A 57,671-nucleotide genomic window follows, 5' to 3' on the forward strand; every position below is an offset into this window, starting at 1 on the left:
ACCACAACGAAGGCCTGCAAGTGGAAGGCATCGTGGTCAACCAGTTCCAGGCCCGCGCCAGCCTGCCGCAGCAGATGCTCGACGAACTGATCAGCGAAGGCCTGCCGGTGTTGCCGGTGTACCTGGGCAGCTCAGTGCGCATGCGCGAATCCCATCAGGCCAACATGCCGCTGATCCACCTCGACCCACGGCATAAACTGACTCAGCAGTTCGTCGAGCTGCACAACCTGCTGGAAAACGCCTGACGGCCAGCAGTCAGATGCCCTGACTGCGCAACCAGTCCAGTAACTGCTGCAACGGGAAGGCCCCGCTCTGGCGCGCCACTTCCTGGCCATTCTTGAACAGGATCAGGCTGGGAATCGAGCGAATGCCCAACTGCGCTGACAACTGCTGATTGGCCTCACTGTCCAGCTTGGCCAGGCGACACTTGCCCGCCAACTGCCCTGCGGCCTGTTCAAACACTGGCGCAAACGACTTGCACGGCCCGCACCAGTCTGCCCACACATCCACCAGCAACGGCAAGTCGCCTTTGATCTGACTGGCGTAATCGCCCTGTTTCAACTCGAACGGCTTGTGGAGCAATACCTCGGCTTTGCAACGACCGCATTTGGGTTTGTCGTTCAGGCGTTCGGCGGGAATGCGGTTGAGACCGTTACAGTGGGGGCAGGGGATCAGCAGTGGATCGGACATGAGCGGGCTCCGGGAGAATAGGCAATGACGCTTATCTGGAGTCGCAGGCAGGAATTATCAAGGCGCGGGCGGTCAGGGGGGCGCAGGAAACAGACCTGGCCCGGATGCAGAGGTTCTGAACTGTTGAGCGCTGCAAACAACATCGACCAGCAGAGCTGGCCGATGCGGTGCGACGGTCGGCCAGACTAGCCAGCGACCGGACTACGCCAGTCATCGGAACCGGAAGTGCCAGAGACTTCGTGGGTCCAGGTGATTTTGCGGTAAGTGAAGTGCACGTCTTCCAGGTGGGTGAAGTGCGACATGTTCGGATCCTGGCAGTTGTGCATGTAGTCTTTGATGTCGACGATGATCGCGTCTTCCAGTTTGGTGGTGTAGTAGTGCTCCTGGGTGCCGGCAGCGGAAGTGCGGTACCAGTGGATAGTGATCTCGCTCAGGCGCTCGCCCGAAGTCAGCGCAGCCAGCAGCAGCGGCGAAGCCTTGTCGAAGACTTTGGTGATGCATACCGGCTTGTGAACGCGCTGACCAGTGGGTTGGCCGGACTGTGGATCACGCGGGATGATCACTTCGTGGCTGAAGCCCTGAACCATCACCTGGTCTTCGTGGCCTTCCTGATAAGTGTTGCCAACGGAGTCTGCGGTGAACGCGCCAGCGGTGATCAGCCCTTGTTTCTCACCAGTGATGGACATGTACGCGGGTGTAGCCATGGATGCTCTCCTTGCTTGAATAACTGAGGGGGCCCCGGGAGGCGAAAACGCCCGGTGGGCGCCTGACAGTTATCAAGCTCCATGCCACTAAAAAATAATTTATATAAATCAATAAGATAAATATTTTCTGTGATGCTCTTCGAGCTTTATTCAACGATTAACGAAGAAAGTTGCGCAGGAACTTGCGCACCACCGCGCAAATTCCTGCGCAGCGGGTCAAGAGCCTTTTGCTGCAAGGTTCACGAGGAGATATCAACAGAGTTATGCACAGGCTTTTGCGCAAAAAGTTGCGCATCATGGCAGAGCGCCGCTTTGCCTTGCGGTCATATGCGTTCACATATTTGAGGTTGGCTGTTTACGACCTGGATCTAGGCTGGGAACAGCGTTCAATACTTTCAAGTGACTGAGTGAGGAATTCGCTTTGCTCCCATCTGCGTGCTACTTTTGTTGCACTTATCGAGACGTCGATATCAACCTTATTTTGGATCGGAGTCCACTTATGTCCGTGACTTCCAAAATCCGCCGACAAGGCGGTGCTGCGGTGATGACCATCCCGCCGACTTTATTGAAATTGCTGCATCTGGAGGTGGGGGCGCAATTGGAGCTGAATGTAGTCGATGGTGAGTTGATCGCTCGGCCAGTCTTACAGCCAGTGCGCAAGCGCTATACCTTGGCTCAACTGCTAGAGGGTTCCGATGAAATCGCCGAGCTCAACGCTGAAACAGCCTGGGCTCGTGAAGGCGACCCGGTTGGCCGGGAGTTGGGCTGATGGTTCGTCGACAGGCCCCGCAGCGAGGCGATGTTTACTGGATTGATCCGAACCCGGTGGCAGGTCGAGAAATGATGAATCGCCACCGTTTTGTTGTGATAACACCGCGAGAGATCAATGCCTTGGGTGTGAGTATGACTGTTCCGGTGACCAGTGGCGGTAGCTTCAGCCGAAACTCAGGTTTGGCGGTGGTTGTCACCGGGCACGAAACCAATGGCGTCGTGGTGTGTAATCAGGTGCGCAGTTTTGATATCGAACAACGAGTCCGAGAGGGTTCTGCCAAGTTTATCGAACGTCTCGACGATGTGACGATGATGGACATCGTTTCGCGAGTTGTCAGTGCAATTGATCCTCAAGACTGAATCCATTCTCACGACGAACAACTGATCTCCAGATGCTTGCCCCACTCGGGCGGGCGCTCCGCATAGTTTTCCATTCCCGGTTGTTCTTCGAACGGGTTGCTCAGCACTGTATGTAGACGCCGCACCTCGTCGTAATTACCGCTTTCAGCCGCTTCGATAGCTTTTTGCGCCAGATAGTTGCGCAGGATGTAGAGCGGGTTGACCGCGTGCATGCGGCTGCGGCGCTGCTCTTGATCATCGGCACCTTCACGGGCGACGCGGGCTGTATAGCGCTCGGCCCAGGCGTCGAAACCTTTGAGATCGATGAAGTCGTCACGCAGGCGGGCGACGGCCTGTTCGGCGGTCTCATTACCCAGTCGACGGAAGAACAGGTTGTAGTCGATGCCGCTGTTTTGCATCAATTGCAGCAAACCTTCGACGAGCTTCTGATCGTCGTCTTCGGCGCTGGTCAATCCGAGACGGCGGCGCATCAGGTCCAGGTAGTGGGCCTGGTACAGCGGAAAGTACAGGCCAAGGGTTTCGCGCAGGGCCTCGACGCTGATGAACGGCGTCAGGGCTTGCGCCAGCGCGCTGAGGTTCCATTGGCCGATAGGCACCTGATTACTGAAGGAGTAGCGGCCCTGATCATCGGAATGGTTGCAGATGAAGTGGGCGTCGAAGTCATCGAGGAAGGCAAAAGGGCCGAAGTCGAAGGTGATCCCGAGGATCGACATGTTGTCGGTGTTCATCACGCCGTGGCAGAAGCCATAGGCCTGCCATTTGGCGATCAGCTCGGCATTGCGCTCGACGATCTCGCGGAACATCGCCAGGTACGGCTCGGGTTGCTCCAGGCACTCAGGAAAATGCATCGCCAACACATGCTCGCCGAGCTGCTTCTGCTGCTCGGGTTTTTTGGTGTAGTAAAAGTACTCGAAATGCCCAAAGCGCACGTGACTTGGCGCCAGGCGTAGCACCATCGCCCCGCGTTCCTGCTTCTCGCGCCAGACGGGCGTATTTGAGCCAATCACACACAGCGCGCGGGTAGTGGGAATACCCAGGGCATGCAGCGCTTCAGAGGCCAGAAACTCGCGGATCGATGAACGCAGCACCGCCCGACCATCGCCCATGCGCGAATACGGCGTTTGCCCGGCGCCCTTGAGGTGCAGGTCCCAATGCTCGCCGGCGTCGTTGTAGACCTCGCCCAACAGCAGCCCGCGACCGTCTCCCAGTTGTGGGTTGTAGGAGCCGAACTGATGCCCGGAATATACCATCGCCCGTGGCTCGGCTTCGGCCCAGAGCTTGTGGCCGCTGAACAGCTCGGCGAACACCGGCGTCTCGGCTACCGCCGGGTCGAGGTCGAGCAACGCCATGGCTGCCGGGCTGGCGACCACCAGTCGCGGATTGTCGATAGGCTCGGGCAGCACATCGGTTGAGAACGCGTCGCCCAGGCGGGCAAAGCGATTGTCGAAGGTCAGTTCGTCGAGGGCTTTCAACGGCCATCTCCAGCAGAATGTCCAGGTATTCTGCTGGGGATTGGCGCGTGGCGTCCAGTCAGTCGAGACGCGCCGATGGTGGCTCAGGTGAAGTCTTGCCTTTATCGGGAGGCGTGGCGGGTTTGACAGCATCGGTGGCCAGTAATATCTGTTCCTGGCCTGTCAGGTTTTTCAGGTGCACATCCACCTGACGGAAAGCGATGTTGATGTTGTGCTTCTTGAACTCGCTGTTGATGAACCGGTTGATTTCATCGAGTGCCGGGTTACGGTCGCCAAGGTCACGCACATGAATACGCAGTTCGTGATCCAGGGTGCTTTCACCGAAGTTCAGGAAGAACACCGAGGGCGAAGGGTCCTTCAGCACGCGCGGGTTTTCCATGGCGGCTCTGAGCAGCAGGGTTCGCACCAGCTCCAGATCCGAATCATAGCCGACGCCCAGCTTGAGGGTCACCCGGGTCACGGTGTCGGTCAGCGACCAGTTGATCAGTTGCCCGGTGATGAACGTCTTGTTCGGGACAATGATGTCCTTGCGGTCGAAGTCGGTGATGGTGGTGGCACGGATACGGATTTTGCTCACCGTGCCCGACAGGTTGCCGATGGTGATCGTGTCGCCGATCCGGACCGGGCGCTCGAACAGGATCATGATCCCGGAGATGAAGTTGGCGAAGATCTCCTGCATGCCGAAACCCAGACCCACCGAGAGCGCCGCTACCAGCCATTGCAGTTTGTCCCAGCTCACGCCGAGGGTCGACAGGGTCGAAACAAAACCCACACCGGCAATCACGTAGGTCAGCAGGGTGGTTGTGGCGTAAGCGCTACCCTGGGCCAGGTCGAGCTTGGACAGCACCAGTACTTCCAGCAAGCCTGGCAGGTTTCGCGCCAGCGCCAGAGTGATGCCGATGATGATCAATGCGCCAAGCATGTCGCCGATGCTGATCGGCACCATGCTCATGTTGGCGCCGGTACCGCTGGTGTATTCGTACAGGGTGATGTTGTCCAGGTACGAGAACACCGTGATCAGGTCCTTCCAGACCCAGTACAGTGCAGCGATGAACCCGCCGAGCAAGGCCAGGCGGATCAGTCGCAGGGACTGTTCGTTGACTTTCTCGATGTCCAGTGTTGGCTCTTCGACGATCGCTTCGCCGTCGCCGGCTTCCTTGGCCGCCTGGCGTTTGGTCAGGGCCCGCTGGTAGGCCAGACGCCGCGCCGCGACGGCCAGGCCGCGCACGAAGGTGGCCTCGATCACCAGCCAGAACATCAGCAGGTACAGGGTGTTGATCAACCGGTCGCTGAGTTTCAGTGCGGTGTAGAAGTAGCCAAAACACACAGCAATGAACAAGGCGATGGGCAGCACGGTAAACAGTATGCCGACGGCTTTGCGAATCAGTGAGGCGCTGTTATGTGTCGGGCTGTTGAGCAGCAGGCGGCTGAGCAACCAGGCCATCAAGGCATAGCAGGTCAGCACCACGGCGATGCCGATAACGTCATCCGCCAGGGATGCCGGTTGCAATTCGGCAACCGCCACCACGGCCACCAGCGCCAGTACGACCAGCCCAAGACGGCGGATCCAGCCGCGAAGGAATTCCACCTGAGGTTTTTCCCAGCGGAAATGCAGTTCCGCCACGCCACCCGGCGCCAGGATCCGGTACGCGGTGTAGAACACCAGCCACGCCTGTGCGATCTGCAGCAGAGCGGCGCCGAGGTTGGCGTTTTGCCCGCGGGCGTCGATCTGCAGTGCGAGGCCGCACAGGGCCAGGGCCAGCGATACCGGCATCGCCAGCAAGATGTTGATCAGAATCGCCTGGGGCGTATGCCACTGGCTGTCGCGTTTGAAATGGCCGATGTCCCGGTGAACCTTGATCAGCCGGGCATAGAGGTACTTGCGTCTCCACAGCAAGGCACCGATCAGTAACGCCAGCGGCAGGAACAGCAGCGGGCGTTGGGTCAGGCCGTCGGCCAGCTCGCTCAGGCTTGAAGCCCATGGCAGCGTGGTGATCTGTTTATCCAGGCGATCAGGCACGGCTCGCATCCATTCGAGGTCCAGTGGCTTGTTGCTGGGAATCCAGAACATCTGTTCGTCAAGGGTCGCGCGCAGATTTTGCGCGGTGCTGAGCAGCTGTTTCTGATTCAGTTGCAGGGTGATGGACTCGTTGAGCACGGCGCTCAGTTCACGGCTCAGCCGTTCCAGCAGATCGGCGCGGGTGATCGCCAGATCGAGCAGGTTCTTGCGCAGCTGTGGTGTGACTTGCTCCGGCGGTTGAGTCGCCAGCAGCGTGTCGACGTAGCTGCTCGGGTTGCCGAGCAGCTCTCGTTGTTGGCTGACTTCGAATTGGTACAAGCGTATGTCGGCGATCTGGTCAGCCAGATTGCGGTCGAGCTTGAGGCGCGGCAGGGCCTGTTTTTGTTTGTAGAGAATCTTGGAAAGCAGCAGGCTGCCCCTGAGCACGTTGATCTGCTCGTCCAGGGCCGCATCGCTCTGGGTCACGCTGTCGAGTTGCTGCTTGGTTTGCAGGTTCTGCTGGGTCACTTCGTTGAGGCGGTCGGTGCTTTTGAGCAGGTAGTCGGACAGTTTCAGGTTGGTCGCGCTTTCGGTGGCGAGCAGACTGCTGCTGCCTGATTTTTGCGCTTCGATCGACTGTTGGGTCACCGTCTCCTGGGACTGGGCCAGGCGCTTCTGGTTGATCAGGGTTTGCAGATCCTGGATTTCCTGCTCCATGCGCGCGGTTTTTTCCATCAGCAAGTCGTGCTGACTGTTGCCCAGGTCTTGCAGTTGGCTGTTGCCGGCCAGTTCCTGACGGCGTAACGGGATCAGCCCGTTGAGCGCGGCCAGTTCGGCGTTGAGTTGATTGCGTTGATCGGCGCTCAGTAGCTTGCTGCCATCCTTGCCGAGTTTCAGGATGCCGTTGATTTGCAGGATGCGCGTCTGGCTGTTGCTGATCTCGGCCTGAGCCCGTTCCGGCCGGGTCTGTGCAGTGATGATCAGGCTGTTGGCGTCGGCCAGGGTTTTCTGCAATTCGCCCTGCTGATTGCTGCGTTCGGTCAACAACTGCTCGAGCTGCGGGACTGGCAGGTTGGCATAACGCTGTGCCGCAGGTACCACCTTGGTGGCCTTGAGACGTACCAGTTCGCGTTGGTTTTCGGCGGTCTGGCGTGGCGCCGTATTCAGTTGCTGCTTGAGGTCGGCCAGTTTCTGCTCGTAATCCTGCAGGTTGACCAGTTGGGTCAACGTCTGCTGCAGAATCGTTTGCAGGGCCTTTTGGTCAGCCTCGGGTAGCTTGCGATCAGCAATCTTGTCCAGGCTATGCTGGACCGACTCACTGGTGGGTAGATCAGCCGCTTGCAGCGCGCCGACGGAAAGGCTGAGCCCAAGCAAGATAATGGCGAAACACGTGCGCAGGGTTGACATAGATACCGGTCGAGCTGGATTGAAAGTGGGCAGTTTAGAGGAAGAGTCCGGGTCCCGGGCGACTTCCTTCGGGGAATCTGACGCCCACTTTGGCAATCTTGTTCCCGTCCATGACGGCAACGGTCCAGATGGTGTTGTTCCACTCCACCTGGTCGCCGACTACCGGCGCACCGCCCACTTTCTGGGTAATGAAGCGGCTCAGTGGCATGTCTGGATCGACCCCTTCGAGTTGCAGTCCGTACAGCGCTGAAACCGCCCCCAGTTGGGCGTCGCCTTCCAGAACGAAGTCACCGAAGAAGCGCAAATCGAGGCCGCGTTGCGGTGCCTGACTGAAGAGTTTTCCGAGCGCCGGCAGGTTGTGTTCATGGCCGATAACGCAGAGCAAATCACCGACTTCGAGCACCGTACTACCCGACGGATGGAGCAGTTGCTGACCGCGAAACAGCGCTGCGATACGTGTGCCTTCGGGCATTTTCAGCTCGCGAAGAGCGGCGCCGATGCACCATTTCTCTGCGCCAAGACGGTACACGAACAGTTCCCACTCACTGGTGACGTGCACTTCGAGGGCGGCCCGGGAGATCGGCGCGGGTTCTGGTGGAACCATCACCTTCAACAGTTTGGCGACCCACGGCAGGCTGGTGCCTTGCACCAGCAGCGATACCAGCACGATGAAGAACGCGAGATTGAAGTACAGCTGGGCGTTAGGCAGGCCGGCCATCAACGGGAACACCGCCAGAATGATCGGGACCGCGCCGCGCAAACCAACCCAAGAGATAAAGGCCTTCTCGCGTCCATGGAAAGCCTTGAACGGTAGCAAGCCGACTATCACCGACAGCGGCCGCGCAAACAGAATCATCCACAGCGCCAGACCGAGGGCGGGTAGGGCAATGGGTAGCAAGTCGTGGGGTGTCACCAGCAGCCCCAGCACCAGGAACATGCCGATTTGCGCCAGCCAGGCCATGCCGTCGAGCATGTGCAGGATGCCGTGGCGGCTGCGTACCGGGCGGTTGCCGATCGCCAGACCGCACAGGTACACCGCGAGGAAGCCGCTGCCGTGCAGGGCGTTGGTCAGGGCGAACACCACCAGACCGCCGGCGATCACCAGAATCGGATACAGGCCGGCGGCCAGGTGGATTCGATTGACCATTTGCAGCATCAGCCAGCCACCGCCCAGACCGATGATGGCGCCGATACCGAACTCACTGATCAGGTGCCCCAGCAGGCTCCAGTGCAGACCGGTTTCGCCGCTGGCGAGCATGTCGATCAGGGTAACGGTGAGAAACACCGCCATCGGGTCGTTGCTGCCAGATTCGATTTCCAGGCTGGCGGTCACCCGTTCGTTCAAGCCTTTGCCGCCCAGCAGCGAGAACACCGCCGCGGCATCGGTGGAGCCGACGATGGCGCCGATCAGCAGGCCCTGGATCAGGTTCAGGTTGAACAGCCAGGCGGCGGCCATGCCGGTCAGCCCGGTGGTGATCAGTACCCCGATCGTGGCCAGCGACAGCGCCGGCCATAGCGCTACGCGGAAACTCGCGACCCGGGTGCGCAACCCGCCGTCGAGCAGGATCACGGCCAGCGCGAGGTTGCCGACCAGATAAGCCGTTGGGTAGTTATCGAAGATGATGCCGCCGCCGTCGACGCCGGCGGTCATGCCCACAGCCAGGATGATCACCAGAATCGGGATGCCGAGGCGGGACGAAAGGGAGCTCACCAGTATGCTCGCACCTACCAGCAACGCGCCGATCAAGAACAGGCTGTTGATGGTCGTCGCATTCAAAGGCAGTACTCCAGAAGCAGGCAGGCGGGCGCAAACTGACCATGCAGTCTGCGTGCCACGATTCTAACCTGTTGAAATGTGATGCTGTCAAAAAAGCTTTTGACGCGAGACGACGATCGATCCCACGCTCTGCGTGGGTGCGATCGCCTACTCAGAGGCTAAACCGCCCAACCATGTTGTTCAGGTCCAGTGCCAGGCGCGACAGCTCATTGCTCGCAGCACTGGTCTGATTGGCACCGGTGGCTGATTGCACAGACAAGTCGCGAATGTTCACCAGGTTGCGGTCGACTTCACGGGCGACCTGCGCCTGTTCTTCGGCGGCACTGGCGATGACCAGGTTACGTTCGTTGATCTCGGCGATGGCGCTGTTGATGGTGTCCAGCGACAGGCCGGCGCCCTTGGCGATGTTTAGCGTCGATTCGGCGCGCTCGGTACTGTTGCGCATCGAATTGACGGCGTGTTCGGTACCGCTCTGGATGCTGCCGATCATGCGTTCGATTTCGCTGGTGGACTGCTGGGTGCGGTGCGCCAGGGCACGAACTTCATCCGCCACTACGGCAAAACCACGACCGGCCTCACCGGCGCGTGCGGCTTCAATCGCGGCGTTCAGCGCAAGCAAATTGGTCTGGTCGGCGAGGCCGCGAATTACGTCCAGCACTTTGCCGATGTCCCGCGATTCTTCCGCCAGGTTACCGATCAGGTTGGCAGTGCTCTGCACGTCGGCGCTCATGCGTTCGATGGCGCTGACAGTTTCCTGCACCAGATCACGGCCGTCACCGGCAGAGGTGGTGGCGTTTTGCGAGGCTTCGGAAGTGCTCACCGCATTACGCGCAACTTCTTCCACGGCGCTGGTCATTTCATTGACGGCGGTGGCGGCCTGTTCGATTTCATTGTTCTGCTGGGTCAGGCCACGGGCGCTTTCGTCGGTGACGCTGTTCAGCTCTTCTGCCGCTGAGGCAAGTTGTGTGGCCGAACCGGAAATCCGTTGCAGGGTGTCACGCAGTTTTTCCTGCATTTTCGACATGGCCAGCAACAGGCGACCCGCTTCGTCGCTGCCGTCGACCTTGATGGGGCGGGTCAGGTTGCCTTCGGCGATTTCTTCGGCGGCGGTCAGGGCCTTGGCAATCGGTTGGGTGATGCTGTTGGTCAGTAACCAGGCAAACAGCAAGGTCAAGCCGGTAGCGATGACCAGCAATGTCACCACCAGATTGAAGGCGGAGGAGTATTGATCGGTGGCCTGCTGATTGGTGTTGACGGTCTGTTGGGTGTTGATTTCGAGCAGGCGGTTTAGCACGGTGTTAATCGCTTCGGAGTTGGTCAGCAATTCGGTGTTCAGCAACGTGCGCAGTTCGTCGACCTGGTTATTACGCGAAAGCGTCTTCATCCGGTCTTCAATCTGGCGGTATTGCCCCAGCAACTGCATGTACTGGTCGTAGGCCGCGCGTTCCTGCGGGCTGCTGATGAGCTTTTCATAGACGGATTGGGCGACACGGATCTGCTGGTTACGGGTGTCGAGCAACTCCATGGTCTTTTGCTGGATATCCGGTTCGCGGTTGACCAGCAAACGATAGGACAGCACTCGCTGACGCAGGCTCAGTTGGGTGAACTCGTCGAGGCTTTTGATGCTCGGCATATTGTTGAGAGTGATGTCTTCAGCGGCTGCGCGGATCTTGCTCATCTGGTTCAAGGCGAACACCCCCAGAATCAACATCAGACTGCCGATCAAGGCAAAGCCGAGGAACGCTCGCGGAGCGATATTCAAATTACGAAGGGACATGGTGTTTACCGAATAAAGCGCATTCGCGCGAGGTGCCAAGACTGGATATCTGTGACTTATCGGTCATAAGACTAAAGTCTTGAGCGCCTGCGTATTTTTGCCGCAGGCGAGGCGCTATTACGAAACGCCAGGAACCAGATGGATGAATCGCAGTCTTTAAAGCTCGCAAGCAAGGTCGTCGCCAGGAAAATCAAGGCGTCCGGCCCGGATAACCCTGGCATCCGTGATGACTTTTCTTTATCGTACGCGCCCTTTGAAAATGCCTGAGAAATCAAAATGTTGGAAGCATCCCTAAGCCAATTGGAACAACTGGTCAGCGAACTGGTACAACAGAACCAGGAGCTGCTCGGCACGAACAAAAAACTCAGTGCGGAACTGGCCCAGGCCAAGGATGAAAACGAAAGTCTGCAACTGAGCCTGATGGAGCAGGAAGAAAAGCAGGGCGCCACCGTGGCACGCATTCAAGCCCTGGTTGAGCGCGTCAGCGCGGGTCCTGTCAACGCATGAGAAACGGCGCCGACGGGATAAAAGTCATCTCGATTCTCGGGGAGGACTATTCAATCAAGGCTCCGGCCGGGGAAGAGCAGACCCTGCTGGACGCTGCTTTAATGCTGAAGGCCGCTTTGGCCAGCACCAAGAAAAAATACCCGACTCTGATTGGAGACAAATTGCTGGTGCTGGCGGCGATGAATCTGTGCTCGCAGCAGATCGACATGCAGAAACGGCACAAGCAGGAACTCGACCGTTACCAAGAGCAAGTCAGCGCCACGGTTGAAGTGATTTCACGGACGATCGGCCAGGCCTGATCGGGTTGAGCACAACCAAGGAATAAACTGTCGGACAAACTGTTTTGTGGTTTGTATACAATCGGCATGGCTGTTGCAGTGTTTCAGCCTCTTATTCTTTGGGGGTGCTCCATGCAGTTCTGGCGACGCAGTATTCAATGGCAGTTGATCCTGAGTATGGGCACCGCCCTGCTGGTCAGTATTCTGATCGTGGTTGGCATTTATACCCTGGTGGTCAACCGCCTGGCCCAGAGCTATCTGGTGGAGAAGGCGCTGCCCTCCAGCATCGAAGCGATGCGCAACGACATCGAACGGCTTCTGGTCCAGCCACTGACCGCGGCCAAAGACATCGCCAGCAACAGCATGGTGCGCGAATGGCTGGCCGGGGGCGAAAACGGAGCCCGGACCAACAGCTTCGTCAGCTATCTGGAAGGTATTCGCGCCGAGCACAAAGCCTTTACTGCGCTGATCGCGGGTTCTGCTTCAGGCCACTACTACACCGAAAAAGGTCTTGATCGGACCCTGAGCCGATCCAGTCCGACCGATGCCTGGTTCTATGCCTTTCTGGACAGCAATCAGCCGCGCACCCTGAATATCGACAATGACACCCGCACCGGTGAACTGGCGCTGTTTATCGACCTCAAGGTCGAGACGGCCGGCAAAGTCGTGGGCGTCGCCGGGCTGGGCCTGAGCATGCGCGAGCTCTCTGAATTGATTCACAACTTTAGCTTCGGTGAGCGCGGCAAGGTCTATCTGGTGCGTTCCGACGGTTTGATTCAGGTGCATCCAGAAGCGCAATTCAGCGGAAAACGTCAGTTGGCCGAGCAGATCGGCAGCCCGGCGGCACAGGCGGTGATGGGGCATCAAGGGCTGACCAGCAGCGTTTTTATCCGTGATGGTGAAGACTTCCTGGCCTTGAGCCTGCCTCTGCGGGACTTGGGCTGGACCCTGGTGGCCGAAGTGCCGCAATCGCAGATCTACGCCCAGGCCAGACAGGCGATGTGGATGACCAGCGCCATTGGCTTGTGTGTGGCCCTGGTCTGCCTGTTATTGGTGGTGTTGCTGGCCCGCGGGCTGGTGCGCCCGATCCGTCAGGTAACAGCGGCATTGGTGGCGATTGGTAGCGGTGGTGGCGATTTGACTCACAGGTTAGATTCCTCTCGAGCCGATGAGCTGGGTGATCTGGCGCGCGGCTTCAATCGTTTTCTCGACAGTCAGCGCGAAATGATCGGTGAAGTGCTGGCCACCAGTGAGCGACTGCGCACAGCGGTCGGGGAGGTCGCGCTGGTGGTGGACAACACCGCCGAACGCTCCGGTCGGCAGCAGGAAATGACCGATATGGTTGCTACCGCCGTGCATGAGATGGGCCTGACCGTGCAGGAAATTGCGCAAAACGCTGGTAATGCCGCGGTCGCCTCGCAAACCGCTCGCGATGAAGCCTTGCAGGCACGGGAAGTGGTCGGTGGTTCGATCCGCCATATCGAAAGCATGTCTGATGAGATCGGGATCGCCGCCGGTGCGGTGGGCGAGTTGGCGACGCAGGTGGCGTCCATCGATCAGGTGTTGGCGGTCATTCGCGGGATCTCCGAGCAGACCAATCTACTGGCCTTGAACGCAGCGATTGAAGCAGCGCGAGCAGGGGATATGGGGCGCGGGTTTGCGGTGGTCGCCGATGAAGTGCGGACTCTGGCGCGTAGAACCCAGTCGTCCACCGACGAAATCCGGCAGATGATTCAACGCCTCAAACAGGGCGCGGAAAATGCGGTGTCGTCGATGCATTCCGGGCAAGCGGCGACGGGGACTGGCGTCGAATCCAGCCAGCGCACCGGGGCCTCGCTGACGGCGATTACCGGCCAGGTGGAGCGCATCAGCGACATGAACCACCAAGTGGCGACCGCCACCGAAGAGCAGTCGGCGGTGACCGAAGAGATCAACCGCAACGTGCAAGGTATCTCGGATCTGGCCCGCGCCACGGCAAGTGAAGTGCGTGCATGTCGCGAGGATTGCCAGACACTGCAGCGCCTGGCCGATGACCTGGCGCGGCAGATGGGCGGGTTTCGGTTACGGTAGTTGATCGTTCCCACGCTCTGGACTGCACCCCAAAGGTTAGACATAACCGATGGGGTGCAGTCCAGAGCGTGGGAACGCCTCCCCGGACACTCCGCGTCCAGCTCCATGGCTGTGACGCATAGCGTCACTGGCTGCATTCCCACGCAGAGCGTGGGAGCGATCGGGCGCCTGCTTAGAACCACTCATCCCGCATCGTCAGGCACGTATCATCCCGCGCGTCAAGAATGGCTAGTTCATGATGGCAGCCCGGTACTTCCCAGGTCAGGAAGTACCGCGCAGCCTGCAGCTTGCCTTTATAGAAGCTGATATCCGTCGCATTGCCCTGAGCCAATCCTTGCTCCGCGCGGATCGCCTGTTCCAGCCAGCGCCAGCCGATCACGGTGTGGCCGAAGGCTTTGAGGTACAGCGCCGAGTTGGCCAGGCTGCTGTTGACCTTGCCTTGGCCCAAATCAGTCAGCAGGCCGATGGTCACGCTTTGCAAGCGGGCAACCAGCTTCTCGAGGGGCTGACGCAGGGCGTCCAGGGATCCATAGGTCCGGGCTCGCTCGGCGGTGTCGGCGATCAGGCGAATCAGCTGCTTGAGCCCGGCGCCGCCGTTCTGCGCCAGTTTGCGCCCCAGCAGGTCCAGCGACTGGATACCGTGGGTGCCTTCGTGGATCGGGTTCAGGCGGTTGTCGCGGTAGTACTGTTCCACCGGGTACTCGCGGGTGTAGCCGTGGCCACCGAGGGTCTGGATCGCCAATTCGTTGGCCTTCAGGCAAAACTCCGACGGCCAGGATTTGACGATCGGGGTCAGCAGGTCCAGCAGCTCGTGGGCCTGTTTGCGTTCGGCTTCGGTCTCAAGGGTCGTGGTGTCGTCAAACAGGCGCGCTGCATACAAGCCAAGGTCGAAAGCGCCTTCGACATAGGCTTTCTGGGTCAGCAGCATGCGTTTGACATCGGCGTGCTGAATGATCGAGACCGGTGCTGTATTCGGATCCTTGCTGTCCGGCAGGCGACCTTGCGGGCGCTCGCGAGCGTACTCCAGCGAGTAGAGATAACCGGCATAACCGAGCATCACCGCGCCCATGCCGACGCCAATCCGTGCTTCGTTCATCATCTGGAACATGTAGCTCAGGCCGTGGTGCGGCTTGCCTACCAGATAGCCAGCACACTCACCGTTATCGCCGAAGTTCAGCGCGGTGGAGGTGGTGCCACGCCAACCCATCTTGTGAAACAGACCGGCGAGCAGTACGTCGTTGCGCTGGCCTAGGCTGCCGTCATCGTTGACCAGGAATTTGGGCACGATGAACAGCGAAATGCCCTTTACCCCCGTCGGCGCATCCGGCAGCCTGGCCAGCACCATGTGCACGATGTTTTCCGATAACGAATGATCGCCGCCGGAGATGAAAATCTTGTTGCCCTTGAGCCGGTAAGTGCCATCGGCTGCGGGTTCGGCGCGAGTACGGATGTCCGACAACGACGAGCCTGCATGGGGCTCGGTCAATGCCATGGTGCCGAAGAAACGCCCGTCGATCATCGGTTGCAGGAAGCGTTGCTTCTGCTCATCGGTGCCGAAACTTTCGATCAGGTTCGCCGCGCCCATGGTCAGGAACGGGTAGGAGGTCGACGCTGCGTTGGCCGATTGGAAATGTGCGAAACAAGCTTGCGAAAGCAGAGTTGGCAACTGCATGCCGCCGGCCTCGAAACTGCGCGCGGCGTTGAGGAAGCCGGCTTCGAGGAAGGCATCGACCGCCGGTTTTACCTCTGGAATCAATATCGCCTTGCCGTCTTCATAGCGCGGTTCGTTCTCATCGCCCTTGCGGTTGTGCGGAGCAAAGAACTTCTCGGCAATGCTTCGTGCCGTGCCGATGGCGGCATCGAAGGTCTCACGATTGTGCTCGGCGAACCGCTCACGCTGAGTCAGGCCCTCGGCATCGAGGACTTCGTACAGCTCGAAAGCCAGATTGCGGGAACTGAGCAACGTCTCGGACATGGCGGCCTACCTTTTTTTGGAATAGGCCGAGTCTAGGCGGGTGAATGGGCGGTGAATAGCAAGATTGATGCGGGTGATGGAGGGGAAAAACACAGAGGAGGCATGATCGTTCCCACGCGGGAGCGTGGGAACGATCACCGGGGGAGTGTCAGCCGATAGTCATCAAACTGGCGTTACCACCCGCCGCCGCAGTGTTGACGCTCAGTGCACGCTCGATCACCAGGCGCTCCAGCGCAATGTTGGTTTCGCCTTGGGACAGGCCTTGAACCCCGACGATAGCACCGGCACGTTTGGCCACTTGCTGGCACACCGCGCGCAGTTGGTCGGAGTCGCCGTGATGCAGGACTGTATCGAGGACCACTTCGTCCTTGCTCCAGTCAGCCACCAGCTGGATGCGCGCTTGCACGTCTTTCGGCAGGCGAATGTAGAGCGCCTTGCTCAGTTCGGTTTCCGGCCATACCGCCGAACTGCCCACCGCCAATACCGCAGCCAGTTGGGTGAGCAGGTCGGCTTCGACTTGCGCCAGGCACAGCACGTGCTCGCGCGGCAGGATGGCGTAACTGTTGCGCTCGCCGGTCGGGCCGTTCAGCAGGCGGGTGATGCCGCTTTGCGACTGGGCGGCGAACTGGGTGCAGATGCTGCCCAGCTCTGCTTGCTGGTTGCTGTTGGCCCAGGTTTGCAGGGCCGTCAGCGGTTTGCTCATGGCGTCGCGCAGACGAACATCCGGAGTGCTGAGTGCGTCACCACGAACGAAGGACTGTTCGATCGCGTCGGTAGGACGAGTCGACAGCAAGCGGTACAGGTACAGCGGACCACCGGCTTTAGGGCCGGTGCCCGACAGGCCTTCACCACCGAACGGTTGCACACCGACCACGGCGCCGACGATGTTGCGGTTGACGTAGACGTTACCGGCGTTGACGTTGTCGATCACCTTGGCAATGGTTTCGTCGATGCGCGTGTGTACGCCCAGTGTCAGGCCGTAGCCGGAAGCGTTGATCTGCCCGATCAGTTGATCGATCTCTTTACGCTTGTAACGCACCACGTGCAGTACCGGACCGAAGATCTCCCGCTGCAGTTCGTCGAAGCTTTCCAGCTCGATCAACGTTGGCATGACGAAGGTGCCGCGCTTGCATTCCTCGCTGTCGGCGATCGCTACCTGGTACACGTTGCGACCTTTGTCGCGCATGCCCTGGATGTGTTTCTCGATGCCGGCCTTGGCTTCGGCGTCGATCACCGGGCCGATGTCCACGGACAGGCGTTCCGGGTTGCCGAGACGGCATTCAGCCATGGCGCCTTTGAGCATTTCGATGACGCGGTCGGCAGAATCTTCCTGCAAACACAGCACGCGCAGGGCCGAGCAACGTTGACCGGCGCTGTCGAAGGCCGAGGACACCACGTCGATGACCACTTGTTCGGTCAGTGCCGAGGAGTCGACGATCATCGCGTTCTGGCCGCCGGTTTCGGCGATCAGCGGGATCGGACGGCCCTGGGCATCCAGACGGCCGGCGACGTTGCGTTGCAGCAAGCGAGCGACTTCGGTGGAGCCGGTGAACATCACACCTTTGACCCGATCGTCGCCGACCAGGCGGGCGCCAACGGTTTCGCCCCGGCCCGGCAGCAGTTGCAGTACGCCTTCCGGAATCCCGGCTTCAAGCATCAGACGCACAGCTTGAGCGGCGACCAGCGGCGTTTGTTCGGCCGGTTTGGCCAGCACCGGGTTACCGGCAGCCAGGGCTGCTGCGACTTGACCACTGAAGATCGCCAGCGGGAAGTTCCACGGGCTGATGCACACCACCGGACCCAGTGGGCGGTGGGCATCGTTGGTGAAGTCGTTGCGCGCCTGCACCGCGTAGTAACGCAGAAAGTCCACGGCTTCACGCACTTCGGCGATGGCGTTGGCGAAGGTCTTGCCGGCTTCGCGAGCCAGCAGGCCCATCAGCGGCTGGATCTCGCCTTCCATCAGGTCGGCGGCACGCTCGAGAATTGCGGCGCGTTCGGCCGGCGGGGTAGCCTGCCAGATGGGTGCGGCGTTCAGGGCGCACTGGATGGCATTGTCGACATCTTCGACGGTCGCTTCCTGCACATGGCCGACCACGTCACGCAGATCGGACGGGTTCAGCACCACTGCCGGAGTTTCGTTGCTGGATGCGCAACCGAGCATCGGCGCGGCTTTCCAGTGGTTATGCGCGGTGGCCAACAGCGCGCAGGACAACGACGCCAGACGATGTTCGTTGGCCAGGTCGATGCCACTGGAGTTGGCGCGTTCAGAACCGTACAGATCACGCGGCAGCGGGATGCGTGGGTGCGGCAGGCCGAAGCCGCCTTCCAGCGTCGCCATCTGCTCGATGCTGGCCACCGGATCGGCCACCAGCTCCTGAATCGAGATGGATTGGTCGGCGATGCGGTTGACGAACGAAGTGTTCGCGCCGTTTTCCAGCAGGCGACGGACCAGGTAGGCCAGCAGTGTTTCGTGAGTGCCGACCGGGGCGTACACGCGGCACGGACGGTTCAGCTTGCCATCGGCGACTTTACCTACAACCTGCTCGTACAGCGGTTCGCCCATTCCGTGCAGGCATTGGAACTCGTACTGGCCGGGGTAATAGTTCTGGCCGGCGATATGGTAAATCGCCGACAAGGTATGGGCGTTGTGCGTCGCGAACTGCGGGTAGATGACTTCCGGTACCGAGAGCAGTTTGCGTGCGCAGGCAATGTAGGAAACGTCGGTGTACACCTTGCGGGTGTACACCGGATAGCCTTCCAGACCTTCAACCTGGGCGCGCTTGATTTCACTGTCCCAGTACGCGCCTTTCACCAGGCGGATCATCAGGCGATGACGGCTGCGACGAGCCAGATCGATCACGTAGTCGATCACATACGGGCAACGCTTCTGGTAGGCCTGGATCACGAAACCGATGCCATTCCAGCCGGTCAGTTGCGGCTCGAAGCACAGACGCTCCAGCAGATCCAGCGACAGCTCGAGGCGGTCGGCTTCTTCGGCGTCGATGTTCAGGCCGATGTCGTACTGCTTGGCCAGCAGGGTCAGCGACAGCAGGCGCGGGTACAACTCGTCCATCACGCGCTCGTACTGGGCGCGGCTGTAACGCGGGTGCAGGGCCGAGAGCTTGATCGAGATGCCCGGGCCTTCATAAATGCCACGACCGTGAGAGGCCTTGCCGATCGAATGGATGGCCTGCTCGTAGGAGGCGAGGTATTTCTGCGCGTCATGTTCGGTCAGTGCAGCTTCACCGAGCATGTCGTAGGAATAACGGAAGCCCTTGGCTTCGAAGCGGCTGGCGTTGGCCAGGGCTTCGGCGATGGTTTCGCCGGTGACGAATTGTTCGCCCATCAGGCGCATGGCCATGTCGACGCCTTTGCGGATCATCGGTTCGCCGCTCTTGCCGATGATGCGACTCAGGGACGAAGTCAGGCCGGCTTCATTGTGGGTGGCGACCAGTTTGCCGGTCAGCAGCAACCCCCAGGTAGCCGCGTTGACGAACAGCGACGGGCTGTTGCCAAGGTGTGGCTGCCAGTTGCCAGTGCTGATCTTGTCGCGGATCAGCGCGTCACGGGTGCCTTTGTCCGGGATACGCAGCAGGGCTTCGGCCAGGCACATCAGCGCCACACCTTCCTGGGACGACAGGGAGAATTCTTGCAGCAGGCCCTGAACGATGCCGGCACGGCCACCGGCGCTCTTCTGATTGCGCAGTTTCTCGGCGATCGAGGCGGCGAGCTTGTTGGTGGCCTCAGCCATGGCAGCCGGCAGGCGCGCCTGTTCGATCAGCATCGGGACCACTTCAGGTTCCGGGCGGCGGTAAGCGGCGGTGATCGAGGCGCGCAGGACCGATTGCGGCAGGATGCTTTCGGCGAACTCGAGGAAGCACTGATGGGCGTGGTCCGCCTGGACATCACCCGCCTCGTCAGCGTCTTTGCCAGTCAAACCATTCAGCTCGGTCAGGGTTGCACCACCCTCGAGTTTTTCCAGGTAATTGAAAATTGCCTGCTTGATCAGCCAGTGCGGCGTGCGATCAATCGAGGTCGCGGCGGCTTTGAGGCGTTCGCGGGTAGGGTCATCGAGTTTGACCCCGAGGGTGGTGGTAGCCATATTTTTATCCTCATGTTTGCCACAACTGCGTGACATCAGCTGGCGGCAAGATTAGCCGTGCACGGAGCTAGGTGCAACCGGGTGCAACCCTTTTTGTCGGAAATAACAGGCGGCTCGTCAGGAAATAAATTTCGCCAGTGAAATGCCGCGCCTGCTTGGTGCTTTTGCTGCTGGGCAATCAGGTTCTTGCTCCGAAAAGGAGCAAAAAACAGAGGTGCCAACTGAAATTCCGGCTGGGTGTAACTTATTGTGGCAAAGCAGGTTGCACCTTATTTGCTTTTTTGAATGGCGTTTGTGCCAAAGGTGCAACCTCCAGTGTGAGGGTTCATCGGCTGATGGCTTTCCTGGGGAATCGCCAGTCATAAATGCGCGGCAACCGGAATCGTCTATCCACCCAGATGGATGCAGGCGGTCCGATAGTCCGCTGCTAAATAAAAACAAAGCCACGCACATTGCGTAGCCATAGCCCCCCATCAATGACGGAGCAATTCCTGATAAATGTAGGGTAAATCTGATTTCCGTGCCCTCCCGTCAATGTCCGTTCGTGCTCATGCAGAATCGCCCGTCTTCACTCTGCAGAGAGACATCGGATGTTCGCTTCTGCCAATCAACCGCGTTTCACCTTGACCCTCGACGGCGTCCAGAGTGAGCTCAAGGTGCTTGAGTTCACCGGCAAGGAAGCCATCAGCCAGCCCTATCGTTTTGACCTGGAACTGGTCAGCGAGCGTTCGGACCTTGACCTCGAAAACCTCCTGCATCGGCAAGCGTTCCTCAGTTTCGACGCGCAGAACAATGGCATTCACGGGCAGATTTATCGCGTGGCGCAAGGCGACTCCGGCAAGCGGCTGACCCGTTATCAAATCAGCCTGGTGCCGCAACTGGCGTATCTCGCTCAGCGCATCAACCAGCGAATCTTTCAGCATCGAACGGTGCCGGCGATCATCGCTCAAGTGCTCAAGGATCATGGTATCCAGCGCGATGCTTTCGAGTTCCGGCTCGGCAGCCAATACGCCGAGCGCGAGTATTGCGTGCAGTACGCCGAAAGCGATCTGGCGTTCATTCAGCGGCTCTGCTCCGGGGTCGGTATCCACTATCACTTCCAGCACAGCCCCGATGGTCATCGCCTGATCTTCGGCGATGATCAAACCGTATTCCCCAAACTGCCATGGCCAACCGTCTACCTGCCGGGCAGCGGGATGGTCGCCGAAGAGCCGGCGATCAAACGCTTCAGTGTGCGCCTGGAAACCCGCACCACAGGCGTGACCCGCCGCGATTACGACTTCAAAAAACCGCATCTGCTGCTGGAAAGTGCGGTTGCTGGCGAGCAGCGACCGGCGCTGGAAGACTATGACTATCCAGGTCATTTTGCTGACCGCACCGATGGCAAACACCTGGCTCAGCGAGCTCTGGAGCGCCACCGCGCGGACTATTGCCAGGCCGAGGGCGGCAGTGATCAATCGGCGCTGATCAGTGGGCATTTTCTGGAAATCGTCGAACATCCGCGTTCGGCGTGGAACGACCTGTGGTTGCTGACTGAAGTCGAGCATCAGGGCAAGCAGCCTCAGGTGCTGGAAGAGTCGGTGATCAGCGACTCTTCGGACGGCTTTTCCCAGGGTTATCGCAACACCTTTCTGGCCACGCCCTGGGATGTGCTGTTCCGTCCGCCATTGGGTGCACCCAAGCCGCGCATGTTCGGCTATCAACATGCCGTGGTCACAGGTCAGGGTGACAGCGAAATCCATTGCGATCAGTACGGTCGGGTCAAGGTTCAATTTCAGTGGGACCGCGACGCAAAACTCAACGAACATTCCAGTTGCTGGCTACGGGTGGCCACCGGCTGGGCTCACGACAGTTATGGCAGTGTGCTGATCCCGCGGGTTGGCATGGAAGTGCTGGTGGGTTTCGTTGACGCCGATGCCGACAAGCCCCTGGTAATGGGCTGCCTGCCAAATGCTGCCAACCCGCTGCCACTCGATCTGCCGGCCGACAAGACCCGGAGCATTTTTCGTAGTCACAGCAGCCCTGGTGGCGGTGGCTACAACGAGCTGCGCATTGAGGACCGCAAGGGTGCCGAGGAAATCTACCTGCGTGCCCAGCGCGACTGGAACCAGCACGTGCTGCACGACCAAACGGTGCAAGTGGATAACGATCGCAGCGTCGTCGTCAAAGGCACCTCCAGCATCCGGGTGCGCAACCAATCGCTCAAGGCCAGTGAACAGGTTCACGTCCTTGCCTTGGGGCAAGTGGTCATCGACGGCGGTGTCAGCGCGACGATTCAGGCTGGCGGGCACTGGATCAACATCAATGCCGGCGGGATATTCAGCAGCGTACCGATTCAGGTCGGCGGCGCCCCGCAGTTGACCGCGGCACCGACACTGATTCCGCCAGCACCGTTGAGCGCTGCACAGATTTTCAGCCTGAAAAGCGACGCGCCGTTCTGCGAAGAATGCGAGCGCTGCAAGGAAGGTGTCTGTGATGTCTGAGCGCCTTGCACCTCAAGCCTGGCTCGAGCGCCAACCATTGCAGTCGTCAGAGCAGCTGTTCGTGATTCTTGGCAACGCCAGTGATGCCCAGCCGCTCAAGACCTTCCAGCAGTCGGGCGCAATGCAGACGGCCAGCCCGATCTGGGTCGACAGCGCTTATGCCGAATGGGACAGGGTGATGCCCTATGTCGGGATCGTTGCCTCAGATAGCGAATTCCTCGACTGGGTCGCCAGCACCGACGCCACTGATTGGGGCTGGCTGGCAGTTTCTTCGGCCAGCCAGGAGGCGTTGGTCGAGCACTTGCGCAGCTTGACCAAGGTACTGTTGCCCAATGGCAAGCAGGTGTTTTTTCGCTTCTGGGACGGGCGCCATCTGCTGCCGATTCTTCAGGCTCCTGAAGTTGATGCGAGCGAGCTGCTGCCACTGTTCAAGCGTTGCCTGGTCAATGGCCAAAGCCTTGAGATTGGCGCCAGTGCCGTGAAGACAGCCAAGGACTGCCCCTGGTGGGAGGTTCCTCTGTCGTTGCTTGATCGCCTCGCCGCGAAGGACGCCATAACCCAGACCAACAACTTGCTGACCTGGCTGAGCGAGGCCCGCCCGGAGCTGCACGGTGCTTATTCAGAAAGCGTTTTGAGACACAAGGTCGCGGCCTTCGTTGCCCGCTCAGAGCTACCTCGCATGTCGAAAGAAGCACTGGCTGACCACCTGATCTCGGAGCAAGGCTGATGGATCACATTGCTCACATCGAAGCGCAACTCGACAGCTTCCAGGACACCCTCAGTCTTTATCGCCAACAGCTCCGCAGCTGGTTTGCCAGGACGCTGGACAAGGGCAGTCGCGCCGCCGATCTGCCATCGCTGCTGGACATGGAGCGAGTGATCAAGTTTGGCTCCACCAGCACTTCGGTCAGTCAGAGCGACGACGATTTCATCTCCAGCGTCGCCCAATGTCCCACCAGCAGGATTCTGGAAATCGAGAGCAGGTTCGAGTCGGTCTATGACATCCCGCTCGGGAATATTCAGGTCGAGGTGATTCCGGCCGCCGGTGGTCCCGGCAAGACCATCACCCTGGATGCTCAGGGCAAGGCGCAGTTCAAGGGCGAGGCCGGCAAGTTCTATCGGGTCCGGGTTCAAAGTGCAGTGACCCCGTCGCAAGTCGATGAGCTGTTCGCTGCCTACGACGGGCTGACTCGGGATCTGGAAGGCTGGCTGCGCAGCGAGTGGCAGGGGTTTAAACCGCAGTGGTCGCAGCAGTCGGCTCGAGCGGCGGGCAACGGCATGCTCGCCGGGAGTTGGGCGGCGATCGAGGGGGTGTGGGACGGCATCGGCCTGATCAGTGACATGCTCAAGAACCCGGGGGCTCACCTCGAACGCCTGGGCAGTAGCGCGCAGCAACTGGTCAAGTCGGCGCAGGACGCACCGCAAGTGATGGAAAAAGCCATGCTGCTGGCGAGCGACGAAGCGGCACTGTGCCTGTTACTGCGTACCGCGAGTATCTGGCTGGATGCCTTGCCGCCGAGTCGGATTGCCGGGACGACGGCCGAGGCCATTGCCACGGTCGTGGTCGAGATCCTGATCGACCTGCTGATTGGTCTCGTGCTGACTGTTGTCGGCTCAGGCATTGGTGTCGGCCCTGGCGTCGGCATTGCCTACCTGACACTGCGGCTGACGAAACATGGCACGCAGATCCTCAAGGCTGGCCTGGGCTTCATCGAGGCCATGTTCAAGATCATCGACAGCTTCATGGGCTATGTCGACCGCTACAAAAAGGTCGCCGCCCGGGGGCTGGCTGGCCGGCAGAAACAGGGCGTATTACAGATGCGCTGGGGCGCGCGCAGCAACGCCACGCTGAAGAAACACGAACCCCACGACGACGCTCCCGAACAGGCGAAAAACCCCGCGGGCGCCAGCGCCGACACCGCCAGCCAAACCGCCACCCGCGGCTGCCCGGTGTCGATGGTCACCGGCGAAGAACTGCTGAGCCTGACCGACGGTGAACTGGACGGGGTGCTGCCGTTTGCCTGGACCCGGCTGTACCGCAGCAGCGCGGTGGAGCTCGATGGCGGGCTGGGGTGGGGCTGGAGCCATGCGCTGGCGCAGCGGCTGGAGATCAGCGGCGAGGCGGTGATCTGGATCGACCAGGAAAACCGCCGCACGCGCTTTCCGCTGCCGAGTGTCGAACGCCCGGCGATTCACAACAGCCTGGCGCGGGCGGCGATTTACCTCGGCGAGGCTCCCGAGGAACTGATCCTCGCCCCGGCCGGTGACGCGGCGCGCTTCTACCACTTTCGCGCCGGCCGGCTGAGCGCCCTCAGCGATGCCTACGGCAACCGCCTGCACATCAGTCGCGACCGTCAGCAACGCATCCAGCGCCTCGACAACGGCGCCGGCCGCGCCCTGCGCCTGCGCTACGAGCGCGCGCAGATCATCGCCGTCGACTACCAGAGCCTGCACCCGGCCGACACCCTCGAAGACGCCTGGCGCACCGAGCAGACCCTGGTTCGCTACCGCTACGACGAACGCCAGCGGCTGGTCGAGGCAAGCAACGCCGCCGGTGAATGCGAGCGCTACGACTACGACGATCAGCAGGTCATCCTGCAGCGGCAACTGGCCGGCGGCGCGAGCTTCTTCTGGGAATGGGAACGCGCGGGCAAAGCCGCGCGCTGCATCCGGCACTGGGCGAGTTTTGCGCAGATGGACCAGCGCTACGTCTGGGACGAGCAGGGCGGGGTCAGCGTCCGGCATGCCGACGGCCGCGCAGAAGTCTACGTCCATGACCCGCAGGCGCGGCTGCTGCGCCAGGTCGAGGCGGACGGCGCCGAGCACCTTAAGGCCTACGACGACCAGGGCCGGTTGACCGCCGAGCAGGACCCGCTCGGCGCCGTCACCGAATACCGCTATGACGAGGCCGGGCGCCTGATCGCGGTGCTGCCCGCCGAGGATGAACCGACGGCGTATGAGTACCGCAACGGTTTTGTCCATCGCCGCCAGCGCGGTCAGGCGCAGTGGACCTATCGACGCAATGCCCAGGGCGATCTCACCGAACAGATCGATCCCGACGGCCAGGTCACCCATTACCACTACGACGCCAAAGGTCAGTTAACCGGCATCCGTTATCCCGACCACAGCTGCCACACTTTGGGTTGGAACGGGCTTGGCCAGCTGACCGAAGAACAGCGGCCGGACGGTGGCCGGCGCTCTTACGCCTACGACGTCCTTGGCCGGCAGATCCGCCGCCAGGACGAACACGGCGCCGTCACCCAGTACCAGTGGGACGCCGTCGGCCGGCTGCTGCAGACCACCTTGCCCGGCGGCGCGAGCCGCGCCTTCAGCTACAACGCCTACGGCAAGGTCACCGCCGAACGCGATGAACTGGGACGGGTCACCCGCTACGAATACGCCGACGACCTGCACCTGGTCAGCCGCCGGATCAATCCCGATGGCAGTCAGCTGCGCTACCGCTACGACACTGCGCGGCTGTTGCTCAGCGAAATCGAAAACGAAGCCGGCGAACGCTATCGGCTCGAATACGCCGCCAACGGCCTGATCCGGGAGGAGACCGGCTTCGATGGCCGGCGCACCGCCTACGCCTACGACCTCAACGGCCAGCTGCTGGAGAAGACCGAGTTTGGTGACGACGGCTCAACGCTGGTCACCGGGTACCAACGCGATGCTCACGGCCGACTGACCCGCAAGACCCTGCCTGACGGCAACACCGTCGACTATCGCTACGACGCGCTGGGCCGCCTGGTCGGCGTCGACGACGGCAACGACTGGCCGCTGGAATTCGAGTACGACCGGCACGACCGGCTGATCACCGAGCATCAGGGCTGGGGCACCCTGCGTTATCGCTACGACGCCTGCGGCCGGCTCGAGCAGCTGCGCCTGCCGGACCACAGCACCCTCGACTACCACCACGCCCAGGGCGGCGCGCTGAGCGCCATCGACCTCAACGGCGCCCGGCTGACCACGCACGTCTTTGACGCCGGTCGCGAACAACAACGCCAGCAAGGCCAACTGCTCAGCCAGTACCAGTATGACGAGCAGGGTCGCCTGCAGGCCCACGCCCTCAGCCAACAACAGTCGCGGTACCACCGGCATTACACCTACGCGGCCAACGGCAACCTGGCCCTCCTCAGCGACAGCCGCCACGGCCAGCGCCGCTACCACTACGATCTGCGAGACCGGCTGCTCGGCGTCCGCCATCCCCACGGCGAACCCCCGGAACACTTCAGCCACGACCAGGCCGGCAACCTGCTGATGCAGGACCGCCCCGGCCCGGCCCGCGTCCAGGGCAACCGCCTGCTGATGCACGGCGACCGCCATTACGACTACGACGCCTACGGCAACCTGATCCGCGAACGTCGCGGCAAGGCCCAGTGCCTCGTCAGCGAATACCGCTACGACTGCCAGCACCGGCTGATCGGCATGACCCGCCCGGACGGCCGTGGCGCCAGCTACCGCTACGACGCCTTCGGCCGGCGCATCGCGAAAACCGTCGACGGGCAGAGCACCGAATTCTTCTGGCAAGGCGACCAGCTGATCGCCGAACGCGGCAGCCGCCACTACCGCAGCTACGTCTACGAACCCGGCAGCTGCCGCCCGCTGGCCCTGCTCGACGGCGAAGGCCCACGCAACGCCTGCCCGTTCTACTACCAACTCGACCACCTCGGCACCCCGCAGGAGCTTACCGACTACAGCGGCGAAATCGTCTGGTCGGCGCAATACCACGCCTACGGCAAACTCGCCCGACTCAAGCAAGACAGCGAAAAACACCTCGAGCAACCGCTACGCTTCCAGGGCCAATACTGCGACGCCGAGAGCGGCCTGCACTACAACCGCCATCGCTACTACACTCCAGACAACGGCCGCTACCTGACCCCGGACCCGAGCAAACTGGCCGGTGGGCTGAACGCCTACCAATACACCCCGAACCCGACGGGCTGGGTGGATCCGTTGGGGTTGAATACCTGCCCCGGAGCGGACGGGTGTCAGCCGGCGCTGGGGGTGGAAGACCCGGCGGCGAAGGCGCGGGTGGATGAGGGTGAGCCCGCTCTACCGCAATTGGCGCGGACCGAGAGACAAGCTCGAATAGATGAGCTTGCAGAAGCGAATGCATATAGGCGGTTAGACGAAATGCAACGTGCTATAAAAGGTGCTCATTTCCTACAAAAGCATGGGGCGCAAACTACTTTGCAGTCTCAACTCGAGCGAGTACAAACGGGTAAAAATCCATCTACGGGTGAAATTGAAACTTATAATAGTGGAAGACGAAAAGGAGCGCCTGTGATACCTAGTGCTGCAACTCGCTTTGTCAGTCATAGGGATCAGTTAAATGCAATATACCGTGCGCAGTTAATTTTTAAGCAAAGCAATATAGCTGCATCGCAAAGGCCGATAGAGATGGGGAGGAAAGTGGGCGAGGGGTACAAAAGGGGAACACTTGAATATAGTGAGCAAGCCAAGGCTGTGGTTATATTAAATAAAAATGGTGAGCCAAAAACGTCTTATACGGAATTTTAAAATGAAATTCGCACCTGACTTGTCTATTTTGCGCGGCCTGCTTTTTGTATTTGACATTGATAATGTCGATGACGAAGAAAGGGAGGCAATTATTGTCTCCAAAAATGTAAATGAAGAAAAAGAATTGACGGAGTTGTTTGATATTTTCATAAGGCCAGATTTTTTGTCATATTCGAATGATGCGCGCGAGTGGTATATCGGTTCGCTGGAGCACTTTTTAGCTAAAGGCGATAATTTTGACTATGTCTTCACAAAAATGACTGCATACTTCGACGAAGATGTTAAAGATCAGCGTCAATTTATGCAGGTGTTACTTGAGTGTCTGAGGCGTTATCAGTTGGAAGCCGTAAAGTAACGAAGATACCTGGATTGCTCCTGTCTAAATCCGCGAGCACATTTTCCCAGACTCGACCCACGATCATTTTCACGCGTCGATCGTGGGCAAGCGTCGCTCCTACATTATTAGATTGCGTTCTCTTGTGGGAGCCGGGCTTGTCCGCGATGAAGGCGGTCTGTCAGACGACGATATTTCTGGGCGAACTCGTCGGAGATTTCCCGCAAGTTGTGGCGGTTTGTGTGAACTGGCGGGGGATTGGCTTCATCGATAGTCTTTGTCTGTCATTGAAAATTCAGTGACAGGGCGTAGGAACCCTAAAAATACCCGGAGCATGAGCGCCGACGTCCAAGTTGAAGGATGTTGGCTTATTCCATAATTGGAGCTGTTTCCGATGAGTACTCGTACGCCTGATCCATCCCTCTCTACCACCCAACCCACCAATCGCTACATGGCTCTCACCAGTAACGATTGCGATATCCCGACCCTGTTTGTTGACACCCAAGCGCCGCTCGACGTGCTGCAAGACGCTGCCGGTTACCGCATTCGGGCGGTCACTCAGGTGATGGAGAATCTGGCCATGCGTGAGGAGATTCATACCGATGCGGTGATCCTGCATGACTTTGCGCGGTTGTGTGCCATTCCGTTGCGCGATGGGTGTGATTTGCTGGATGTGATTGGCCGACGGTTGCAGGCGCAGATCTCAAAGTAAACACCAACCTTGTGGCGAGGGAGCTTGCTCCCGCTGGGCTGCGAAGCGGCCCCAAAACCAGCCGCCGCGGTGTTTCAGGTAAACCGCATCTACCGGTTTACGACTGCTGCGCCCGAGCGCGGACCGGCCGGTGGGAGCAAGCTCCCTCGCCACAAGGGAAGCGGCGCTTGTCCGCTTGGCTGTGAACCCCTGACGTCCCGCGCTGTACAAGGTAAACTTCGTCTCCTGCGCAGGAGCAACCATGAACTATCGCCACGCCTTCCACGCCGGCAACCACGCCGACGTCTTCAAACACCTGACCTTGACCCGCCTCATTGCCTTGATGTCGCGCAAGGAGCAGCCGTTTGCCTATCTCGATACTCACGCCGGGATTGGTCTGTATGACCTCAAGGGCGACGAGGCCAGCCGCACCGGCGAGTATCTGGAAGGTATCGCCCGGTTGTGGAACGAGCCGGATCTGCCGCTGCTGACCGCTGATTACATGCAGGCGCTGCATGAGATGAACCCGGATGGCGAGTTACGCTATTACCCGGGCTCGCCGGAGCTGGCGCGACGTTTGACCCGTTCTCAGGATCGGGTGTTGCTCAACGAGAAGCATCCGGAAGACGGGCGTTTGCTCAAGGACAACATGAAGGGTGATCGCCGCGTTGCGGTGCACCTGGGCGAAGGCTGGCACGTGCCGCGGGCGTTGTTGCCGGTGGCGGAGAAGCGGGCGTTGATGTTGATCGATCCGCCGTTCGAACAGCTCGATGAGATGCATCGCTGTGCAGCGTCGTTGAAAGAGGCGATTGGCCGGATGCGTCAGACGGTGGCGGCGATCTGGTATCCGGTGAAGGATCAACGGATGTTGCGTCGGTTCTATCAGGACCTGGCGGGCACCGGTGCACCGAAGCTGTTGCGGGTGGAGTTGCTGGTGCATCCACTGGATACGCCCAATAGCCTTAACGGCTCCGGGCTGGCGATTGCCAATCCGCCGTGGGGGCTGGAGGAGGAGTTGCGTGAGTTGCTGCCATGGCTGTCGAAGAAGCTGGGGCAGACTCAGGGTGGCTGGCAGATGGATTGGTTGATCGCCGAATAAGCCGCGTTTGGGTGATCGTTCCCATGCTCTGCGTGGGAGCGCCTCAATGGACGCTCTGCGTCCGCTTTTGAAGACGTGACGCAGAGCGTCACAGGCTGCATTCCTTTGCTGCGCGTGGGAACGATCAACGATCAGTCATCCGATCAGATCGGGCAGGTCACGCCTGTGCCGCGGATCCCGCAGTAGCCCTCGGGATTCTTCGCCAGGTACTGCTGGTGATAGGCCTCGGCGTAGTAGAAAGTCGGGGCTTGCTCTATTTCCGTGGTGATGGTGCCCATGCCCGCCTTGGTCAGCGCGGCCTGGTACACCTGTCCGCTTTTCTTGGCCGCTTCTAATTGTTCCGGCTTGGTGGCGTAGATTACCGAGCGGTATTGAGTGCCGATATCGTTGCCTTGGCGCATGCCCTGGGTCGGGTCATGCAGCTCCCAGAACAATGCCAGCAACGCTTCATAGCTGACGATCTCCGGCTCGTAGACCACCAGCACGACTTCGCTGTGACCGGTCAGGCCCGAGCAGACTTCCTCGTAGGTCGGGTTCGGCGTGAAGCCGCCAGCGTAGCCCACGGCCGTGCTGTACACGCCTTCGCGTTGCCAGAAGCGACGTTCCGCGCCCCAGAAGCAACCCAGGCCGAAGATTGCGAAGTCCACCGTACCCGGGAATGGGCCGAGCAGCGGGTGGTGGTTGACGAAGTGTTCGGCTGGCACGGTCATCGGGGTTTCGCGACCAGGCAGAGCTTGTTCTTTAGTAGGTAGCACTTTTTTGTTCACCAGAATTTCCGAGCGCAAGACCATGGTTCAAGTCCTCTCAGTCAGGTTGGGATGAGCTGTGGTAGATAGACTGACAGTTTGCCCGAGTGTTACAGCGCTGTCAGGCGATTGGGCCACGCGGGTAGCGTTTAAGCTTTTCGATCAGCTCAGAGCCCGGGATCGGTCGGTCGAACAGGTAACCCTGGCCGACGTCGCAGCGGTGGCGGCGCAGGAACGCCAACTGCTCGGAGGTCTCGATGCCTTCGGCCACCACTTTGAGTTTCAGGTTGTGGGCCATGGCGATCACCGCGGAGGTGATTTCCATGTCGTCCTGGTTATCCGGGATTTCATGAATGAAGCTGCGATCGATCTTGATGATGTCGATCGGGAATTTTTTCAGGTAGCTCAGGGATGAATAACCGGTGCCAAAGTCGTCCATGGCCAGGGTCAGGCCCAGGCGTTTCAGTTGGTCGAGCTGCAAGTGAGTGTCTTCGGTAGCTTCCAGCAGCAGGCCTTCGGTCAGTTCCAGCTCCAGCAAGGAGGCGGGCAGCTGTTCTTCCTTGAGGATGCCGGCGATGGACGCCACCAGGTCCGGGTCGGAAAACTGCTTGGGCGACAGGTTGATCGCCACTTGCAGATCGCCCAGGCCGGCGGCGCTCAGTTGCTTGCTCATGCAACAGGCCTGACGGGCGACCCATTTACCAATGGGAATGATCAGCCCGGTTTCTTCGGCGACGCTGATGAACTGGTCCGGGCGGATCATGCCCTTTTCCGGATGGTTCCAGCGCAGCAAGGCTTCCATCCCCAGTAAACGGCCACTGCGCAGGCAGAGCTTGGGCTGATAGAACACTTCCAGCTCGTTCTGGGTCAGGGCGCGGCGCAGATTGTTTTCGACGAAAAGTTTGTAGCTGGCTTCGGCGTTCAGCGCTTCGGTGAACACTTGAACCTGATGCTTGCCGTTGGCTTTGGCCTTGTGCAAAGCGAGCCCGGCGTTGCGCATCAGGGTTTGCGGGTCGCGGCCATGCAGCGGCGCGCAGGCCAGGCCCACGGAGCCGGTGACGCTGATCAACTGGTTGTCGACGAACATCGGCTTGTCCAGTGTCATCAGCAACTGGCTGGCGACTTGCTGGCCGGCCTCAAGGTCGGTGTCGTCGAGCAGCACGGCGAATTCGTTACTGGCGAAACGCGCCAGGCTGCCGCTCGGGCTCAGGCTGTTACGCAGCCGTCGGGCCAGGCTGATCAGCAGTTTGTCACCGGTCTGGTGGCCGAGGCTGTCGTTGATCCGCTTGAAATTGTCGATGTCCACCAGCAGCAGGCTGATCGGGGTGTTGCTATCGCGGGCAAAGCGCTCGTCGAGGTTGCGGATGAACGCCGGGCGGTTGCCCAGGTTGGTCAGGTTGTCGGTGTAGGCCAGGCGCTCGATGCGCTGTTGGGCGAGCTTGTTCTGGGTGATGTCTTCGTAGATGCCGATGTAATGCGTCAGCTCTCGATTGTCACCGTAGACCTTGGATATCGACAGCTGGCCCCAGTAGGGTTCGAGGTTTTTACGCCGGCTCTTGAACTCACCCTGCCAGCTGTTGCTCTTGGCCAGGCTCGACGGTGCGTCGAACAGCAATTCGCTGAGGTTTTCCAGTGCCGGCAGTTCCGACAGCTTGTGGCCGTGGACTTCTTCGGTGCTGTACTGGGTGATCGCGGTAAAACTCGGGTTGACGTATTCCACCACGCCTTCGCAATTGACCAGCAGAAAGGCGTTGGCGCTTTGCTCGACGGCCCTCTGGAACAGGTGCAGGGCGCTGGTGGCGGTGCGTCGGTTGTGGTTGTTGATGACCTGGGCGAACTGATCGGCCAACTCGCCGGCGAAGGCAATCTCATCCGACTGCCAGGCGCGGGTCATGCCGGTCTGCTCAAGGCAGAGCACGCCGACTACCTGGCCGTCGACACGAATGCTGGCGTCGAGCAAGGCGTGGACGTTGCGCGGCCGCAAGCTCTCGGCCAATTCCCGGGTGCGTGAATCGTGCATGACGTTATGGGCGTCGATCGCCCGGCTGGTGTGCAGGGCTTCCAGATAGCCGGGGAAACCGCTCGCATCGATGACGTCTGGCATCCGGTATTCCCGGGAGCCTCGGTTGTACGCAGAAATCGGCACCAGATGCTGGTCTACGAGATTCCAGATGCTTGCACTATCGACCTCGTAGATGTCGCAGGCACTGCGGGTGATCAATTCGGCGGCTTCTTGCAGGGAATTGTTGGTGCTGTAGCGCTGGCGAGCCAGGAGCAGAATCAGGTCCTGCTGGGCACGAACCCGTTCCAGGTGCTGGAGCTGTTCCTGCTGCGCTCGCTGGTTGAGTTCCAGGGCAATCTGCAGGCGGGTGTTCTGAGTCTCCAGATCCAGCACTGGCTGTTGCGGGTCGTCGTTGAACAGGCCCCCGACCACCAGCAGGTAGCCGCGTAGCAGGTGCCGATTGTGTTGTTTGTAGGCCTCACCCAGTTCCAGCAGGCTCAAAGGCCCTTGGCTGGTGTGCAGCGTATAGCGGATCAGGTAATGCGGGCTTGCGGTCAATTGCTGCTGAATCGCGTCATGCAGTTGATAGCGCGCTTCAGGCTCCATCAGGCTGGCATAGGGCGAACCCACGAGTGCACAGAGCTCGACGGCAGCCAGACCGAATTGACGTTCGCAATTGGGATCAAGGAACAGCAGCGCCCAGCTAGCCTCATTCAGCCGCTCGAAACGCAGCATGCCGAGCCGCGAGGGCACAGGCAACTGCGTCACTACCTCGGCCACCATACGGCTGGTGGCATCGGGTTGGCTTTTCATGGGGAAACTCGCTTCGAAAATGCTGATCGCGCCGGGCTCGCGCCCTCTTTACTGTTGCCTGCGGCAAGGTTGCATCATGCGGCACAGACTGACAAGTGAGATGAAGGCTAAGTGCTATAAGAATGTGTCGGCACGGTGGAAGATTTCTGCAGGTGACACGCAAACTGATGTTCATGGGACAGCGTACACCTGCCCCATAGACACAGCACCTTGGGTATCAGCGCAGGGCAATACCCACTGATTGCAGGAGGGTGCCCTGTTTGTCGTAGTAATCGACGTTGATGCGCTCGGTATCGATGGTCATGCGCGCGAAATTGTCCTGGCTGACCACGGGGCTGGTGAGTTTCTGGTGATAGCCGCCGTGGCCAGGGCCGGCGAGCGGTTGGTCCAGGATGAAGCTGCCGGCGTTGGCATAGGGCAGCAGCTTGCTGTTGCACAGCGGTGAGGAAACGATGGTGTGGACCATGAAGTCCGGGTCTTCGCAGTGGGTCAGTTGGCTGGTCAGCGAGCCGTGTACATCGCCGGCGATAAAGATCACATTCTTGACCTTGTTGCTGCGGATGGATTCAAGGATCCGGTCGCGCTGCGCCGGGAAAGATTTCCAGGCATCACCGTCATCGTTCTTGCGGTCCGGGTAGAACATGACGCTGCTGACCACCAACTTGACCCTCGCGTTGCTGGTGACAAGCCAGTCGAGCAGCGCGTGTTCCTGTTCGCTGTCGAGAATGCGTCGGTCTTCTTTGGCAAGAGTGCGCCGGGTCCGGGTATCCAGCACGAACCATTCAATATCTCCATGAGCGAACTGATACCAGTAGTGCGGAATACTGCGCTCCAGCTGCCCTGAAGGCAAAAGCGCGTGGGCCGGGCTGTGGCTGCACTGGTAGAGCTCATAGGCGCGGATGGCACTGTTGAACAGCGCCTGGTCACCGCTGCTGGCCCTGGCCGGCCAGTTATCTTCGATTTCATGATCATCCAGAATCATGTACGTCGGCACATGGGCCATCAGCTGGTGGATATGCGGCTGAGAGAATGCCGTCCGGTACTTGTGCAGAATGTCTTCGTATTCGCGGTCCGGCGCGACGATATTCAGATCATCGACGTACACCTGATCCCCTGTCATCAGCATCCCGTCGACCGGGGTCCTGGCGTCTCGTACCAAAGCGTTGATCGCTGCAAATATACCGTCACCCAGTTCGGGATCTGAGGGTATGCCTAACGTCATGCGCAAGTAACGGCAGGAGCCGAGGATATAGGAACGTGGCAGGGCCTTATCGTTCGAACAGGTGTTAAACGTATAAATACGCTCTGGCCATCGCAGCGCAAGATCGTGGACGGTTTCCACGGTTTCACCCCTGTCAGCCGTGGTGAACCAGCCCGCCTGATACTCGTATCGGGTATCCGCTTCCAGCTCTTTGAGTACAACGATGCCCGTCATATCGTGCAGCTTGTCCAGCAAGACGAAAGCGCCTTGCGACCATGCCTGCTCTCCCGCCCGGCGATGGCGAATACCGCCGAAGGTCAGAGGCGCTCGACTATAAATGGCACGCAGCAATATGCGCGAATGATGGGCAGTGGTATGGCCAATGATCGGGCCAACGCTGGGTTTGATCATTCTCGAGTCCTGTCGAAAAAAGCTTTTAATAAATAGTTATTGCCAGCGCAGTAAAGGGTTGGGTTTTGTATCTATAAGGTTAACGACACGAGGGCGGCAGGTTGTTCAAGTCGCGAGCTTTAGCGTGTGGTTTTTGGGGACGTATGAAGTCCGTAGCTCGGTAACGTGCTGTAGGCGAGAAGTTGTCAGGCTCGTCAGAACATTCGACTTTGATCGGGAAGGGCTGGAGATCAATCCAGACAAAAAAGCTCAGGCAAAAAAAGCCCCGCCAAATTGGCGGGGTTGAGGTACGAGCGTGGCGCTCGGAAACAGTGCTGAACCGGCTCTCCCATGACAGAAGAGCCGGTTTGAGGCTTACAGCAGGATGGTGCGGATGTCGGCCAGCAGGTCGCTCAGACGCTTGGTAAAACGTGCAGCAGCGGCGCCGTTGATCACACGGTGATCATAGGACAGCGACAGTGGCAGCATCAGTTTCGGCTGGAAGGCTTTACCGTCCCAGACCGGCTGGATGGTTGCCTTGGAAACACCGAGGATCGCGACTTCCGGCGCGTTGACGATCGGCGTGAAGCCGGTGCCGCCAATGTGCCCGAGGCTGGAGATGGTAAAGCAAGCACCCTGCATGTCGTCAGCCGAGAGCTTCTTGGTCCGGGCTTTCTCCGCCAGTACGGCAGCTTCGGCAGCCAGTTGCAGCAAGCTCTTCTTGTCGACGTCCTTGATAACCGGTACCAGCAGGCCATCTGGAGTGTCGACGGCGAAGCCGATATTGACGTACTTCTTGCGGATGATCGCTTTGCCGCTTGGCGCCAGCGAACTGTTGAAGTCCGGCAGTTCCTTGAGCAAGTGCGCGCAGGACTTGAGCAGCAGTGGCAGCACGGTCAGCTTGACACCGGCCTTTTCGGCCACGGCTTTCTGAGCAACACGGAACGCTTCCAGCTCGGTGATATCCGCCTGGTCAAACTGGGTCACGTGCGGAATGTTCAGCCAGCTGCGATGCAGGCTCGACGCGCCGATTTGCATCAGGCGAGTCATCGGCACTTCTTCGATTTCGCCGAAACGGCTGAAGTCGACCACCGGAACCGGAGGAATGCCCGCGCCGCCAGTTGCGCCGCCAGCAGCCGGTGCTTGCTTGGCCTTCTGCATCATGGCTTTGACGTAAACCTGCACGTCTTCTTTCAGCACACGGCCGTGCGGGCCGCTTGGGCTGACTGCACCCAGTTCGACGCCGAATTCACGGGCCAGTTGGCGCACCGCAGGACCTGCGTGAACCTTGGCGCCAGGCTTGGCCGGGGCAGCAGCAGGTGCAGCGGCAACAGGTGCAGCTGCCGCTTGCGCAGGAGCACTCGGTGCCGCAGCGGCAGGCGCTGGAGCAGCAGCGGGAGCGGCGCCTTTGACTTTCAGTTTGAGGATCAGGTCGCCGGTACCGACTTCGTCGTCCAGCTTGATGGAAACGCTTTCCACCACGCCAGCGGCAGGCGATGGAATTTCCATGCTCGCCTTGTCGGATTCCAGGGTGATCAGCGACTGATCGGCCTCAACGGTGTCGCCGGCCTTGACCAGGACTTCGATGATCTTGGCCTTGCCTGACGAACCGATGTCCGGGACGTGAATGTCCTGGACGCTGTCAGCTACCGGTGCAGCTGGGGCCGCTGCGGCTGGCGCTGGAGCAGCGGCGGCCGGCGCAGCAGCCTGAGCTGGCGTGGCAGCAGCCGGTGCCGCAGCACCCGCCACTTTCAGGGCCAGAATCAGGTCGCCAGTGCCGACTTCGTCGTTGAGCTTGACGCTGATGCTTTCGACCACGCCAGCGGCGGGCGAAGGGATTTCCATGCTGGCCTTGTCGGATTCCAGGGTGATCAGTGATTGATCAGCCTCGACGGTGTCGCCGACCTTGACCTGGATCTCAATGATCTGGGCCTTGCCCGACGAACCGATGTCCGGCACGTGCACTTGCTGAGTGGTTGCAGCCGCTGGAGCAGCAGCCGCTGCAGGAGCAGGAGCGGCAGCCGGTTTTTCTTCGGCCTTGGCAGCAGGCGCGGCAGCCGCTGGCGCCGCCGCGGCACCTTCGACTTCCAGTTCCATCAGCTCGTCGCCTTCTTTCAGGCGATCGCCCAGCTTCACTTTCAGGCTCTTGATGACACCGGCCTTGGGGGCCGGAATCTCCATGCTCGCCTTGTCCGACTCAAGTGTCAGCAGGCTCTGGTCAGCTTCGATGCGATCACCGACCTTGACCATCAGTTCAATTACTTCACCTTCACCGCTGCCGATGTCAGGTACGCGAATGAGTTCGCTCACAGAAAATCTCCTCAGCAGTCCAGTGGGTTGCGTTTTTCCGGGTTGATACCGAACTTGGCGATGGCTTCAGCCACCACTTTAGGTTCGATATCGCCACGGTCAGCCAAGGCTTCCAGGGCTGCCAACACCACGAAATGACGGTCGACTTCGAAGAAGTGACGCAGCTTCTTGCGGCTGTCACTGCGGCCGAAACCGTCGGTGCCCAGGACTTTGAATTCCTTGGACGGGACCCACTGACGAATTTGTTCAGCGAACAGTTTCATGTAGTCGGTAGAGGCGATGACCGGACCTTGACGGCCGTTCAGGCACTCTTCGACGTAGCTCAGCTTAGGCTTCTGACCTGGGTGCAGACGGTTGCTGCGTTCCACGGCCAGGCCATCGCGACGCAGTTCGTTGAAGCTGGTTACGCTCCACACGTCAGCGCCGACGTTGAACTCTTCACGCAGAATCTTCGCCGCTTCACGGACTTCACGCAGGATGGTGCCGGAGCCCATCAGCTGTACGTGGTGCGCCGCTTCGCGGGTGTCTTCCTCGAGCAGGTACATGCCCTTGATGATGCCTTCCTCGACACCGGCCGGCATGGCTGGCTGGGTGTAGGCTTCGTTCATCACGGTGATGTAGTAGAAAACGTCCTGCTGCTCTTCGGTCATCTTCTTCATGCCGTCCTGGATGATCACCGCCAGCTCGTAGCCGTAGGTTGGATCAAAGGTGCGGCAGTTCGGGATGGTCGCAGCCAGCATGTGGCTGTGACCGTCTTCGTGTTGCAGGCCTTCGCCGTTGAGCGTGGTACGGCCGGCGGTGCCACCGATCAGGAAGCCACGGGTACGGCTGTCGCCAGCGGCCCAGGCCAGGTCACCGATACGCTGGAAGCCGAACATCGAGTAGAAGATGTAGAACGGCAGCATTGGCTGGTTGTGGCTGCTGTACGAAGTACCGGCGGCGATGAAGGAGCTCATGGCGCCCGCTTCGTTGATACCCTCTTCGAGAATCTGACCTTTCTTGTCTTCGCGGTAGAACATCACCTGGTCTTTATCGACTGGCTCGTAGAGCTGGCCGACGGAGGAGTAGATGCCCAGCTGACGGAACATGCCTTCCATACCAAAGGTACGGGCTTCGTCCGGGATGATCGGCACGATGCGCGGACCGATTTCCTTGTCCTTGACCAGCTGCGAAAGAATCCGCACGAAGGCCATGGTGGTGGAGATTTCGCGGTCGCCGGAACCGTCCAGGATAGCCTTGAGGGTGTCCAGTGGCGGCGTCGGAATGCTGAAGCTCTTGGCGCGACGCTGAGGCACGAAACCGCCCAGTGCGGTGCGACGCTCGCTCAGGTAACGGGCTTCGGCGCTGCCTTCTTCTGGCTTGAAGAACGGCAGGTTTTCGAGTTCGTTGTCTTTGACCGGAATGTCGAAACGATCGCGGAACAGCTTCAGGCTCTCGACATCGACCTTCTTGGTGTTGTGCGCGGTGTTCTTCGCTTCGCCGGCACCGGTGCCATAACCCTTGATGGTCTTGGCCAGGATGACGGTCGGTTGTTCTTTGTGGTTGACCGCTTCGTGGTACGCCGCGTAGACCTTGTACGGGTCGTGGCCGCCACGGTTGAGTTTCCAGATCTCGTCGTCGGACAGGTCTTCAACCATCGCCTTGAGTTCCGGCGAGTTGAAGAAGTGTTCACGCACGAACGCGCCGTCTTTGGCTTTGTAGTTCTGGTACTCGCCGTCGATGACTTCGTCCATCCGGCGTTGCAGGATGCCGTCGACGTCTTTGGCCAGCAGCGGGTCCCAGAAACGGCCCCAGATGACCTTGTTCACGTTCCACTGAGCACCGCGGAACACGCCTTCGAGTTCCTGGATGATCTTGCCGTTGCCGCGAACCGGGCCGTCGAGACGCTGCAGGTTGCAGTTGATGACGAAGATCAGGTTGTCCAGCTTCTCGCGGCCAGCCAGCGAGATGGCACCCAGGGATTCCGGCTCGTCACACTCGCCGTCGCCCAGGAAGCACCAGACTTTTTGCTTGCCTTCAGGGATGAAGCCACGGGCTTCCAGGTACTTCATGAAGCGTGCCTGGTAGATCGCCTGGATCGGGCCCAGACCCATGGATACCGTCGGGAATTGCCAGAAGTCAGGCATCAGCCAAGGGTGCGGGTAGGACGACAAGCCGTGACCGTCGACTTCCTGGCGGAAGTTGTCCATCTGGTCTTCGGTGATGCGGCCTTCCATGAACGCACGGGCGTAAACGCCTGGCGAAGTGTGACCCTGGAAGTAGATCAGGTCGCCGCCATGTTCGTCGGTCGGGGCCTGGAAGAAGTAGTTGAAGCCGATGTCATACAGGGTTGCGCTGGAGGCGAAGCTGGAGATGTGACCGCCCAGGTCAGAATCTTTCAGGTTCGTGCGCATCACCATGGCCATCGCGTTCCAGCGTACCAACGAGCGAATGCGGCGTTCCATGAACAGGTCGCCAGGCATGCGTGCTTCGTGGGTAACAGGGATCGTGTTGCGGTACGGCGTGGTGATGGCGTAGGGCAGTTGCGAGCCGCTGCGGGTCGCGAGTTCGCCCATACGGGTCATCAGATAGTGAGCACGGTCTTCGCCTTCTTTGTCGAGAACCGATTCCAGGGCGTCCAGCCATTCCTGGGTTTCGACGGGATCGAGGTCTTGCATGGCTTGCTCCAGGGCGGAAAGGCTTCCAGAATCGGTTGCCTGAGTTTGCGACTGGCCTTGTGGGCAGACGACATAAATTCTTGGATTACCGGAAGGTTGCTCCGGTGTTGTGTAGTTTTACTACAAATCGTCGGCCATTTCAGCCTTTCGAATGTATATACCAGTAGTAAAACTACAGAAGATCGACCGATAAGCGGCTTATGACTGGTGAGCATAATCGTTATTGGTGGTCTTTATCGAACAAGAAAAGGTAGAAGCTTGATGTTAACTGCCAAGAAAATTGTTTTTTCAGCTATTTCTAACTTTTGTTCGACAGTCCTTCACGTAGCGTGTTTCTTGAAATCACTACAATCGGACTTTCATACGCCGATCAAGGATAGACCATGAGCCTACCTGCGCTGGCCGAACTGCCGGCCATTCTCCTGCCATTGGTCAGTCGTGCCGAGCAGTCGTTACGCACTGCCGTCGCCGCTCTGGATGATGATCATGGTTTGTCCTCATGGTCGCCTGAGCGCTGGGCGGCATTTGCCCGCGTGACTGCGTCCAGCGACTTTGTCATTGAACAGAGCCTGCGTGACCCTTTGATGTTGCTCGAGCTGGTGCGCTCTGGCGAACTGGACCGCAGCTTTGCCCCCGGCGAGTTGTGTGGCCAGATCGCTGCCGCCGTGCAACTGGCACAGAGCGACGATGAGCTCGGTCGTGCCCTGCGTCGTCAGCGTGCCCGGCACCAGGTGCGGATCATCTGGCGCGATCTGAACCGCCAGGCGGATCTGGTGCAAACCTGTCGCGATCTGTCGGACCTGGCTGACGCCAGCATCGATCAGGCCTATCAATGGCTGTATCTGCGCCATTGCCAACAGTTTGGCACGCCGACCGGTCGACGCAGTGGCGAGCCGCAACAGATGGTCATCCTTGGTATGGGCAAGCTCGGCGCCGTGGAGCTCAACCTTTCTTCTGATATCGATTTGATCTTCGCCTACCCCGAAGGCGGCGAGACGGTCGGCGTGAAGCGTGCGCTGGATAATCAGGAGTTCTTTATTCGTCTTGGTCAGCGGCTGATCAAGGCGCTGGACCCGATGACCGTTGACGGTTTCGTATTCCGTGTCGATATGCGCCTGCGTCCGTACGGTTCGTCCGGCGCTCTGGTGCTGAGCTTCAACGCGCTGGAGCAGTACTACCAGGATCAGGGCCGCGACTGGGAACGCTACGCGATGATCAAGGCGCGGGTGGTGGCCGGGGATCAGGTCGCCGGTGCGCAATTGCTCGACATGTTGCGACCATTCGTTTATCGGCGTTACCTGGACTTTTCCGCGATCGAAGCGCTGCGCACCATGAAGCAGCTGATTCAGCAGGAAGTCCGGCGCAAAGGCATGGCCGAGAACATCAAGCTGGGCTCCGGCGGGATTCGCGAGGTCGAGTTTATCGCCCAGGCGTTCCAGTTGATTCACGGTGGCCGCGACCTGAGCTTGCAGCAGCGTCCGCTATTAAAAGTACTGAGTACCCTGGAAGGACAGGGTTATTTGCCGCCTGCGGTCATCAGCGAGTTGCGCGAAGGCTATGAATTCCTGCGTTACACCGAGCATGCGATCCAGGCGATTGCCGACCGTCAGACGCAAATGCTCCCGGACGGAGAGCGCGATCAGGCGCGAATCGCCTTCATGCTCGGCTTTGCCAACTGGACGGCGTTCCATGAACAACTCATGTATTGGCGTGGCCGGGTCGATTGGCACTTCCGCCAGGTGATCGCCGACCCTGATGAAGAAGAGGGTGACGAAAGCCAAGTGGTGGTCGGTGGTGAGTGGCTACCGCTCTGGGAAGAAGCACAGGACGAAGACGCCGCTTGCCGGCAATTGGAGGAAGGCGGTTTCGTCGATGCACCGAAAGCGTTGAAAGCTCTGGCCGCTCTGCGCGGTAGCCCGCAATTGCGCGCCATGCAGCGCCTCGGTCGTGAGCGGCTCGATGCATTTATTCCGCGCTTGCTGGCTCAGGCCGTGGAGCATGCCAGTCCGGATCTGGTGCTGGAGCGGGTGTTGCCGCTAGTCGAAGCGGTGGCGCGGCGTTCTGCCTATCTGGTGCTGCTCACGGAAAACCCGGGAGCTTTGCGCCGACTGCTGACCTTATGCGCGGCCAGTCCATGGATCGCTGAACAGATCACCCGTTTCCCGCTGTTGCTCGACGAGTTGCTCAACGAAGGTCGTTTGTTCAAGCCGCCCCTGGCGCCGGAACTGGCCGCCGAATTGCGCGAACGGCTGACGCGAATCCCTGAAGATGATCTCGAACAACAGATGGAAGCCTTGCGTCACTTCAAGCTGGCTCACCGCCTGCGGGTGGCTGCGTCGGAAATCGCCGGCAGCTTGCCGCTGATGAAAGTCAGCGACTACCTGACCTGGCTGGCCGAAGCGATTCTCGAACAAGTGCTGGCGCTGGCCTGGCGTCAGACTGTGAGCAAATATGGTTCGCCGCAGCGCGCGGATGGCACCTTGTGCGATCCGGGCTTCATTATTGTGGGTTACGGGAAAGTCGGTGGCCTGGAACTCGGACATGGTTCCGACCTGGACCTGGTGTTTATCCATGACGGCGACCCGCAAGCGGAAACCGACGGTGCCAAGCCCATCGATGGTGCGCAGTTCTTCACCCGACTGGGCCAGCGGATCATCCATTTGCTGACTACCCAGACCAACTCGGGCCAGCTGTATGAGGTGGATATGCGTCTGCGACCGTCCGGCGCTTCGGGGCTGTTGGTCAGTTCGCTTGGCGCTTTCGAGCGTTATCAGCAGAATGAAGCCTGGACCTGGGAACATCAGGCGTTGGTGCGGGCGCGGGTGTTGGTCGGTTGCAAACAGGTCGGGGCGGCGTTCGAGAAAGTCCGGGCGCAGGTGCTGGGGCGCGAGCGTGATTTGCCCAGGCTGCGTCAGGAAGTCAGCGAGATGCGCGCCAAGATGCGCGAGAATCTGGGGAGTAAAGCCACAGCAGCCGGAACCGCGGCAAATGCCTTTCAGGAGTCCTCGCCCTTCGATCTCAAGCAGGACGCCGGAGGTATCGTCGATATTGAATTTATGGTGCAATACGCGGCTTTGGCGTGGTCCGAAGCGCACCCGTCGCTGCTGCGCTATACCGACAATATCCGCATTCTTGAAGGGTTGGAGGAGGTCGGGCTGATGCCTGCCACTGATGCCAGTCTGTTGCGCGAGGCCTATAAGGCCTACCGTGCGGCCGCTCACCGTCAGGCTTTGCAGAATGAGGCCGGGGTGATCGGTGGTGATCAATTTGAGGCCGAACGGCGGGAAGTGCTGCGGATTTGGGCCGAACTGGGGTTGAGCTAGCACTGAGTAAAGCTATAGAACGTATCCGGCGGGCCGCTGATGGCTCGTCCTGTTTGCCCGGTGGCTACGCTTTCGGGCAGGATTGCTGAGGAGCTGAATCATGTCGATGGCCGATCGTGATGGCGTTATCTGGTATGACGGAAAGCTGGTGCCGTGGCGAGACGCCACCACCCATGTGCTGACCCATACCCTGCATTACGGCATGGGTGTGTTCGAAGGCGTGCGCGCCTACGAAACGCCACAAGGCACGGCGATCTTTCGCTTGGAGGCGCACACCGATCGTCTGTTCGACTCGGCCCACATCATGGGCATGAAGATCCCGTTTTCCAAAGACGAAATTAATGAAGCGACGCGTGTCGCGGTGCTCGAGAACAAACTCGACAGCGCCTACATCCGCCCGATGGTGTTCTACGGGTCGGAGGCGATGGGGCTGCGCGCCACCGGTTTGAAAGTCCACGTGATCATTGCACCCTGGAGTTGGGGCGCTTACATGGGCGAAGAAGCGCTGCGCGCCGGCATCAAGGTTCGTACCAGTTCCTTCACCCGGCACCACGTGAACATTTCCATGACCCGCGCCAAGGCCAACGGGCATTACATCAACTCGATGCTGGCATTGCAGGAAGCCTTGTCCGGCGGTGCCGACGAAGCCTTGTTGCTGGACCCGGAAGGTTTCGTCGCCGAAGGCTCGGGCGAGAACGTGTTTCTGGTCAAGGATGGTGTGCTTTACACCCCGGACGTCACGGCCTGCCTGAACGGCATTACCCGCAGTACGGTCCTGACCCTGGCCAGTGAGCTGGGGATCAAATTTGTCGAAAAACGTATTACCCGCGATGAGGTGTACATCGCCGACGAGGCGTTTTTCACCGGTACCGCCGCGGAAGTGACACCGATCCGCGAAGTCGATGGCCGCAGTATTGGCATTGGCAGTCGGGGCCCGGTAACCGAGAAATTGCAAAAGGCTTACTTCGATCTGGTCAGCGGCAAAACGTCCGCCCATGCCGAGTGGCGTACACTGGTCAAATAAAGCCTGGATAAATAAGACGGGGAGGCAGCCGGTTCAACTGGTCATGCCTCCCTGCTCGTTTGTGGATAACTATGAAAATTCTGATCGTTGGGCCCAGTTGGGTCGGTGACATGGTGATGGCGCAGACACTGTTCCAGTGTCTGAAACAGCGCCATCCGCAGTGCGAGATCGACGTTCTGGCTCCCGAGTGGAGCCGGCCGATCCTTGAGCGCATGCCCCAGGTGCGGCAGGCCTTGAGCTTTCCGCTCGGCCACGGCGTGCTCGAACTGGCGACCCGCCGACGCATCGGCAAATCATTGGCCGGTCAATACGATCAGGCGATTTTGCTGCCCAACTCGCTGAAATCGGCGCTGGTGCCGTTTTTCGCCGGCATCCCGAAACGCACCGGCTGGCGTGGCGAGTTCCGCTATGGCCTGCTCAACGATGTGCGCACGCTCGACAAAGAGCGTTACCCGCTGATGATCGAGCGCTTCATGGCCCTGGCCGTTGATTCCGGTGCCGAGTTGCCTCGACCGTATCCGCGTCCCTCCCTGCAAATCGACCACGCCACTCGCGACGCTGCGCTGGCCAAGTTTGGCCTGGAGCTGGACCGTCCGGTGCTGGCGCTGTGCCCGGGCGCAGAGTTTGGTGAGTCCAAGCGCTGGCCGTCCGAGCATTACGCGAAGGTCGCCGAGTTGAAGATACGCGAGGGCTGGCAAGTCTGGCTGTTCGGTTCGAAGAACGATCACGCGGTCGGCGAAGACATTCGCGCGCGGCTGATTCCCGGCCTGCGTGAAGAGTCGGTGAACCTCAGTGGCGGCACCTCGCTGGCCGAAGCCATCGACTTGCTGTCGTGCGCTGATGCGGTGGTGTCCAACGATTCCGGGTTGATGCACGTAGCGGCTGCGTTGAACCGGCCGCTGGTGGCGGTCTACGGCTCGACGTCACCGGACTTCACCCCGCCGCTGGCGGAGAAGGTCGAGATTGTCCGGCTGGGTATCGAATGCAGCCCATGCTTTGATCGCACCTGCCGTTTTGGCCATTACAATTGTTTGCGTCAGCTCATGCCGCAACCGGTGGTCGATGCCTTGCAGCGGTTGCAGGGCTCTGTGGTCGAGGTTCAGTAAGTTGCGGGTACTGTTGATCAAGACTTCCTCCCTGGGCGATGTGATTCATGCTTTGCCGGCATTGACCGATGCGGCGCGGGCGATTCCGGGGATCACATTCGACTGGGTGGTGGAAGAAGGCTTTGCCGAGATTCCAACCTGGCACCCGGCCGTTGGCAAAGTGATTCCGGTGGCGATCCGTCGCTGGCGCAAGAACATCTGGCAGACCATCAAAAGTGGCGAATGGCGGCGCTTCAAGCAAAGCATTCGCGCGACTGAATATGACCTGGTGATTGACGCTCAAGGCTTGCTGAAAAGCGCCTGGCTGACTCGGTACGTCAAGGCTCCGGTGGCCGGACTTGATCGCCAGTCGGCCCGCGAACCCTTGGCTGCGCGTTTCTATTCGCGGCGTCTGGCGGTGGCTCGAGGGCAGCATGCGGTAGAACGCGTGCGTCAGTTGTTCGCGGTGGCGCTGGGTTATGACCTGCCCAAAGGTCTCGGCGACTATGGCCTGAACATCGAGAAGCTGGTTGAGCTGCCGCGCAAAAACCCATTTGTACTATTTCTGCACGGCACCACGTGGGATACCAAGCATTGGCCCGAAGCCTATTGGCGTGAGCTCGCCGAGCGCATGGGGCAGTTGGGCGTCGAGGTGAAACTGCCGTGGGGCAACCCGGCCGAAAAGGCCCGGGCTGAACGTATTGCCAGTGGTCTGAAGAACGCCGAAGTATTGCCAAAACTGAATCTGGCCGGTGTGGCCAGGGTCTTGGCCGGCGCGCAGGCGTGCGTCGCAGTGGATACCGGCCTCGGGCATCTGGCGGCGGCGCTGGATGTGCCGACACTCTCGTTGTTCGGTCCCACCAATCCGGGCCTGAGCGGCGCCTATGGCAAGAGCCAGATTCATCTGGCGAGCGACTTCCCAAGCTGCGCGCCTTGCCTGCAAAAGAAATGCACCTACCAGCCGACTGCCCAGGACCAGCAGCGGTTTGACCTCAAGCGCGAGTGGCCGCTGTGCTTCACTCGTCTGAATCCCGAGCGTGTCGCGAGCCGATTAAGCACGTTGTTACTGGCTGAGGAGCTACGCTGATGCAACTGGCTTTTGTCCTTTATAAATATTTCCCGTTTGGTGGTTTGCAGCGCGATTTCATGCGTATCGCCCTGGAATGCCAGCAGCGCGGGCATCAGATTCGCGTCTACACGCTGATCTGGGAAGGCGATATCCCGCCGGGGTTCGAAGTGCTGGTGGCGCCGGTCAAGGCGATCTTCAACCATCGGCGCAACGAAAAACTCAGCGCCTGGATGGAGGCCGATCTGGCCGAGCGTCCGGTGGACCGCTTGATCGGTTTCAACAAGATGCCTGGGCTGGACGTGTACTACGCCGCCGACGGCTGCTACGAGGACAAGGCGCAGACCCTGCGCAATTCGTTCTATCGCCGTTGGGGTCGTTACCGGCATTTCGCCGAGTATGAGCGTGCGGTATTCGCCAAAGACGCCAAAACCGAAGTCCTGATGATTTCCGAAGTCCAGCAGCCGCTGTTCATCAAGCATTACGACACGCCTTTGCAGCGCTTCCACCTGTTGCCGCCAGGCATCACTCAGGATCGTCGTGCACCGGCCAATGCGGCCGAGATTCGCGCCCAATTCCGCCAGGAATTCAAACTGACCGACGATGACCTGTTGCTGGTGCAGATCGGTTCTGGTTTCAAAACCAAGGGCGTGGATCGCAGTCTCAAGGCGCTGGCGGCATTGCCTTCGGCGTTGAAGAAGCGCACCCGGCTGTTTGTAATTGGCCAGGACGACCCCAAAGTATTCCAATTGCAGAGCGCGGCACTGGGCTTGAGTGATCAGGTACAGTTCCTCAAGGGACGCAGCGATATTCCACGTTTTCTGCTCGGTGCCGATCTGTTGATCCATCCGGCGTACAACGAAAACACCGGTACGGTCTTGCTCGAAGCATTGGTCGCAGGGTTGCCGGTGCTGGTCAGTGCGGTCTGCGGTTACGCTCATTACATCGCCGAGGCCGACAGCGGTCTGGTGCTGGACGAGCCGTTCGAACAGGCGCAACTCACTAAGTACCTGAGCACCATGTTGAGCGACGATGCAGCACGCACGGCCTGGGGCCGTAATGGTCTGGCTTTCGCCGAGACGGCCGACCTCTATAGCATGCCGCAGCACGCTGCGGATGTGATTCTGGCGGAGCAACACTGATGAAGTTGATTCTTGCCGAACCGTTCAAGGCCCTTTGGGCCGGGCGCGACGCGTTCGCTGAGGTCGAGGGGCTCAGCGGTCAGGTTTACCGTGAGCTGGAGGCGCGCCGTACCTTGCGTACGGAAATCGCCGGGCGCGGTTACTTTGTGAAAATCCACCGTGGTATCGGTTGGGGCGAAATCTTCAAGAATCTGCTCACCGCCAAACTGCCGGTACTCGGTGCCGGACAGGAATGGCGAGCGCTGGAACGCCTGCATGAAGTCGGCGTGCCGACCATGACCGCCGTCGCCTATGGAGAGCGCGGCAGCAACCCGGCGGATCAGCATTCGTTCATCGTCACCGAAGAGCTGGCGCCGACCGTCAGCCTCGAAGACTTCAGTATTGATTGGGTCAAGCAACCGCCAGAGCCCAGGCTCAAGCGCGCGCTGATCGCTGAGGTAGCGCGAATGACCGGCATGATGCACCGAGCCGGGGTCAACCACCGCGACTGCTATATCTGCCATTTCCTGCTGCACACCGATAAACCGGTAACTGCCGACGACTTGAAGCTCTCGGTGATTGACCTGCACCGCGCCCAGACCCGCCCGGAGATCACCCTGCGCTGGCGCAACAAGGATCTGGCGGCATTGTATTTCTCGGCGCTGGACATCGGTCTGACCCGCCGCGACAAGCTGCGTTTTCTCAAGGGCTACTTTCAGCAGCCGTTGCGGCAGATTCTGCGGGACGAAGCGCCATTGCTCGCGCGACTGGAAGGCAAGGCTGGCAAGCTTTACGAGCGTAAACAGCGGTACGGAGATGCTCTCTGATGGCGGACTTGAAGCTGGAGCTTGCTTGCCACTCAACTGGATCAGCCTTTGAGCAGTCCTATGATTGATGCCTGGGTTCGGCATCTGACCGCGCGGCGCAGCCACAAGGAGACCCATTGATGCGTTTGTCCGAATTGAAGAATGCCGGCCGCACACCAAGCCTGCCGCTGAGTCTGGAACTGGCGGATGCTGCCGGCCCGGCCCAGTTACAATTGCTCAGCTTGTTGCGAGTGTTGCCGGGGCAGCGTTATGTCGGTGTAGGCGTTTGGCGTGGGCGGCCGGTCCTGGCCAAATTGTTGGTGGGTCGCAAGGCGGCCCGGCATTTCCAGCGTGAGCTGGACGGCGTGCGCTTGCTCGCCGCCCAGGACATGACCACGCCGTTGCTATTGGCCGATGGCCTGAAGGAAGGCGAAGGCGGCTGGTTGCTGTTTGATTTTCTCGAAAGTGCTGAAAGTCTGGGTGATGCCTGGAAGCGCGTCGACGCGCTCCCGGTGTTGGCTGATGAGCAACAAGCGGTTCTGGCTGAGGCGTTGGCGGTCATTGCTCAGCTGCACAGCAAAGGCTTGTGGCAGGAAGACTTGCATCTGGACAACCTGCTGCGGTACCAGGGGCAGCTGTATTTGATCGACGGTGCAGGGATCTGCGTCGAGCAAGCGGGCAGGCCGCTGTCTCGGCAAAAAGTCCTGGAAAACCTCGGTGTCTTCTTTGCGCAGCTGCCAAAGGCTTTTGAACCGTTCACCGAAGAGTTGCTGGTGCATTATCTGTTGAGCAATAGCGAACACGCCTTGCCGCTGGAAGCCCTGCAAAAACAGGTGAGTAAAGTACGCAGCTGGCGCCTGAAAGACATCCTCAACAAGGTTGGTCGTGACTGCTCGCTGTTCAGCGTGCAGCGTAGTGCGTTCGTCTTGCGGGCGATTCGTCGCGAGGAAGAGTCGGCGATGCTGTCAGTGCTGGATCAGGCCGATGCCTTGCTCGACCAGGGCCACCTGTACAAAACCGGCGGCGCCGCGAGTGTCGGGCGGGTCGAGGTGGCTGGTCGTTCGCTGGTGATCAAGCGCTACAACATCAAGGGCTTCACCCATTGGCTCAAGCGCTTTTGGCGCCCGAGCCGGGCCTGGCATTCATGGCGTGAAGGCAATCGCCTGACGTTCCTGGGGATTGCCACACCCAAGCCGCTGGCGTTACTGGAACGGCGTTTTCTCTGGCTGCGCAGCCGTGCCTACTTGATCACCGAGTACTTGCCCGGGCCGGACATCATCGAGCGCTTTGCGCCGTTTGTTGAAAGCGGTGACGCGCCGCAGGTCGAGTTGCAGGCGCTGGATGACTTGTTCGCCGAGCTGATCCGCGAACGTATCAGTCACGGTGACTTCAAGGGCCATAACCTGTTCTGGCATCACGACCGTTGGGCGTTGATCGATCTGGACTCAATGTGTCAGCACCACTCGGCCAGCAGCTTCGCCCCGGCCTACGCCCGGGATCGCGCACGGTTCATGCGCAATTGGCCTGAGGGCAGTGCACTGTATCAAGTGATTGATCAGCGGTTGCCCAAGACGGTTGATTGATTGTTCCCTCGCGTGGGAACGATCAATGCTCCCGCGCGAGAATGCCTCAATGGACACCTGAATTTAGAAGCCCGCCTTGTAAGGGCTTTTGTATGTCATAGGTGACAAATCGTTATGAATTTTCCTACGCGATCCGGGGAGGTCGTGACCTGTAACGTAAACAACCGTGGTGCTAGCTTGCCTGACGTTCTCGGAGGGCAGGTTTTGACTAATAAAATGGCTGTTTCGCTCGGTGTTTTCTCACTGGCTTTGGCTGGCTGTGGGACCGTCAACACAGTGCTGCAAGATGATGCAGAGGCGGCCCGTGATCTCAGGAAGCAAAAAACCTACTGTCAGTCGATCCCACGTATCTACAGCGGTCTGGCTTATGATTTTTGTATATTGAATGCGCCACCGGATCCAACGGGCATCCTTGTGCCAGTCATATTATTGGATTTGACCCTGTCGGGTGTCTTCGACACGGTTTTCTTGCCGTATACGATTTACCGGCAGAGCACAGATGGCAATATCAAAATTTACTGGAGGACAGGTCGCGGATGAGCGAAGGCGAAACGCTGTCGCCCAAGGTCATCTTCAGGGGGCTGATAACCGCAGGGTCATTCCCGCCATCTTTACGCTATAATCCCGCCCTTTAGCTGTTTCTCGCCGCTTTGCGAGGACACATTTTTCTCAGGCGCCCGCCGCCTGCATGCAGACTAAAGAGGCTAGACCCCTGTGGCATTGACGATCCTTGGCCTGTCCGGCGCCCTTAGCCATGATCCTTCCGCAGCCCTGTACATCGACGGCAAGCTGGTTGCCGCGGCTGAAGAAGAGCGCTTCGTACGCGATAAACATGCAAAGAACCGCATGCCCTATGAATCGGCAAAGTTCTGTCTGGAACAGGCCGGTATCAAGCCTTCCGACGTTGATGTGGTGGCCATTCCGTTCGCCCCGATCAGCCTGTTCGGCAAGGCTCGCTGGCACTATGCCAAGCGCTATTGGTACGCCCCGGACCGTGCCCTCGACGCGATCCTGATGGGCAACCGCCGTTACAAGCGTTATCGCAACAAGATCGTCTGGTGCCTTGAGCAACTGGGTTTCGACCCGAAGAAAATCAAGATCGAACCGGTCGAACACCACTTGGCTCACGCCTCCAGCGCTTACCACTGCTCCGGTTTCAAAGAGAAAACCGCGATCCTGGGGATCGACGGCAAGGGTGAGTACGCCACGACCTTCTTCGGTTACGGCGAAAACGGCAAGATCCACAAGATCAAAGAGTTCTTCGATCCGGACTCCCTCGGCGGCCTGTATGGCGCAATCACTGAATTCCTCGGCTTCGAGATGCTCGACGGCGAATTCAAGGTCATGGGTATGGCGCCATATGGCGATGCCGGCAAGTACGATTTCTCGCGTCTGGCCAGTTTTGAAAACGGCGAACTGGTGATCAACACCGAGTACGCCAACGTCATCGGCCTGCGGCGCTATAAAGAGAAGGGCAAGGGCTTCTACTTCTCACCGAAGCTGATCGAGTGGTTGGGCCCGAAACGCGAAGGCGACATCGCTGACGAACCTTACATCCACTACGCCGCGAGCATGCAAGCGCTGTTCGAGAAACTGGCGTTGCAGATGATCGACCATTACCTGGGCGACGTCCTCAAGGAAACCGGCAAGCTGGCCTTCGCCGGCGGCTGTGCGCTGAACGTCAAGCTGAACCAGAAGATCATCGCCCGCGATGACATCAAAGAGCTGTTCGTGCAGCCAGCGTCCGGCGATGCCGGTACTGCGGTCGGCGCGGCAGCCTACGTTTCCCATGCCCGTGGTGTACCGGTAGAGAAGATGGAACACGTCTATCTTGGCCCGTCCTACAGCAACGAAGACGTGATCGCCGCCTGTGCCCGTCACCCGAGCAAGCCGGCTTGGCGTCAGATCGACAACACCCCGGAGCGCATCGCCAAAATCATGGTCGACGGTAACCCGGTGGCCTGGTTCCAGGGGCGCATGGAGTTCGGTCCGCGTGCATTGGGCGGTCGTTCGATCATCGGTTGCCCGAGTGCCACTGGCGTGGCTGACCGGATCAACCATCAGATCAAATTCCGCGAGCGCTGGAGGCCTTTCTGCCCGTCGATGCTCGACACCGTCGCCCCGCAGATGATCAAGATCGATCACCCGGCGCCGTTCATGACCTTTACCTTTGAAGTGTCTGAGGAATGGAAAACCCGCGTGCCGGAAGTGGTTCACGAAGACGGCACGTCCCGGGCGCAGGTGCTCAAGCGCGAGTACAACCCGCGCTACTACGACATGATGAAAGCACTGGAAGTGCTGACCGGTAACGGTGTGTCGCTGAACACTTCGCTGAACCGCCGTGGTGAGCCGATGATCTGCTCTCCGACCGACGCTCTGAACATGTTCTTCGGTTCCGATCTGCAGTATCTGATCATGGAAGACATCCTTGTGGTCAAAGACGGCGTGGACGCTTATGACTCGCTCGGCTGAGCGTCATGTTCTGCAGTTCTGTCACGGCTATGACGGGCCGTTCCTGGACTGTGCCCGGCAATACGCCAGTCTGTTCGCGGGGACCGGCTATCGGGTGACCACGGTGTTCCTGACCGGGGTTGCCGATGCCGAGGTCGCCGCGGGCTGCGCCTCTGACGAGGTGCTGTTCATGGAATACAGCTCCAAGGCCATTCGTGGCCTGAAGCTGGGCGCGATTGGCGATCTGCGCAAGATTGCCGCGTCGCGTAACTTCAGTTTCTGCATCGCTCATCGTTTCAAACCGATCTATATCGCCTTGCTGGGTACCGCGTTGCCGGTGATCGGCGTGCACCACGCGTTTGGTGATTACCAGCGGCGTACCCGCAAGCTGTTTGCGCATGTTTTCCGCAAGCGCCTGAGCCTGCTTGGGGTGTCCGACGCGGTACGTGATGACATGCGTCGTTGCCTGCCGAACTGGCCGACCGAGCGGATTCAGACGCTCTACAACCGCATCGATATCGAGGCCTTGCAGGCCAGCCAGTTGCCGGCCATTGAGGCTCGTAATGCGCTGGGCCTGTCGCCGGATGCCTGGATTGTCGGCAACGTCGGACGGTTGCACCCGGACAAGGATCAGGCCACGCTGTTGCGGGGGTTTGCTGCCGCGTTGCCAGGTTTGCCGGTGAACAGCCAACTGGCGATCCTTGGTGCCGGTCGCCTGGAGCAGGACCTCAAAGCGCTGGCCCGCGAGCTGGGCATCGGTGATCGCGTGTTGTTCCTTGGCCAGGTGCCAGAGGCCCGGCACTATTTCCGCGCATTTGATGTGTTTGCCCTGAGCTCTGACCATGAACCGTTCGGTATGGTGCTGTTGGAAGCCATGGCTGCCGGCGTGCCCTTGCTGGCGACCGCTTGCGGTGGCGCCAGGGAGGTGGTCGAAGGCGTGGGCATTCTTTTTCCATTGGGCGATGCCGAGCACATGGCCCAAGGACTGCAGCGTCTGGCCAATATGAACGACGAGCAGCGTCAGGTCTGCGCCGAGCTGATGCTCGATCGCTTGCGTGAGAGCTTCTCGGATCGGGCGGTGGGTGAAGCGTTCTGGCGTTTGCCCCACGTTATCGACCTGACCGCGAGGGTTTGATGCTCAACCGATTTAAAGGCTGGCGTGAACGCGGCTGGGTCGTTGTCGATGCGTCGACTTACACCGATGCCTGGCAACGCTTCGGCGGCAGCGTCGCGACTCATCCGTTGGTGGTTGAGCGCCTGGCGCGGTTGGCCGATATCCCGGTGCGCTATCTGGCCTGGGAGCAAAACGGTGAGCTCAAAGCCGCGATTCCGACCTGGGGTCGTGATCTGGCCCTGTCCAAGGACGTGCTCAAGCGCAGCGGCAAGAAAGGCTTGTTTGACCTTGGCAATGCTGAGCTGATCCTCCCGGCTGCCGCCGATGCGCAGGTTCCTCTGCGTCATCGCGGGCGCTATCTCTCGGCCCTGAATGAAGGCCGTTTTGTCTCTCTCAAAGTGCAGGCCGAGCAGTTGGCCATGGCCCGCACCCCTGAAGATCTGTCGAAAAAATTCCGCTACAACCAGCGTCGCGAACTGCGTTTGCTGGAAGAGGCAGGCGGGGTGGTGCGACCGGTCAGCGAGTTTTCAAGTCGCGAGCTGGCGGCTATCTATTGCGACCTGTTCCAGCGTCGCTGGGGCTTCCCGGCCACTGGCGCCGAGCGTATGGCAGAGGTGGTCGAGCTGCTGCGCGAACTGCTGATCGGTTCGGTGATTTTCCTCAACGATGCGCCGATTGCGATTCAACTGGTCTACCGCGTCGAAGCTCCCGAGTGGATCAGTGTCGAGTACATCAACGGTGGCGTCGACCCCGAGACCCGCGAGTTCAGTCCGGGGAGTGTGCTGAGTTTCCTCAACACCCAAAGTGCCTGGGAGCACGCCCGGGCGATCGGCAAGCCGCTGCGTTTCTCCTTCGGTCGCGCTGACCGGGAATACAAGGACCGCTGGTGCAACCCTGTGCCGGTGTTCGAGGTATGAGCCAAGGTATGAGTCGCAAGCAGCAATTGCTCAAGCGCCATCGGCGCAACAAGCGTATCGGCTTGCTGATCGGTCTGGTGCTGTTGATCGCGATTGGTCTGCTGGTGGCCTGGTGGCTGCCGTTGTTGCTCGGCGTGCTGGCCTGGGTGGCCCACGAGGCATGGTTCGCCGACCATCTGTTCTACTCGGTCAAAGATGATTACGACTACGGCTTCCCGGCTGACAGCAAAAAGCTCAAGGTCCGCCTCGACGGTGGGCGCGTACTTCTGGACGAATCATCGAGCCTGACTGGCGACGAAACCCTGGTGTTGGCGATCCAGGTCAAGAGTCGCTGGCTGGGGCGTTTCCTGGACCCGGCCGTTGAAATGACGGGTACCCAGAGCCCGGACCGACAGACCTTCGAACGCGGCGTGAATGGCGTGCGCTACCTCAATCTCAGTGGCTTGGCCGGACCTCTGACGAGCGGCGAGTTGCGCCTTCGCGGACGCTTTTGCCGACTGCTCGGTGAGCCGACGCTGTGGTCATTTCGGTATCCCGACTACCGCCGTCAACGGGTGATGGTCATTGCGCCTCACGCCGATGATGCCGAACTGGCTGCCTTCGGTTTGTACAGCCAGGCCGATGAAGCCTGGATCGTCACTATGACGGCTGGTGAGATCGAAGCTGAACACTATCAACAGATGGGGCTGAACCCTGTCGATGCGGCGCGAATCAAGGGCCGCTTGCGTGCCTGGGACAGCATTGCCGTGCCGCGCTGGGCGGGGGTACCCGAGGCACATTGCGTGCAGTTGGGGTATTTCTGCTTGCAACTGGCCGCCATGCAGGCTGCGCCGGATCAGCCAATGGCCTCCCGGGAAGCGGACTTGAGCGATACCCGGCTGTTCCGCCAATTGAACCCGTTCTCCCTGCCCGGCGACAGCGACGGCGCACCGACCTGGAATAATCTGCTGGCCGATTTACGCGAGTTGCTGCTCAAGGCTCGCCCGCAAGTCATTGTGCTGCCGCACCCCTCGCTGGACCCGCACCCGGACCACCGCTGCGCTCAGGCTGCGGTGCTGGAAGCGTTGCAGGGGCTGGACTGGCAGCCTACAACCTTGCTTGGGTATGCCAACCACCTGCATGACAATGATCGCTGGCCGATGGGCGACTCAGGTGCCGGCATCGCCTTGCCGCCGGTGTTTGACTCGACGCAAGTACTGCAGCCGTACTCATTGCCTTTGTCTGTCGCGCAGCAGCGCGATAAAGCCATGGCGTTGGGGATGATGCATGACCTGCAACCGCGACTGCCGTTCAAGCGTCGTTTGCGCCGCTCGATACAGTGGCTTCTGGCTGGCAGAGCGCCGTCGCCTTTTGGAGAGAACGAGTTTTTTCGCAAGTCTGTCAGACGTCATGAGCTGTTATGGTTTTTGAAGCATGAATAAAGCCGCACGGGTATAGCATCGCCTCGTATTCTCTTCTCTGTAGTGAGCCCTCTGTGATTAATCCGTGCCCCCGCATTCTTTTCATTATTCCTTATTTCGGTCGCTGGCCGTTCTGGATGCCGTTCTTTCTCGAAAGCTGCCGGCGCAATGCGGATATCGACTGGCTGTTGTTCAGTGACTGCGGTAGTCCGCAGAACCTGCCAGACAACGTAAAAATCGAGAGCATCGGTTTCAGCGAATACTGCCAATTGGTATCGCGACGCTTGAATATCGATTTTTCGCCTGATGCGGCTTACAAACTCTGTGACATCAAACCAGCGCTCGGCCATATCCATGTCGATCGCCTGGCGGGTTATGATTTCTGGGCTTTCGGCGATATTGATCTGGTGTATGGTGACCTGCGTCGCTACTTCACGGCTGAGCGATTGGCCGGTTATGACCTGTTTTCGACCCATGAGCGGCGGGTCGCCGGGCACCTGTGCCTGATGCGCAATACCGCTCGCCAACGTGAGTGCTTCATGCGGATCGAGAACTGGCAAAAACGGTTTACCGATCAGCAGCACCATGCTCTGGATGAAGGAGCGTTCAGCCGGATCTTCCTTTGGCGCAAGAACTTTCCCAAGCCGTTTTTCAAGCTGGTCGGCAAGTTCAATCCGTGGCGGCGACGGAGTGAGTTTACCGAAGCGTTCAGCACGCCTGGCGGGGTTATCAAGTGGCATGATGGCAGCGATCGTTTCCCCAAACTCTGGTATTGGCGTGACGGTCAGCTGACCAATGATCGTGATGGCGATCGCTCGTTTCCGTATTTCCACTTCGTTTGCTGGAAACGCAATGAGTGGTCAGGGTTGGCTGACCCCGATTCTGAGCACGTAAAAGGATTGGCTGCCGAGTCGGCCTGGGTCATTGATGCAATAGGTTTTGATCGGGGATGAGCTATGAGTCAGCGTTCCAAGGTCCTGCAGCTGCAGCCGGACTACAACGTTAAAGCACACGATTTTGCCGACCTTGCGGAGCAGATCGTCAAAGCCCTGCCGGTAGAGCGCTATGAAGTGACCGCGGCGTTTTTGCGCGGCCGGCCGGGGCAGGGTGAGGCAGTGAGCCGTGCCGATCGCTCGGTCTATTTCGAATTTACCGACAAGTCCCTGAAGGGAATGCGCCTGCGAGCCATGTGGCGGTTGTATCAGTTTTGCCGAAAAGAAAAGTTTGATGTGGTCATTTGCAACCGCTTCAAGCCGGTGAACATGCTGCTGCAACTCAATCGCTGGCTGAAAATACCGTTGTGTATCGGTATTTCTCATGGCTTCGGCGAGTACGACCGTTTTTACCGGCGGCGACAGACCCAAAGCCTCGTCGACGGCCACTGGCGTTTTGTCGGCGTGTCGCCGGCCGTCAAACAGTACTTGCTGGATTGTGATTGCGGCTTCACTGACCGCAATACCTTTGCAATTACCAATGCCATTGATATCGAGCAGGCTGAAAGCTTGCAGCACTCGCGTGAGCGTTCGCGCGAATTGTTGGGGATTGATCCGTCGGTACGCTTGATCGGCGCGCTTGGGCGTTTGGTGCCGGTTAAAGGGCATACCTATTTATTGCAGGCTTTTGCCGCGCTTAAAGACAAATAT

39 protein-coding genes and 2 pseudogenes (2 of these 41 running past the window's edge) are annotated in these 57,671 nt (G+C 59.7%); 27 read left to right on the plus strand and 14 right to left on the minus strand.

All coding sequences use genetic code 11. The features are described from left to right. On the plus strand, nucleotides 1-245 hold the 3' end of the coding sequence (locus AC07O1_RS01345) for a ParA family protein (protein ID WP_495011075.1). Its footprint begins 526 nt before the window's first position; 245 of the gene's 771 nt are visible here — the last part of the coding sequence; the start codon falls outside the window, past its left edge; the stop codon is at nucleotides 243-245. A gap of 10 nt (nucleotides 246-255) precedes the next feature. On the opposite strand, the gene trxC is transcribed toward AC07O1_RS01345, so the two are convergent. Together trxC and AC07O1_RS01355 are read right to left on the minus strand one after the other, a co-directional pair. Further along, on the minus strand, nucleotides 256-690 hold the full coding sequence (gene trxC, locus AC07O1_RS01350) for a thioredoxin TrxC (RefSeq protein ID WP_495022894.1): 435 nt from the start codon (nucleotides 688-690) through the stop codon (nucleotides 256-258). Between the two features lie 185 nt (nucleotides 691-875). After that, nucleotides 876-1,394 (minus strand): Hcp family type VI secretion system effector, encoded by a 519-nt coding sequence (locus AC07O1_RS01355; protein ID WP_495087697.1) that lies wholly within the window; start codon nucleotides 1,392-1,394, stop codon nucleotides 876-878. A gap of 499 nt (nucleotides 1,395-1,893) precedes the next feature. Here AC07O1_RS01355 and mazE point away from each other — a divergent pair, with 499 nt between their 5' ends. Both mazE and mazF read left to right on the plus strand, forming a co-directional pair. After that, nucleotides 1,894-2,163 carry a type II toxin-antitoxin system antitoxin MazE gene (gene mazE / locus AC07O1_RS01360; protein WP_495011077.1) on the plus strand — a complete coding sequence of 90 codons (270 nt, stop codon included), beginning with the start codon at nucleotides 1,894-1,896 and terminating at the stop codon, nucleotides 2,161-2,163. Next, entirely contained in the window at nucleotides 2,163-2,525 is a 363-nt protein-coding gene (gene mazF, locus AC07O1_RS01365; protein ID WP_494995513.1) for a type II toxin-antitoxin system toxin MazF, read from the plus strand. Before mazE ends, mazF begins: the two co-directional genes overlap by 1 nt. 8 nt (nucleotides 2,526-2,533) lie before the next feature. Here mazF and selO read toward each other — a convergent pair whose 3' ends face one another. The 5 genes and pseudogenes from selO to AC07O1_RS01390 all read right to left on the minus strand — a co-directional run. Next, nucleotides 2,534-3,997, minus strand: a complete 1,464-nt coding sequence (gene selO, locus AC07O1_RS01370; protein ID WP_495087698.1) for a protein adenylyltransferase SelO — start codon at nucleotides 3,995-3,997, stop codon at nucleotides 2,534-2,536. A 58-nt stretch (nucleotides 3,998-4,055) separates the two neighbouring features. Then, entirely contained in the window at nucleotides 4,056-7,403 is a 3,348-nt protein-coding gene (gene mscK, locus AC07O1_RS01375) for a mechanosensitive channel MscK (RefSeq protein WP_495087699.1), read from the minus strand. Nucleotides 7,404-7,437: 34 nt separating this feature from the next. Continuing rightward, nucleotides 7,438-9,180, minus strand: coding sequence for a potassium/proton antiporter (locus AC07O1_RS01380; RefSeq protein ID WP_495087700.1), 1,743 nt, complete (start codon nucleotides 9,178-9,180; stop codon nucleotides 7,438-7,440). 151 nt (nucleotides 9,181-9,331) lie between these two features. Beyond that, on the minus strand, nucleotides 9,332-10,204 hold the full coding sequence (locus AC07O1_RS01385; protein ID WP_495011088.1) for a methyl-accepting chemotaxis protein: 873 nt from the start codon (nucleotides 10,202-10,204) through the stop codon (nucleotides 9,332-9,334). Between the two features lie 30 nt (nucleotides 10,205-10,234). Beyond that, a pseudogene (locus tag AC07O1_RS01390) lies at nucleotides 10,235-10,957 on the minus strand (MCP four helix bundle domain-containing protein); the annotation flags it as partial. 276 nt (nucleotides 10,958-11,233) lie between these two features. Here AC07O1_RS01390 and AC07O1_RS01395 point away from each other — a divergent pair. From AC07O1_RS01395 to AC07O1_RS01410, 4 genes and pseudogenes are all read left to right on the plus strand, one after another. After that, entirely contained in the window at nucleotides 11,234-11,464 is a 231-nt protein-coding gene (locus tag AC07O1_RS01395) for a hypothetical protein (RefSeq protein ID WP_494995517.1), read from the plus strand. After that, a complete protein-coding gene (locus AC07O1_RS01400; protein WP_494995518.1) occupies nucleotides 11,461-11,763 on the plus strand; it encodes a cell division protein ZapA in 303 nt (100 codons plus the stop codon). Before AC07O1_RS01395 ends, AC07O1_RS01400 begins: the two co-directional genes overlap by 4 nt. A 273-nt stretch (nucleotides 11,764-12,036) precedes the next feature. After that, nucleotides 12,037-12,948, plus strand: a pseudogene (locus AC07O1_RS01405) (HAMP domain-containing protein); the annotation flags it as partial. Nucleotides 12,949-13,080: 132 nt separating this feature from the next. Then, on the plus strand, nucleotides 13,081-13,812 hold the full coding sequence (locus tag AC07O1_RS01410) for a methyl-accepting chemotaxis protein (RefSeq protein ID WP_495011089.1): 732 nt from the start codon (nucleotides 13,081-13,083) through the stop codon (nucleotides 13,810-13,812). Nucleotides 13,813-13,984: 172 nt separating this feature from the next. On the opposite strand, the gene AC07O1_RS01415 is transcribed toward AC07O1_RS01410, so the two are convergent. Both AC07O1_RS01415 and putA read right to left on the minus strand, forming a co-directional pair. After that, nucleotides 13,985-15,787 (minus strand): acyl-CoA dehydrogenase, encoded by a 1,803-nt coding sequence (locus tag AC07O1_RS01415; protein WP_495087701.1) that lies wholly within the window; start codon nucleotides 15,785-15,787, stop codon nucleotides 13,985-13,987. Between the two features lie 148 nt (nucleotides 15,788-15,935). Then, on the minus strand, nucleotides 15,936-19,889 hold the full coding sequence (putA, locus tag AC07O1_RS01420; RefSeq protein ID WP_495087702.1) for a trifunctional transcriptional regulator/proline dehydrogenase/L-glutamate gamma-semialdehyde dehydrogenase: 3,954 nt from the start codon (nucleotides 19,887-19,889) through the stop codon (nucleotides 15,936-15,938). A gap of 590 nt (nucleotides 19,890-20,479) precedes the next feature. On the opposite strand from putA, the gene AC07O1_RS01425 reads away from it, so the two are divergent. The 6 genes from AC07O1_RS01425 to AC07O1_RS01450 all read left to right on the plus strand — a co-directional run bounded on the left by AC07O1_RS01425 (nucleotide 20,480) and on the right by AC07O1_RS01450 (nucleotide 30,019). After that, nucleotides 20,480-22,372 carry a type VI secretion system Vgr family protein gene (locus tag AC07O1_RS01425; RefSeq protein ID WP_495087703.1) on the plus strand — a complete coding sequence of 631 codons (1,893 nt, stop codon included), beginning with the start codon at nucleotides 20,480-20,482 and terminating at the stop codon, nucleotides 22,370-22,372. Continuing rightward, nucleotides 22,362-23,099: a DUF4123 domain-containing protein gene (locus tag AC07O1_RS01430; protein WP_495087704.1), complete on the plus strand. Its 738-nt coding sequence runs from the start codon at nucleotides 22,362-22,364 to the stop codon at nucleotides 23,097-23,099. Before AC07O1_RS01425 ends, AC07O1_RS01430 begins: the two co-directional genes overlap by 11 nt. After that, on the plus strand, nucleotides 23,099-27,895 hold the full coding sequence (locus tag AC07O1_RS01435) for an RHS repeat-associated core domain-containing protein (RefSeq protein ID WP_495087705.1): 4,797 nt from the start codon (nucleotides 23,099-23,101) through the stop codon (nucleotides 27,893-27,895). The genes AC07O1_RS01430 and AC07O1_RS01435 overlap by 1 nt, the downstream gene beginning before the upstream one ends. A gap of 1 nt (nucleotide 27,896) precedes the next feature. Further along, nucleotides 27,897-28,250 carry a hypothetical protein gene (locus AC07O1_RS01440; RefSeq protein WP_495087706.1) on the plus strand — a complete coding sequence of 118 codons (354 nt, stop codon included), beginning with the start codon at nucleotides 27,897-27,899 and terminating at the stop codon, nucleotides 28,248-28,250. A gap of 373 nt (nucleotides 28,251-28,623) precedes the next feature. Further along, nucleotides 28,624-28,941, plus strand: coding sequence for a hypothetical protein (locus AC07O1_RS01445; RefSeq protein WP_495087707.1), 318 nt, complete (start codon nucleotides 28,624-28,626; stop codon nucleotides 28,939-28,941). 241 nt (nucleotides 28,942-29,182) lie between these two features. Beyond that, nucleotides 29,183-30,019, plus strand: a complete 837-nt coding sequence (locus tag AC07O1_RS01450) for a 23S rRNA (adenine(2030)-N(6))-methyltransferase RlmJ (protein WP_495087708.1) — start codon at nucleotides 29,183-29,185, stop codon at nucleotides 30,017-30,019. A 143-nt stretch (nucleotides 30,020-30,162) separates the two neighbouring features. Here the strand turns inward: AC07O1_RS01450 and msrA are convergent, their stop codons facing one another. The 5 genes from msrA to aceE form a co-directional block, all read right to left on the minus strand. Beyond that, on the minus strand, nucleotides 30,163-30,810 hold the full coding sequence (gene msrA / locus AC07O1_RS01455) for a peptide-methionine (S)-S-oxide reductase MsrA (RefSeq protein WP_495087709.1): 648 nt from the start codon (nucleotides 30,808-30,810) through the stop codon (nucleotides 30,163-30,165). Between the two features lie 76 nt (nucleotides 30,811-30,886). Beyond that, nucleotides 30,887-33,580 (minus strand): sensor domain-containing phosphodiesterase, encoded by a 2,694-nt coding sequence (locus AC07O1_RS01460; RefSeq protein ID WP_495087710.1) that lies wholly within the window; start codon nucleotides 33,578-33,580, stop codon nucleotides 30,887-30,889. Between the two features lie 217 nt (nucleotides 33,581-33,797). Next, nucleotides 33,798-35,192, minus strand: coding sequence for an alkaline phosphatase D family protein (locus tag AC07O1_RS01465; RefSeq protein ID WP_495087711.1), 1,395 nt, complete (start codon nucleotides 35,190-35,192; stop codon nucleotides 33,798-33,800). Nucleotides 35,193-35,546: 354 nt separating this feature from the next. Then, on the minus strand, nucleotides 35,547-37,481 hold the full coding sequence (aceF, locus tag AC07O1_RS01470; RefSeq protein WP_495087712.1) for a dihydrolipoyllysine-residue acetyltransferase: 1,935 nt from the start codon (nucleotides 37,479-37,481) through the stop codon (nucleotides 35,547-35,549). Between the two features lie 11 nt (nucleotides 37,482-37,492). Further along, nucleotides 37,493-40,138: a pyruvate dehydrogenase (acetyl-transferring), homodimeric type gene (gene aceE / locus AC07O1_RS01475; protein ID WP_495087713.1), complete on the minus strand. Its 2,646-nt coding sequence runs from the start codon at nucleotides 40,136-40,138 to the stop codon at nucleotides 37,493-37,495. A gap of 383 nt (nucleotides 40,139-40,521) precedes the next feature. On the opposite strand from aceE, the gene glnE reads away from it, so the two are divergent. The 14 genes from glnE to AC07O1_RS01545 all read left to right on the plus strand — a co-directional run. Next, nucleotides 40,522-43,461, plus strand: a complete 2,940-nt coding sequence (glnE, locus tag AC07O1_RS01480; protein ID WP_495087714.1) for a bifunctional [glutamate--ammonia ligase]-adenylyl-L-tyrosine phosphorylase/[glutamate--ammonia-ligase] adenylyltransferase — start codon at nucleotides 40,522-40,524, stop codon at nucleotides 43,459-43,461. 100 nt (nucleotides 43,462-43,561) lie between these two features. Continuing rightward, complete coding sequence (locus AC07O1_RS01485; protein ID WP_495087715.1) at nucleotides 43,562-44,485, plus strand: branched-chain amino acid transaminase; 924 nt, start codon at nucleotides 43,562-43,564, stop codon at nucleotides 44,483-44,485. A 71-nt stretch (nucleotides 44,486-44,556) separates the two neighbouring features. Then, on the plus strand, nucleotides 44,557-45,591 hold the full coding sequence (gene waaF / locus AC07O1_RS01490) for a lipopolysaccharide heptosyltransferase II (protein ID WP_495087716.1): 1,035 nt from the start codon (nucleotides 44,557-44,559) through the stop codon (nucleotides 45,589-45,591). A 1-nt stretch (nucleotide 45,592) separates the two neighbouring features. Then, nucleotides 45,593-46,657 carry a lipopolysaccharide heptosyltransferase I gene (gene waaC / locus AC07O1_RS01495; protein ID WP_494993386.1) on the plus strand — a complete coding sequence of 355 codons (1,065 nt, stop codon included), beginning with the start codon at nucleotides 45,593-45,595 and terminating at the stop codon, nucleotides 46,655-46,657. Then, nucleotides 46,657-47,778, plus strand: a complete 1,122-nt coding sequence (locus AC07O1_RS01500) for a glycosyltransferase family 4 protein (protein ID WP_495087717.1) — start codon at nucleotides 46,657-46,659, stop codon at nucleotides 47,776-47,778. The genes waaC and AC07O1_RS01500 overlap by 1 nt, the downstream gene beginning before the upstream one ends. Next, entirely contained in the window at nucleotides 47,778-48,584 is an 807-nt protein-coding gene (rfaP, locus tag AC07O1_RS01505; protein ID WP_494993388.1) for a lipopolysaccharide core heptose(I) kinase RfaP, read from the plus strand. Before AC07O1_RS01500 ends, rfaP begins: the two co-directional genes overlap by 1 nt. Nucleotides 48,585-48,703: 119 nt before the next feature. Beyond that, nucleotides 48,704-50,146, plus strand: coding sequence for a lipopolysaccharide kinase InaA family protein (locus tag AC07O1_RS01510; RefSeq protein WP_495087718.1), 1,443 nt, complete (start codon nucleotides 48,704-48,706; stop codon nucleotides 50,144-50,146). A 204-nt stretch (nucleotides 50,147-50,350) separates the two neighbouring features. Then, nucleotides 50,351-50,686, plus strand: coding sequence for a YceK/YidQ family lipoprotein (locus AC07O1_RS01515; RefSeq protein WP_495087719.1), 336 nt, complete (start codon nucleotides 50,351-50,353; stop codon nucleotides 50,684-50,686). A 174-nt stretch (nucleotides 50,687-50,860) separates the two neighbouring features. Beyond that, complete coding sequence (locus AC07O1_RS01520) at nucleotides 50,861-52,618, plus strand: carbamoyltransferase family protein (protein WP_494993390.1); 1,758 nt, start codon at nucleotides 50,861-50,863, stop codon at nucleotides 52,616-52,618. Beyond that, nucleotides 52,602-53,732 carry a glycosyltransferase gene (locus tag AC07O1_RS01525; RefSeq protein ID WP_495087720.1) on the plus strand — a complete coding sequence of 377 codons (1,131 nt, stop codon included), beginning with the start codon at nucleotides 52,602-52,604 and terminating at the stop codon, nucleotides 53,730-53,732. The genes AC07O1_RS01520 and AC07O1_RS01525 overlap by 17 nt, the downstream gene beginning before the upstream one ends. Then, the gene (locus AC07O1_RS01530; RefSeq protein ID WP_494993392.1) at nucleotides 53,732-54,628 is read left to right on the plus strand and encodes an antimicrobial resistance protein Mig-14; all 897 of its coding nucleotides are present in this window, start codon (nucleotides 53,732-53,734) and stop codon (nucleotides 54,626-54,628) included. The genes AC07O1_RS01525 and AC07O1_RS01530 overlap by 1 nt, the downstream gene beginning before the upstream one ends. 8 nt (nucleotides 54,629-54,636) lie before the next feature. Further along, nucleotides 54,637-56,049 (plus strand): PIG-L deacetylase family protein, encoded by a 1,413-nt coding sequence (locus AC07O1_RS01535; RefSeq protein WP_495087721.1) that lies wholly within the window; start codon nucleotides 54,637-54,639, stop codon nucleotides 56,047-56,049. A gap of 53 nt (nucleotides 56,050-56,102) precedes the next feature. Then, entirely contained in the window at nucleotides 56,103-56,981 is an 879-nt protein-coding gene (locus AC07O1_RS01540) for a DUF6625 family protein (RefSeq protein ID WP_495087722.1), read from the plus strand. 3 nt (nucleotides 56,982-56,984) lie between these two features. After that, nucleotides 56,985-57,671: the 5' portion of a glycosyltransferase family 4 protein gene (locus tag AC07O1_RS01545; RefSeq protein ID WP_495087723.1), read on the plus strand. The gene runs 468 nt beyond the window's last position; only the first 687 of its 1,155 coding nucleotides appear in the window; it begins with the start codon at nucleotides 56,985-56,987; the stop codon falls past the right edge of the window.

Source organism: Pseudomonas sp. GW821-FHT07G10, assembly GCF_059418545.1.

Excerpts from the sequence above, each read along its gene's own strand:
- waaF (WP_495087716.1), top strand. The coding sequence starts at position 44,557 with ATGAAAATTCTGATCGTTGGGCCCAGTTGGGTCGGTGACATGGTGATG.
- glnE (WP_495087714.1), top strand. The coding sequence starts at position 40,522 with ATGAGCCTACCTGCGCTGGCCGAACTGCCGGCCATTCTCCTGCCATTG.
- AC07O1_RS01465 (WP_495087711.1), bottom strand. The coding sequence starts at position 35,192 with ATGATCAAACCCAGCGTTGGCCCGATCATTGGCCATACCACTGCCCAT.
- AC07O1_RS01440 (WP_495087706.1), top strand. The coding sequence starts at position 27,897 with ATGAAATTCGCACCTGACTTGTCTATTTTGCGCGGCCTGCTTTTTGTA.
- mazF (WP_494995513.1), top strand. The coding sequence starts at position 2,163 with ATGGTTCGTCGACAGGCCCCGCAGCGAGGCGATGTTTACTGGATTGAT.
- rfaP (WP_494993388.1), top strand. The coding sequence starts at position 47,778 with ATGAAGTTGATTCTTGCCGAACCGTTCAAGGCCCTTTGGGCCGGGCGC.
- AC07O1_RS01410 (WP_495011089.1), top strand. The coding sequence starts at position 13,081 with ATGGTTGCTACCGCCGTGCATGAGATGGGCCTGACCGTGCAGGAAATT.
- AC07O1_RS01400 (WP_494995518.1), top strand. The coding sequence starts at position 11,461 with ATGAGAAACGGCGCCGACGGGATAAAAGTCATCTCGATTCTCGGGGAG.
- AC07O1_RS01445 (WP_495087707.1), top strand. The coding sequence starts at position 28,624 with ATGAGTACTCGTACGCCTGATCCATCCCTCTCTACCACCCAACCCACC.
- AC07O1_RS01385 (WP_495011088.1), bottom strand. The coding sequence starts at position 10,204 with ATGTCGAAAATGCAGGAAAAACTGCGTGACACCCTGCAACGGATTTCC.
- AC07O1_RS01425 (WP_495087703.1), top strand. The coding sequence starts at position 20,480 with ATGTTCGCTTCTGCCAATCAACCGCGTTTCACCTTGACCCTCGACGGC.
- msrA (WP_495087709.1), bottom strand. The coding sequence starts at position 30,810 with ATGGTCTTGCGCTCGGAAATTCTGGTGAACAAAAAAGTGCTACCTACT.
- AC07O1_RS01460 (WP_495087710.1), bottom strand. The coding sequence starts at position 33,580 with ATGAAAAGCCAACCCGATGCCACCAGCCGTATGGTGGCCGAGGTAGTG.
- mazE (WP_495011077.1), top strand. The coding sequence starts at position 1,894 with ATGTCCGTGACTTCCAAAATCCGCCGACAAGGCGGTGCTGCGGTGATG.
- AC07O1_RS01485 (WP_495087715.1), top strand. The coding sequence starts at position 43,562 with ATGTCGATGGCCGATCGTGATGGCGTTATCTGGTATGACGGAAAGCTG.
- AC07O1_RS01395 (WP_494995517.1), top strand. The coding sequence starts at position 11,234 with ATGTTGGAAGCATCCCTAAGCCAATTGGAACAACTGGTCAGCGAACTG.
- AC07O1_RS01355 (WP_495087697.1), bottom strand. The coding sequence starts at position 1,394 with ATGGCTACACCCGCGTACATGTCCATCACTGGTGAGAAACAAGGGCTG.
- AC07O1_RS01500 (WP_495087717.1), top strand. The coding sequence starts at position 46,657 with ATGCAACTGGCTTTTGTCCTTTATAAATATTTCCCGTTTGGTGGTTTG.
- AC07O1_RS01435 (WP_495087705.1), top strand. The coding sequence starts at position 23,099 with ATGGATCACATTGCTCACATCGAAGCGCAACTCGACAGCTTCCAGGAC.
- AC07O1_RS01415 (WP_495087701.1), bottom strand. The coding sequence starts at position 15,787 with ATGTCCGAGACGTTGCTCAGTTCCCGCAATCTGGCTTTCGAGCTGTAC.
- trxC (WP_495022894.1), bottom strand. The coding sequence starts at position 690 with ATGTCCGATCCACTGCTGATCCCCTGCCCCCACTGTAACGGTCTCAAC.
- AC07O1_RS01530 (WP_494993392.1), top strand. The coding sequence starts at position 53,732 with ATGCTCAACCGATTTAAAGGCTGGCGTGAACGCGGCTGGGTCGTTGTC.
- putA (WP_495087702.1), bottom strand. The coding sequence starts at position 19,889 with ATGGCTACCACCACCCTCGGGGTCAAACTCGATGACCCTACCCGCGAA.
- aceE (WP_495087713.1), bottom strand. The coding sequence starts at position 40,138 with ATGCAAGACCTCGATCCCGTCGAAACCCAGGAATGGCTGGACGCCCTG.
- mscK (WP_495087699.1), bottom strand. The coding sequence starts at position 7,403 with ATGTCAACCCTGCGCACGTGTTTCGCCATTATCTTGCTTGGGCTCAGC.
- AC07O1_RS01525 (WP_495087720.1), top strand. The coding sequence starts at position 52,602 with ATGACTCGCTCGGCTGAGCGTCATGTTCTGCAGTTCTGTCACGGCTAT.
- AC07O1_RS01510 (WP_495087718.1), top strand. The coding sequence starts at position 48,704 with ATGCGTTTGTCCGAATTGAAGAATGCCGGCCGCACACCAAGCCTGCCG.
- AC07O1_RS01535 (WP_495087721.1), top strand. The coding sequence starts at position 54,637 with ATGAGTCGCAAGCAGCAATTGCTCAAGCGCCATCGGCGCAACAAGCGT.
- AC07O1_RS01450 (WP_495087708.1), top strand. The coding sequence starts at position 29,183 with ATGAACTATCGCCACGCCTTCCACGCCGGCAACCACGCCGACGTCTTC.